This is a genomic window from Sporosarcina jiandibaonis (genome assembly GCF_013184495.1).
In the GTDB taxonomy this organism is placed as follows: Bacteria; Bacillota; Bacilli; order Bacillales_A; family Planococcaceae; genus Sporosarcina; species Sporosarcina jiandibaonis.
Genome location: NZ_JAAOIY010000001.1, coordinates 749729 through 805654, shown reverse-complemented (window position 1 = coordinate 805654; position 55926 = coordinate 749729). Strand labels below are relative to the sequence as shown.

Below are 55926 nucleotides of genomic sequence, written 5' to 3'. Positions count from 1 at the left end.
ATCGCTTGCTGTCTTTTAGAAATCTTTGTCAACTCAATCACCCCTATATTATAGTTTTCGCATTGAGAAAAATTAGACGCTCGAACACGAATTCCCTTATTGAATCTAGTATATCAGCCGTTCTAATAAAAGACAAACGTTAGTTCTATAAAAAGATTGACAAATTGAAAAATCTATTTTATTATAAGAACATGCATTCCGAACAAACATTCGCTAGGAGAGATTAATATGCAATTCATAAAAAATAATAGTTATTTACTTCTTGTCGTTGCAGTTTGTATTATATTCACCATGATCGGTTTGAATAAAGCGGAAAAAGATGTTCCCTTCGAGAAAGTGGTTGTTGCTGAAGGTGACACGCTGTGGGACTACTCTGTCAAATACGCAAATAATAGTGTTCCGGCTGATAAATGGATTAAAGATATTATAAATTTAAACAATCTTACAACGACGACAATACGTGTCGGCGATGAGTTGAAAATACCGAAGAATAACCTATTGAATCACAATGATATCACGACACTTGCGGGGGAGATTGAGTGAGAGAAGGAAGGAAAAGATGCGTTATATATTGCAGAGTGAGCACTGAAAAAGAAGTGCAAGAAATGTCCCTCTCTAGGCAGGAAGAGGAACTGGAGCAATTAGCAAAAGATCTTAAATTCGCCCACGTCGAAACATTCATGGATCGACATAGCGGTTTTGATATCGACCGTGATGGGTTACTTGAACTCTTAGATTTTGTGAGAGATGAAAGTATCGATGTCGTTCTTGTTCAAGATGAAACAAGACTTGGTCGTGGTAATGCCCGAATGGCAATTTTGCATCTGCTTGCAAAAACCGGAACAGAAATCTTTTCTCATAACGACGGGGGGCCGCTCGCATTAAATGAAATGGATACAATGATGCTTGAAATACTAGCAATCGTTGAGGAATATCAACGCAAATTACACAACGCGAAAATTAGGCGTGGAATGCAGCGTGCCGTCCGTGACGGGTATCGTCCCGAACGCAACTTGAAAAATCGGGGCAATGCGGAAGGTCGCGAAAGACTCGAAGTGCCGGTCGGCGAAATTGTTTCATTGCGCGATAAGGGGTTAACATTCGAAGAGATTACAAATGTGCTAAAAGGTCTTGGGCACGACATAAGTAAAGCAACGGTGCACCGCCGTTTTAAAGAATATGAAATCGAGCAGGAAGGCTAAATTATTGCGCTTCCTGCTTTTTTTGTATACCTTTTACATAGTGAAATGTTAAAGATGCGGAGGAATACAAATGCTATCTCAAGAAAAGATAAATCGAATTAATGAACTCTCAAGAAAATCAAAAACAGCAGGGCTCTCTATTGAAGAGGCTAAGGAGCAAACAAAACTGCGCCAGGAGTATTTAGCTTCATTTCGTTCTTCGATGAGAGAGACGATTGAAAACGTTCAAGTTATTGATCCAGAAGGAACTGATGTTACGCCTGAAAAGGTTAAACAAGCTCGCAAACGAAATTTTCGCAACTAGATAGGCAAAAATCCACAAAAAAATTGTAATTATCGTGTGCTTTGTCTAAACTATAAGATGAATACTATCTAGAAAACAGATTTGACATAAGAAAGGAAGAACATCATTCATGACTCAAAATATTGACCAATTAGCTATTAATACAATTCGAACATTATCGATTGATGCGATTGAAAAAGCCAATTCAGGACATCCTGGCTTACCGATGGGTGCTGCTCCAATGGCATATACATTGTGGACTAAACATATGCACCATAATCCATCTAACCCAAACTGGTTCAACCGCGACCGTTTCGTGCTTTCGGCGGGTCACGGTTCAATGCTCCTATACAGCTTATTGCATCTTGCTGGATATGGCCTTCCAATGGAAGAACTTAAAAACTTTAGACAATGGGGTTCTGAAACACCAGGTCACCCAGAATATGGCGATACAGTCGGCGTCGAAGCAACAACCGGTCCGCTGGGTCAAGGTATTGGCATGGCTGTCGGAATGGCAATGGCCGAGAAACACCTAGCAGCTAAATACAACAAACCTGGATTTGATGTAGTCGATCATCATACGTACGCGCTATGTGGTGACGGAGATTTAATGGAAGGTGTTGCGGGAGAAGCAATCTCTTTAGCTGGACACTTACAATTAGACAAATTGATTGTTCTCTATGACAGCAATGATATTTCGCTTGATGGTGAATTAGATATGTCATTTACTGAGAATATTAAAAAGCGTTTCGAATCATACGGTTGGAATTACATCCGCGTTGAAGATGGAAACGACGTTGAGCTTCTATCAAAAGCAATTGAAGATGCGAAACAAAATACCGGCGGACCAACAATGATCGAGATTAAAACAGTAATTGGATACGGATCACCGAACAAATCAGGTAAATCAGCTGCACACGGTGCACCACTAGGCGAAGATGAAATGAAACTGACAAAAGAATATTACAAATGGACTTTCGAGGAAGACTTCTTTGTTCCAGAAGGTGTCTATGAGGCATTCCAAGAAGCAACTGAAAAACTTGGCGTTCAAAAAGAACAGGAATGGAACGAGCTTTTCGAAAAGTATGAAGCTGAACACGCTGACCTTGCAAAAGAATTACGTGATGCAATCGAAGGAAAATTACCTGAAGGATTCGTAGAATCACTTCCGACTTATGAAGCAGGTACTTCTTTAGCGACACGGGCAGCATCAGGTGATGCGATTAACGCAATTGCACCAATTCTTCCTTCACTTTTCGGCGGGAGTGCGGACCTTGCAGGTTCAAACAATACAACAATTAAAGAATCAGGCGCCTTCTTGCCTTCTGATTATTCAGGTCGTAATATTTGGTTTGGTGTACGTGAATTTGCAATGGGAGCGGCATTAAACGGAATGGCGCTACACGGCGGTTTACATGTATTTGGCGGAACGTTCTTCGTATTCAGTGACTACGTTCGTCCTGCTATTCGTTTATCAGCTCTGATGAATGTTCCTGTAACTTATGTATTCACACATGATAGTGTTGCTGTGGGTGAAGATGGCCCGACACATGAGCCGGTTGAACATTTGGCGTCACTTCGCGCGATGCCTGGATTATCAATTATTCGTCCTGCTGATGCAAATGAGACAGCTGCAGCGTGGAATATGGCCGTTTCATCAAGAAAGAATCCAACAGTTCTTGTCTTGTCGCGCCAAAACTTGCCTGTACTTTCTAAGACAGCAGAGTTAGCGCTTGATGGAGTTTCAAAAGGTGCTTACGTTGTATCTCCAGCATCGAAAGAAAAAGCAGATGCGATTCTTTTGGCTTCAGGATCTGAAGTGAGCCTTGCTGTAGCAGCACAAGAAAAATTAAAAGCAGAAGATATTGATGTAAGTGTCGTATCTATGCCTTCATGGGATTTATTTGAAAAACAAGATGATGAATACAAACAAAGCGTTCTTCCGAAAGACGTGAAAAAACGTCTTGGGATTGAAATGGGTTCATCACTCGGATGGCATAAATATGTTGGCGACGAAGGCGATGTATTGGCAATAGATACATTCGGAGCAAGTGGCCCAGGAAACATCGTGATGGAAAAATACGGTTTCACTGAAGAAAATGTTGTTTCGAAAGTGAAAAACTTACTAAAATAATAAGTAGCAATAGTATTCCAAAAGCCTGGTCGAACCATGGATTTTGGAATATTTTTTTCAAATATTTATGGAAATATATAATTAATAGTTGTATTTTTGCTGGTTTTCATGATAAAATAACTGAAAATACAGGAAACTATGTAATGAATCAAAATTCGACAAAACTAGTTAATTTCCAGCGCGCAATATGACAGACTTTTCAGAACTAAACAGATACACTTCTACATATGAGGAGGTGGGGGTCGTGCGATTGTACGGAATATATAAAGTGAAAAAGGAATACGAACCATTCGTAATTGGACGAGAACAACTTTTATACGATTTGCTGAAAGAGAACGGCGAGCAAAATAATGATTTAAAAGAAATTCATTATTTATGCGACGTCATCGAGCCTGAAGTAATAGATGAAGCTATCCTTTCAAATCTGAGTAAAGTATTTGAAACAATTGAACGGGAAAATGGGGAGTATAAATTGACTCACCCTGTAAAAGGCTCCATCCTAATCTCACTTTCAGCTTATTCTCTTTCGGTTTTTTGTGATGGATCTCGAATGTTAGACCTGGACTTATTTGTCGCGTTGTCCGAAGTAGATAGTCGTTTTTTTGCAGTAATGGATAATAACGGCGAGTGGGGATGGTTGAAACCGATCAAGTTTTCAGACAGCGAAAGAAAAACTGCAGCGATATTTCGATGAAAAGGTAGTATATCAGTCAATAGTATTGTATAATCCTTCATGGAACCGTAAAAAACGGACAACTGAAGTGAAGGAGGTATAGCGGATGAGTACGATATGGGTAATTGTCATAGCAGTCGTCGCGCTATTAGCTGGTGTGGCCCTCGGATTTTTCATTGCACGTCAATATATGATGAAATACTTAGAAGAGAACCCGCCGATTAATGAAGATATGCTACGAATGATGATGATGCAGATGGGGCAAAAACCTTCACAAAAGAGGATTAACCAGATGATGAGTCAAATGAGTAAGGTTAGCGAAAAAGAAAAGAAAAAGAAAAAAAAATAACATTTAAACACCCGCTAAAAATTTAGCGGGTGTTTAATTTTGATAGAAAACCGAATCGCAATAGAAATTCTTTAACGGTACTTTCATACGACTCGGAATTGTCATTGAACGACTTTGCATGAGACCCTTGTTCGAAAAGTTTCAGCATTTTGTCGCCAGGTTTCGCTTCATACAATTCCTTTGTCATATACGGCAAGATAAATTCATCTTTCATACTGTGGATGAACAGCATCGGCTTTTTAACATTTTCAATTACTTCCCGTGGAGAAACAAGATCTAAAGTGTAACCATCTCGCATTCTTAGAAATAAATTTGCTATACGTAAAGCCATTGCACTCCGAAGCGGCGTCTCCATACGCAAAACATGCAGGACTTGCTCTGTAAAGTCGGAAAACGGACAATCTACAATATGAAAATCCGCATCATCATCAAATGTTCCGGCATAAAGGATGGTCGTCGCGGCGCCCATGGATTCTCCGTGAATGCCCAGCAATGCACCTTCGCCGATTTCGTCACGGATAAAATGCACGATTGCCTGTAAATCCACTTTTTCATAATACCCGAAACTCGTAGTTTTGCCGCCGGATTCACCATGTCGCCGATGGTCATAAATGACGGAGTTAAAACCCAGACGTTCAAATAATCGGGCATATTTAATCGAATTCGTTTTGTTTTCCGTCACTCCATGACAAATTATGACTGTATTCTTCGTATTTAGCGGCTTTAAAAAAACTGTATTTAACAAATAACCATTTGGTGAATGAATCCAAAGGCCTTCTTTTCTCACGGTCTCATACCACTTTTCATCAAACCGTTTTGCCAATATTTCACGTTTCATAATAACGTCAGGATCCTTCATTTTTAAATACATAAGCCGATTTGTCACGATAAATCCGAAAAGGGTTAAAAAAGCAGCAATTACGCTAGAAATCACACCGGTTATATAGATGATGCGCCGTTTCACAAAACTCTCCTCCTACTTACAGCTGTCCATTCCTAAACAACCGATACATACCCGTTTCAATCGGTCTAGATACATGCGGCGCAATGAGTGAGACAGCCTCGCAAACTTTTTTCACATCGATTCCTGTTTCAATGCCTAGTGTATTAAGCATATTCACAACATCCTCCGTTGCTACATTACCAGTTGCACCGGGAGCGAAAGGGCAACCGCCCAATCCGCCAGCGGAAGTATCGAAACGATCAATTCCCGCTTGAAGTGCAGCATATATATTAGCCATCGCCATTTTTTGCGTGTCATGAAAATGCGCAGTTATTAATGTGTTTGGAAATTTCTCTTTTAAAGATTTAAATAGTGCATAGCTTTCCTGAGGATTGGCCATCCCTATTGTATCCGCGACACTGAGTTCATCGGCCCCCATTGCGACAAACCTTTCACATAATTGTACAACTGCATCGATTTGGATTTTACCTTCGTAAGGACAGTAAAATGCAGTTGAAATACACGCACGTATAAATACCCCTTCATCTTTTAATCGAGCAAGAACGGGTACAAGTGCATCCATGCTTTCATCAGTTGTGCGATTGATATTTTTTTGATTGAACGTATTGCTTACGCCTACGAATACCGCGATACTACGTGCCCCTGCTCGAAGCGCCAATTCTGCCCCTTTTGCATTTGGAGCAAGGACGAATTGCCGCCCAATTGAAGGTGTGTTTTTTAAAATAGCATTAGCGTCTGCCATTTGCGGAACCCATTTTGGAGAAACGAAAGATGTTAACTCCATTTCTTTAATATTTGCCCCTTGTAATGCCCTAATAAACCTCAATTTATCCGCCTCATGGACATATTTGCTCTCATTTTGAAGTCCGTCCCGTGGACCGACCTCGATTATTGTTGCATTGTTTGGTAAAATAAACATACCATCCCTCCTCATTTTTATTATAATGATGAGATGGAGTGACAAGCAAATTAAGGTGCAAATAGTTAAGGGGGAATTTAGAAATGGAAAATGAAGTAGTCATTGTTAGTGCGGTAAGAACAGCGATTGGATCGTTTCTTGGTTCATTAAAAGATGTATCGGCAGTTGATTTGGGGGCAACCGTTATTAAAGAAGCGCTAGAACGTGCTGAAGTTGCACCGGAGCTCGTTGATGAAGTCATTATGGGGAATGTCTTGCAAGCGGGTCTCGGACAAAATACAGCTAGACAAGCAGCTATTAAAGCAGGACTGCCTGAGACAGTTTCTGCAATGGCGATAAACAAAGTATGCGGTTCTGGCTTGAAAGCGGTTCATCTGGCACGTCAGGCAATTGTTTCAGGTGATGCAGACATCATCGTCGCTGGCGGCATGGAAAATATGAGCCAATCACCGTATTTATTAAAGAATGCGCGCGAAGGGTATAAAATGGGCGATCAAAAAGTCGTCGACAGCATGATTTCCGATGGATTATGGTGCGCCTTTAATGACTATCATATGGGAATTACAGCGGAAAACTTATGCGATCGCTATTCAATAACTCGCGAAGAACAAGACGTATTCGCCGCGAATTCACAGAAAAAAGCAGCTGCTGCAATTGAAGCCGGAAAATTTAAAGATGAAATTGTCGCCGTTGAAATTCCGCAACGAAAAGGCGATCCGATAATTTTCGATACGGATGAGTATGTCCGCGGTAGCTCGACTGCAGAAAAACTAGGAAAGCTGCGTCCGGCATTTAAACGGGATGGCAGCGTAACGGCCGGAAATGCTTCCGGAATCAATGACGGCGCGGCAGCATTTGTTATCATGTCAAAAAGAAAAGCAGAAGACCTCGGTTTAACGCCGCTTGCAACGATTGAAGCGAATGCTGGTGCTGGTGTGGATCCTTCAGTTATGGGAATCGGCCCGGTTCAAGCGGTGAAAAATGTATTGGCTCGCGCAAATATGGAACTAGCTGAAATCGACTTGATCGAAGCCAACGAAGCATTCGCAGCCCAATCGATTGCAGTTGATAAAGAACTTGAATTTGATCATGAAAAACTTAATGTTAACGGCGGCGCCATCGCGCTTGGACATCCTATCGGCGCAAGCGGCGCGCGAATCCTCGTAACATTACTTCATGAGATGAAACGCCGAGATGCAAAAACTGGACTCGCAACACTCTGTATCGGCGGAGGCCAAGGTGTTGCAACGATTGTAAAACGTCCTTGATAGAAAGTTGGTGAATTTTTAATGTCAGCAAAAAGGAGAAACGGAAACCGTCAACAAGTTGCAAAGAAAGACAATGTAACGCCAACACTGTCTGATTCCCTAGACGATGACATGCTCGCAAAATTAAAATCAGTGAAAACCGAGTTAACAACTGTGGAACGTGAAAAAGAAGAAATACGTCAAGAAAAACTTCGCCTCGAACGAAAAGAACGTGAAAAGAACAAAAGTTTTGCAGAACTATTAAACGAATACGGCGATGTCGGCACTAAGTACTAATCGTCAATAAGGAAACGAAGAAAGCGCTCAAGAAATCAATTCTTGAGTGCTTATTTTCGTTTTCAAAAAAATATTTCCAATCATGAAACAATCGAAATGGGGGACTCTAAATAACATACTCAAAAGGAGGTATTTTGTTTGAATGTTTTCTATCGCCTATTGTTTTTTGCATTCGCACTATTCCTCTTTGCACCTTGTCAAACATTAGCTGAAGAGGAACAAACAAGAGAGCAAGAATTAGAAGAAAGGATGGCGTATTACGTAAAAAACAGCAATCCGTTTTTACCTTGGTATTACTTAGCTGCTATTGATCAATTTGAACGAAATATACAAGCCGTACGTTCTGATATTCCCAAGGGCGAGGGTCCAATCTCTATATACTTTCCGAGCGAATTTTGGAATGGTGCCCTGAATCCTTCCAACGTAGATACGTCTGAAATTTCCATCACCTTTTTCAACGGATATGGACGAGATGGAAACAATGATGGAATTGTCGATTCAGAAAATCCTGATGACAAACTCTATACGATAGCAACATATATTAGCTCTTATGGTGCTACGGAAAATAGTGTGAAACAAGCTTTGATGGATTTTTATGACCGCAAAGAAACCGTTAATCAAATTATGACGATTTCAACACTTTATAAGCATTTTCAAACATTAAATTTAGATGAACGCGCTTTTCCTTTGCCAGTTCGCGCACACTATAGTTACCGAAGTACATGGGGTGTCTCTAGGGGCTGGGGCGGCAGGCGAATACACGAAGGAACAGATCTATTTGCTAATTATGGTGTGCCAGTTCTTTCAACCTCATACGGAATTGTTGAAGTAATGGGATGGAATGATTATGGCGGTTGGCGAGTAGGCATACGGGATATGTACAATACGTATCATTACTATGCGCATCTTTCCGGTTTTAATAAAGAAGTAAAAGAAGGCGACATTGTAGAACCAGGTACTGTGCTTGGTTATGTTGGAAGTTCAGGATACGGTAAAGAAGGAACATCTGGACGTTTTCCACCGCATCTTCATTACGCAATGTACAAATATAACGGAAGAACTGAATGGGCTTTTGATCCGTTTCCGTATTTACGGATTTGGGAAAGAGATGACAAAAATAAAAAACAATAACAAACTACCCCAAACATGGCAACAACCACCTTGTTTGGGGAATATTTTTTATAAGATACATGTCTCAAACAAATTTCGACAAAATATTCAGTATTATAAATTAAATTTAGTGAAATCAGATTGACAATTGCGATAGTTACGAATACAATGTAGTCAATTGTCGCAACAATGAATTTAACCAAATTGTTCCGTTTTCTCCCAAAAGTAAAATAGTTTTGAATGGAGTGTTCTTATGAGTATGCAACCGCTACTAGATGTTGAACAATTGAAAACTTATTTTTATTTGAACCAAAATCAAGTTGCCAAAGCTGTTGATGGAATTTCATTTTCAGTATTTCCAGGGGAGACTGTCGCTCTTGTTGGAGAATCGGGTAGTGGAAAGAGCATCACCGCATTATCAATTATGCAACTCATTAATAAACCAGGGAAAATCATTGAAGGTTCGATAACAATGAATAATCAGGAGCTATTGAAATTAAAACCGAAACAGATGACTTCGATTCGAGGAAACGACATCGGGATGATCTTCCAAGAACCGATGACCGCTTTAAATCCAGTATTCACCATTGGGAATCAAATAACAGAAATCATTAGAAAGCATAAGAAAGTTAATAGGCGTGTAGCCGAAATCCGAGCTGTCAGCCTATTAAAAGTTGTTGGAATTCCGAGACCTGAAGAAATAATGAAAGAATATCCGCACCAATTATCTGGCGGTATGAGGCAACGTGTAATGATTGCAATGGCTATATCATGCGACCCTCAGCTTTTAATTGCCGATGAACCCACAACAGCTTTAGATGTTACGATTCAAGCACAAATTCTTGATTTAATGGTTGAAATGCAAGAAAAGTTTCAAATGGCACTTTTACTCATCACGCATGATTTAGGTGTTGTCTATGAATATACGGACCGTGTAATGGTGATGTACGGTGGCCAAATTGTAGAACAAGCCCCTACTAAACAACTATTAAAGCTTACTAGACATCCATATACTCAAGGTTTGTTGGCAAGTTTGCCAAAGATAGACGAAGATGTGGATCGCCTCGGAACGATTAAAGGGACGGTTCCACCCGCATATAACTTCCCCATAGGTTGTCGTTTTGCAACCCGTTGTCCATTTGTAATGGACAAATGTAAAGAATCAAACCCTGAATTAAAGGAACTGGATACGGGCCATTTTGTCCGTTGTTATCTTTACGAGGATGGAGGAAGTACAAATGACGATGATTGAACGAAACTTGGAAAGTTCTAATCTAGATAATAGAACCGATAAAGATATTTTAGTAGAGGTTAAAAATTTAAAAAAATATTTTCCGATAAAAGGAGGTATTTTAAAAAGGACGATCGGCCAAGTAAAAGCGGTGGACGGCGTTTCTTTTTCAATCATCAAAGGAGAAACATTAGGGGTCGTCGGTGAATCAGGATCTGGAAAATCAACATTAGGACGAGTTATTCTGAGACTTCTTGATCCTACAGAAGGAAATGTGGTTTTTGATGATGTGGATATATCCTACTTGAGCCAACGAAAAATCAGACCGCAACGAAAAGATATGCAAATCGTTTTCCAAGACCCTTTTGCTTCTTTAAATTCCAAAATGAGCGTCGGACAACTTGTGGAAGAACCGTTGATAGTACAGGGGCTTCTATCTAAAAAAGATCGAGTGAAACAAGTTTCGGAAATAATAACTAAAGTAGGATTACGTAAAGGCGATTTGCAAAAATATCCGCATGAATTTTCCGGCGGCCAAAGACAACGGATAAGCATAGCACGAGCACTTGTTGTCAATCCGAAATTTGTCATTTGCGATGAACCTGTGTCTGCCTTGGATGTTTCAATCCAAGCACAAGTATTAAATCTCATGAAAGATCTTCAGGAGGAATTAGGTCTAACTTATTTATTCATCGCGCATGATTTGAGTGTAGTCAAGCATATTAGTGATAGAGTAGCCGTTATGTATTTAGGTAGATTTGTAGAACTTGCATCTAAGAAAGCGCTTTACAACAATGCGCTTCATCCTTATACGCGTGCCCTTCTATCTTCGATACCCGTCATTGACATTGATAAAGAGCCAGCTAAAAAGGTGGAAAAGATTAAGCTGCAGGGAGATTTGCCGAGTCCGGCGAATCCGCCGTCTGGCTGCACATTTAGGACGAGATGTCCATATGCATATGATCGTTGCACTTCCGAAGTACCCGAACTGATAGAGTTGGAAGAAAATCATTTTGTTGCCTGTCATTTATACACGGAAAAATGAATTTAATTACTTTTAGGGGGTGATGTATACAGGGCAAGACATGAAAAATAGAGAATTTTGAATAAAAAATGAAGAGGGGGAACTAATTTGTTGAAACGTTATAGGAGTAGTCTGTTTTTACTTATTTTAGTATTGATGTTTGGTTTAGTGTTGGCAGCGTGCAATGCAGAAGGTGACAAAGATACGAAGAAACCAGATGATGCTACTACTGAAGACACTAACAAAGATGATGAAAAAGATGATGAAGAAGCTACGGATGATGGACCAAAAGAAGGCGGTACGGTAACAGGTGCGATGCATACGGCACCAGCAGGTATGTTCAACCCTATTTTTTATGAAGAAGCTTATGAATCGAATATTCTAGATTTTACACATGAAGGTCTTACTTCCCAAAACGAAAAACTTGAATTTATCCCAGCTTTGGCAAAATCATGGGAAACGAACGACGACCAAACTGAAATTACATTTACACTTGAAGAAGGCGTCAAATGGCATGATGGGGAAGAGTTTACTGCGAAAGACGTTGTGTACACATACACAGCAATCGCGGATCCTGATTATGTAGCTGCAGGCGGAGTCCGTACAAACTACGTTGAGCCACTCTTAGGTTACGAGGATTATGTTTCTGGAGAATCAGATGAGTTTCCTGGTGTTGTAGCGGATAGTGACTACCAAGTTACGTTCAAATTCGCTGAGCCGAATGTAATGCCGCTTTATTACACAGGTTTCCCGATTATTCCGGAACATATTTTCAAAGATATTCCTGTAGCTGACATTCCGAAAGCAGAAGAATCTACTCAAGGCGGGAAAGTTATCGGAACTGGACCATTTAAATTCACGGATATGATTGAACGCGAGCAATATACGCTCGAACGTCACGAGGGTTACTGGCAAGGAAAACCGAATTTAGACAAAATTGTTTGGAAAATTGTTCAACAGTCTGTCATGACAGGTTTACTTGAAAAAGGAGAAATTGACTTTATCGCTGCTCCAGGAGGAATTGATCCTGCGGACTACGATATGGTAAATGACTATGAGAACATTAAAATTGCCGAGCAAGCTGACTTTGGTTATCAACTATTAGGCTTCAAATTGAACCACCGTACAGCAGAAGATGTCGCAGCTGGTGCAATTGAGCCAGATAATTGGGTTCCGAACAAGAAAATTGCTGATCCAAAAGTAAGACAGGCAATTGCATGGGCAATCGATCGCGATGGACTCGTAGGGGAAGGACATGGTAAAGGTCTACTTCACGGCCGTGGCCAACCAATCAACTCGCCAATTGCAGTTCAATTCTGGGCATACGATGAAAACGCAGGTACCAACTATACGCATGATCCAGACAAAGCGAAAGAAATACTAGATGAGCTTGGCTATGTCGACAAAGACGGCGATGGCTTCCGTGAAGACCCAGACGGTAACAAATGGGTACTAAATATGGAGTACCCTGTCGGAAACCAAATTCGTGAAAAGTCGGCACCACTAATTGTCGATTATCTAAAAGAAGTGGGCATCCAGGTCGACCTTCGTCAGCCAAAAGATATGTCAGTCTACGTGGATGGACTTACTAAAGACAATACTGACTGGGATCTATACTTGATTGGTTGGAACTTAGGAAGCGCGGATCCAGATCCACTTGGTCTATGGGGTATTAAAGATGCTTATAACTTCTCACGCTGGAACAATCCTAAATCAGATGAGTTGCTATATAAAGCAATAAAAGCTCCAGAAGCGTTTGACCAAGGTTTCAGAACTGAAGTTTATAAAGAATGGCAGAAGCTCTTCTCAGAAGACTTGCCGGCATTCCTGCTCTATGCACAAAATAGCATTTGGGCTTACAATGACCGAATTCAAAACGTCCAAATCCTGCCGCAAACTATGTACAGAGATTCCCATACTTGGTGGGTTAATGATTAATAATAACTAGAAGGAAAAAATTGAGAGTATGCGATTTACTGCATACTCTCCTCCTTCAAGGGAGGCTCGTAGTATGTACCAATATATTATTAGAAGAATATTAGTATTTATCCCTATGTTATTAGCGTTGTCCATCATTGTATTTGGCTTGGCCAAGGCGGCACCCGGCGATCCTTTTACTGGAAAGATTTTAGATCCGAACATAAACCCAGAAGTTTATGAACAGCAACGAGAAGCACTTGGTCTTAACAAACCAGTGCCTATCCAATATCTGAATTGGGCTAAAGAAGTTGCCCAAGGGAACTTTGGGGAGTCAATCACTTTTAACGGTCGTTCCGTTCAAAGTTTGATAAAGGAACGAATATTGAACACCGTATACTTAGGTATAGTTGCTCTTGGAATTACATTAGTAGTCGCAATTCCAATAGGTATCTATTCTGCTAGAAAACCTTATTCATTGTTAGATTACGGTGCAACTACTTTTGGATTTGCAGGACTCGCGATTCCAAACTTCTTCTTTGGACTTGTTGTCATTTATTTATTATCTATAAAAATGGGTTGGTTCCCAGCGCAAGGAACATTAACGTCAAATGATCTTTCTGGATTTGCGGAGTTTAAAGATCGGCTTCACCATATGGTTCTACCAGGACTTACGTTAGGACTAGCCAGTACTGCTTCATATATGCGCTATATGCGTTCAGAAGTGTTAGATGTACTTGGAAGTGACTATATCCGAACCGCAAAGGCTAAAGGCATGAGCGACCGCAACGTACTCTATAAGCATACGTTAAGAAATGCAATGATTCCTATTATTACATTAATGGGTTTTGAATTTGGCGCAATTTTAAGTGGCGCGATTATTACAGAACAGGTATTTAATTTTCCGGGACTAGGAACGTTATTTATTAATGCGATTACGAACCGGGATTATCCTGTCGTTATGGCGATTGCTCTTTTATTAGGTGTAGCGATACTCGTCGGAAACTTAATAGCAGACATTTTTTATAGCATTGTAGATCCGAGAATTCGTTATGATTGAGGTGGATATGTATGGTTCAGCCGACTCCAATTGATCCAATGAGTGTAGATCCAAACGAAGAAGTGGTTATAGACCGAAAACATAGAAGTCCGCTTCAATTGGCGATTCGACGTTTTCTAAAAAATAAATTGGCAATTGTAGGTCTGATCGTCTTTTTCATCATTATTTGCATGGCTATTTTTGCCCCGTTTTTGACAGACCAAGATCCGGAACAACATGATTTATTATCAATTGAACAAAGCCCGACTAGTGAACATATTTTAGGGACAGACGGCTCGGGGCGAGATAACTTCTCAAGACTGCTATACGGCTCTAGAATCTCGTTGATTGTAGGATTTAGCGCTATGGTATTCACCTTAGTCATTGGCCTTATTACAGGTGCTATCGCTGGTTATTACGGCGGAATCGTTGATAATATAATCATGCGATTAACGGATTTAGTTCTTGCTTTACCGTTTTTAGTATTAGCATTAACGATTATTGCCTTAATGGAAAAGATTACGATTGGCATATTTGTCACAATCATAGCTATTACCTCGTGGCCAACCTTGACCCGGATAGTCAGAGGAACATTTCTTTCGCTGCGGGAGCAAGAATTTGTATTAGGCGCCCGGGCAATCGGTGCAAGTGATACACGAATTATTTTCAAGCATTTCATACCCAATGCAATTGGTCCGATTATTGTAAACGCAACATTGATGATGGCTTCGATGATTATTATTGAATCGGCTTTAAGTTTTATCGGCTTTGGAATTCCGCAACCTACACCGACATGGGGAAATATGATTTCCGAGGCGCAAAGTATACGTATACTTCGCTACCACCCGGAAGCATGGATACCGCCCGGTTTAGGAATATTAGTTACCGTACTTGCGATTAACTTTATCGGGGATGGACTTCGCGATGCATTTGACCCGAAGAGTGACGGGAGATAAGACTGAGTATAAAGAAGTCGGAAAATATACCCCGAACCCAATCTCTATTAAAAGAGTGATGGATCGGGGTGTTTGCATTAACGCTATCGGAGGGAAATATTTGTGAGCATTGCTAAATTATCCAATGAATTTTGGAGTTTTTCGGAGGCTGAATGCAAAAGTTCAAGCAGCCTGTATGAATGTCTTTCCAAACAAATAGCCGGGGATCGTGAATTACTTGAATTATGCTCTTTTTCTAGGGAAGGTCAACCCGTTCCGAATTTGTTTTTTGGAGCCGTTCAGTTTTTATTATATAAAGGTAAAGAACATTCTTTAAGAGATTACTATCCTAGCATGGTAGAACATCCAAAGGATCATGAAGAATCTTTTTCTCACTTTAAAGATTTTTGCCTGCTTTATCGTGAAGAACTAATTAGACTTTTGAAAGTGAAATTAGTCCAAACAAATGAAGCAAGGCGATGTGGATTTCTTTATCCCGTATTTTCCCATATATACAATTTAACGAAAAAACCATTTGCTCTTATTGAAATTGGGACGAGTGCAGGTTTTCAGCTTCTTTGGGATCAATATAGTTATGATTATCAATCGGATATCATATATGGCAATAGTCAATCTGGTATTTCTATTCAATCAGAAATCAAAGGGGATAATCATCCTGAATTACTAGTGAAAAGTCCGCCAGTCACACAAAGAATCGGAATCGATATTCACATAAATGATGTTACAAATGAAGAAGACTTGCTATGGTTAAAATCATTAATTTGGCCAGAGCATAAAGCCAGAAGAGAATTATTCGATCAAGCAGTAAATTGCCTGATTAAAAACAAACATAAAATCGTGTTCATCAAAGGGGATGGAGTAGAGTTTCTCCCGGAAATTGCTGAACGCATTCCCGACGACGCAGTGATATGTGTTTTTCATACCCATGTGGCAAATCAAATGCCAATTGAGATGAAATACAAATTGCTGGATGTTATCAAGAATATTGGTGATAAGAGGGATATTTTCCACATCTACAATAATATTTGGGATGGAAAACTTCATCTGGATTACTATATAAACAAGACAGAACACAAAAAAGTACTCGGAGAAACCGATGCGCATGGGAGATGGTTTACATGGAATCTATAGCCGAACTTCATTCGAAAAATGCCCCAAAACAAGTACGCTTTGTTTAGGGGCATTAATTACTTACATATTCCATAAAAGTTTCGAAGGATGTAGCTGCCAAAATATTAAACCTTGGGAGTTCATACAGGTGATCATCCGGGGATGCTGCGCGATCTTCGGTTGTAAACGCCATTTTAAATCCTAAATCCTTCACTATTTTTATTGTTGAAGGGGAGTATTCGCCGTAAGGATAAGCGAATGCGAGATTTTCACCGTTCAAATTGTGGATGCTTTTTTGAATATCCTTCGTTACTTCATCATCAGTTCTTGAATTCAAATAGGAAACTTCTATATTTTGCACACTATTTTCACGTCTATGATAATTATACGTATGGCTCTGATAGTCAAAAACGTCACATGCATTACTTAACTCTTTTATGCTAAAGTATTGGACCTCTTTCGGTTTAAATGGTTGAACTCTTTTTGTAACCTTTCCAGTAATAACAAAATTTACAGCTGTAAAATCATATTTCTTCAATAACGGATATGCCTCTACAAAATTATCCTTATAGCCATCATCGAATGTCAGCAAAACACTTTTATCCGGAATATCTATTTCTCCAAGCAAAAACAAATACAATTCCGCTAGAGTTAATGTGACAAAATCATTCTCTTTTAAATATTTGAGGTGTTTTTCAAGTTCCTCTTTTGTCACGATCATCGGATTTATTTCCCCGTCAATATAATGCTGTTTACTAATAGTGCTCTCTTTTAAAATGCGGTGGTATGTAAGAACAGGCACACTTGCGGCTTGTTTTTCTCCAGTTGGAAAAGTTCTAACTGTTTTTTGTGAACCGACATCACAATTAGCTAACGGGAATTGGTGATGTTGAGGAAAAAGCCCTGCATGTTCCTTTGATAGTAAATTATATTCTGAAATAATAAATATGGTTATAAAAATAAGTGCCCCTAGCAAAGTGAAAAATCCAGAAGCGATTGCTATTCTAGGTAAGTGACTCTTCATGTTATTTTCACATTCATTTTATCTAAATCACCGGACCTTTCCACCTTATTCCATTTTTGTGGTTGGTAAAAATACGTTAACGTTCCATAGATAACGAATGATAAGTTCACCAGTCTAAAAACAAAAATTTCAATAGGGAGAAATAACAGTATCCTGAATATATCTACTTTGGAAAACTTTATTCCATGAACGGAACTAACGTAAATCGTTGTTATGCTTTGATACATAAAGAGAAGAACTGCACTTGTTCCAAATAGCAGGAATAATATGTAGTGTCCTTTATGGAAGATTAGAAGGAGAGGCATTAGGACAACTGGAAATGCGTTTAACGTTCCGATAATGAATTGATCTAAGAGGAAAAAAATAGAAAATCGTTTTGATAACCGAACAAAGTAAAATCTACGGTAATAGATCAAGCAATCTATAAAAGCTTTTTGCCACCTGACTCTTTGTTTAAATAAATCAATTAATGTTGTGGGGCATTCGGTATAACACATCGCTGTGGGAACGAATGATATCCTTTTGTGCCCGCCATTATCTTTAATCCATAAATGAAGCTTTAGGGTAATATCCATATCTTCTCCGATTGTATTTCTAAAGCCATTGATATCGACTAAAACCTCTTTTCTAAATGCACCAAATGCTCCCGCGATAACACTAATCGTTCTCAGTGAAGCCTGGGCCCGTTTGTGCAAATAAAATGCGGTTAAATATTGCAAGAATTGATATCTAATTATGCCGCTAATCTTAAAAGTCGGCTTTAAATTATCCATCTCGCCATTGAAAGCTTGAGCTATTAAAACATTCCCGCCGCAAGCAATTGTGTCAAAATCTTGAAAAGCTGCATTCATTTCTAGCAATGAATTCTGATCCAAAATGCTATCGGCATCCAGGGTGATAACAACTTCATTCACACTGAAATTTATCCCCGCGTTCAAGGCATCAGCTTTCCCGCCTTGAAGTTTGTCTATGACGTAAATATTCGGAAAGATGCTTGATTCATATACTTTTATAATGTGATTATGCTTTAGTTTTGCAGACATACTATAGTATTTATATGGTAGTAATTTCAATTTTTGTTTTAAAATTGCTAATGTATCATCTGTCGATCCATCATTTATGATTATCAGTTCAGCAGCCGAATAATTGAGTTGTTGAAATCCTGAAATGCATTGGGAAATGACTTTCCCCTCATTAAATGCGGGAACAAGTACTGAAAAGCTATAATTCCGTTTAATTTTATGTCGATTTTCCTTCTTAAATAAAGGAATTAGAATATACATACTTTGAAAAATGATAAAAGCTACAAATATAACAAGTGTTATATACAAATAAACCATTACTGTCTCCCATTCTTTTTTTGAAAAACCCGTACATAATCAACTAGCATTTCTTTTGGGTAATCATCTAATGGATCGGGTTCTCCAGGCCAAAATCCACCGATGGCTGTGTTTAGATATATGAATAGGGGAGAATTTGGTGAGAATGCTTCTGTTTCATAGACAGTTTCTCCGTCTACTAACCACACAATTTTATCTTCCTCCCATAGGAGCCCGTAAATGTGAAAGTCCTCGGAAAAGTCAATGTATTCGCTGGTGTACTTAAAATAATCACGCTTTTTTTCTCCAGAAGAATTCTCCCAATGAACGACATGATGCAGTTCATTTGGATATTGCCCTAAATTTTCCATAATGTCTATCTCAGGCAACCAATTAATTTCATTTGAATTTACAAGCCAAAATGCGGGGAAAACCCCTTTACCTTTCGGGATTTTGGCTTTAATCTCAATTTGTCCATATGTGAATTCAAAAATACGCTCTGTTGTTACCGCACCTGATGTATAATCACGCCCCTTATATCGTTCTTTTCGACTTTCGATTCGCAACATATCATTGTAAACATTGATATTGGCAGGCGAGTAATATTGCCATTCTCCGTTTTTATCCGAAGGCCAATCTTGTAAATTCCAATTCAACAATGACGATTCGTCACGGAATTCATCATTCCAGACAAGTGTCCATTCATTACGATTCCTGCCTTGTTCTATAGGAAACACTTCGTTATCATGTTCTTTCGTTTCCGACTTATTATTAACTTCATCTGCAGTTACCGTTTTGTCTGGTAGACTTTCCTCGGTTTCACAACCTCCTAATATGAACAACAATAGAATGAGTAAAAAGTATTTAATCATTTCCTCCTCCCAAAAAGCTGTGTTGAATACAGCTATATACCTATTATATATATGAGTTGACACCTTAACTTATGCGAGAAGTCTCATGAGAACCGGGCTACTTGTCCCTTTCCGATAAATAAATTACATTTTTACCGAATCCAATCTTAATAAACTAGAGAAAATAGGTGGTTGGACGTATATGAAGTGAGAAACAATCCGTCCTGCTGGCGCAATTCAATTAAGTTAAAAAACTCTCCAATTCATGTATGATTGAAGTGAAGAATAGTTGAAAGGATTTAGTTCATGACTAGAATGCTTTATTTTATTATTATGGTTTCTTTTCTAGATACATTTATCCAGTTGCCAATCATAACACCGTATGCCTTGCAGCTAGGCGCATCCAATCTACTAGCCGGTGGAATTGTTGCCATTTATTCATTAACAAATATGATAGGTAATATTATAGGCGGACATTGGATAGACAGATTTGGACGCAAAAGGATGCTATTTATCGGCATGTTGGCCGCATCGATTATATTGCTCCTTTATCCCTATGCGCAAACAGGTGAGCAACTCTTTATCGTTCGGTTTCTTCACGGATTGGCAGGGGGGGTATTGATACCTGCAGCGTTCGCATATGTTGGTGATCAAACGAGCAAACGTTCAAGGGGAAAAGCGATGGCGATTACAGGCGCATGTATTGGAACTGCAGCAATTATTGGACCGGCCATTGGCGGAATTATGGCTGCAAGATCCGAGGTCGAGCATGTTTTTGTACTCGTAGCGGTGTTGTTTTTCATCACAACATTATTATTATTGAAATTTGTGAAAGAATCCTTCTCGGCAACAGAAAGAAGTGCTGTCTCCATTAAACACTTTATGCCGCTTTTAAAAGATTCTTTATTGCTCCAAGCTTCCTTGGCTGCATTTGCATTAATGATTAGTAACGGAACATTGGCATTTGCTCTGCCGTTAAAGGTTGCAGATATGGGCTTAACCTCTGAAACGACGGGACTATTATTGAGTACATTTGGCATAGTCGCCTTAATCGTTTTTTTAACGCCATTAAATCGAATGTACGATCATTTCGCACCAATCTCTTTAGTCGTCATTGGGCTCAGTCTCATTTCGTTCGTTCATATCATGCTAAACTTCACTGTGAATTCAACAATTGGTTATCTCTTAATGTGCGTATACGGCGTTGGGTTTGCTCTTGTATTTCCGTCAATGAACAAAATCGTGGCGGATGCTTCATCGAAAATCGATCGTGGAAAAGCTTACGGGATTTTTTATGCATTCTTTTCTTTAGGGGCAGTAGCCGGGTCATTCATCTCAGGCGCAGCCGCTGAGATTATCGGTTTGCCGTTCTCCTCAAGCGCTACAATCATGCTCTCCATTGGATTATTCTTGCTATACTTTTCGAGAAAAACGAAGCGGCAATTATAAATTAAAAAGTACCAGGTTCATAACGATGATAATAATCGTTGGAACCTGGTACTTTATTTCATATTAACTTTTCATCGCAGAATCAATCGGTTCCCATAACTCAATCTTATTACCTTCCAAATCCAAAATATGCGCGAACTTTCCATAGACTTCAACTTGCAATTCTCCAACAACCTCAACATCTTTCGATCGAATTTCCTCAAGATAAGCGGCTAAATCATTCACTCGAAAATTAATCATAAACTCTTTATCTGACGGGCTAAAATAAGTTGTATCTTTGGCAAATGGCGCCCATACAGAACTTCCTTCCGCGTCACCCCATAAAAATGTTTTTCCGTATTGATCCGACGATAACCCGAGCTTTTCATGATACCATTCACGAAGTTTTTCAGGATCATTGCACTTAAAAAACACGCCGCCCAATCCAGTAATCCCCATAATTATTCACTCCCTTTTAACTGATCCCCATGAAACGCCTTCAAAATAAAATCACGGGCTGGAACATTTAATATTTCATAAGACATTAGAAAACCTGTATTATCATACTCCGCTTCGAGCAAATCCACTTGAATGTCATCGGCTTCAATCGTAACAACTGCGTATCTTGCAACCGAATTCTTAGCACAACCTAGTGAACCAGGATTTAAATAAGTTGTATGCTCTCCTTTAAAAAAGTGAACTGGATGATGATGGCCAAAGCAGATTAAATCAACATTTTGCGGACCGAACAAACCAACCATATTTTCAAGAATCGGCTGAACAATCCGAGCATAAGGATCATCGCTAATATGAGCATCCATCTTTTTGGCATCCACATGATAATGAGTGAAAAAGACCGATCGTCCAGAAATGTTTTTTCGAATAAATCGCGGAAGCCCATCAAGTTTATCAATGAATTTTTCATCAATTCCTTCAGCGATCCATTGATGGTGTTCTTTTACATGAGGGTGACTTAGAGGGTGTGGCTCACCTTTGATAATAGCAAGAACCGCTTCATCATGATTACCTGTAACCATTGAAATCTCGTCTCGGGAAAATAACAATTCCAACACTGCATTTGTATCAGGTCCAATCGCAATCATGTCGCCAAGACAATAGATATGTTCAATATCATTCCGCTTATCAATTTCATTAAGAGCGGCTACTAACGCAGGCGCATTCCCGTGGATATCGGTAATGACAGCAAACTTCATAAGATTCACTCCTACCATGTTTCGAAACGGATAGTTCTATTATAAAAAGACATCTACAAATTACTATTCAATAGTAGTACGTCAAAATCCTTTAAAAAAGTATAAAAGTGAATAATCAGACAAATGCACCACTATTTATGGTAGAATGAAAGTATCATACAATATCTTACAATTCACGCCAAACTGAACGATAACCTTCCGGAGGAGGTACTCAGATGACGACATTAACTGAGCAGCAATTAGAAGATCAACTAATCGAACAGCTCGTACAAAATGGCTATGAACCTGCGATTATTCCGAATGTCGATTCGCTTCAAGCTAACTTCCGAAAACAAATGAATCGATTGAACAGAGAAAACTTAGCGGGTACTAAGTTAGCCGATAAAGAATTCACACGCTTTCTTCTTATGATAGAAGGGGAGAGCGTATTCGAATCTGCAAAAATCTTACGAGACAAGCAAGTCCTTCAGCGCGATGACGATAGTTAAATATACATCCAGCTTTATTACGATGTATCAAAATTTCTAGGATCTGGGGAAGGGGGAGAGAGAAAATGACATCAGATTATAATAAGCCGATAAAAACCCACTCCTGGCCGCTTATTATTTTTCTATTAATTATTTTTTGGCCAATAGGTGTTTATTTCCTTGTTAGAAAACTGAGCGTTGATAAGAAAGCGTCACTGTCGTCTGGAAGAAAAATGATGATATGGGGATGGATTATTGCAGTTATGGGGGTATTCTCATGGACATCATTGATGGAAGATGGCGTTATTAGTGGGACACTCGGTATGTTGTTTTATGTTTCATTAGGACTAACATTGGTTTATTTCGGGAAAAAGTCATCGATAAGAGCAATCCAATATAAAAAGTACATCGATATTATTGTAAATAAAAGAGTACGATCCATTGCGACGATTTCATCGGCGATTCCCGTATCACATGATATTGCAATTAAGGATATTCAAGAAATGATTAATAAAGGTTTTTTTGAGGATGCTTATATTAATTACCATCGAGATGAAATTGTTTTTGCAAATGAAGCTGAAGTTGAAGGAAGAGTAAAGAATCATAAAGTAGAAATGATAGCCGTACCTTGTAACGGGTGCGGCGCGAATAATAAAGTTGAAAAGGGACAAGTTGATAATTGCCAATACTGCGGTTCACTTGTTAGTGGGTGACGATTATATCCGCGGCATGGATGATTTGGTTGCAACAAGAAAACAGCCACCTGATCAGGTAGCTGTTCCGTGTTATTGAACGGTTTTTGTAAAGTCTTCAAGTGCATTCTGCCAAATGATTGCGCCTTGGCTCATTGCGGAACCGCCACCTAGAGCCGCAGCTACTCCGATTGCTTCCATCATTTCTTCTTCAGTACAACCCGCATCCAGGCAACCATTTGTATGGTAGACGATGCAATATTCGTCATGGGTACGGACACTAATGGCGAGTGCGATTAGCTGTTTTTCTTTCTGACTCAATTTGCCTTCTTCGAAACATGCCTCAGTGAACGCATTATATGCGCTGGCAATATCCGGCATATTTACTGCGAAACTACCCATTCCAACTTTATATTCCTGTAATACAGCTTCTGAATACGTAATTTCCTCCATATACTAACCTCCTGTTCGAGGGTAGTATTAGCAATGCGGAGGAAGACATGCATTTTTTTTTGAGGATTTTAAGGTTAATTATCCTATTATCAAATGATTCGATCAATAAAGCAGTATTGGGCACACAGGTACGATTTTAAATATAAAAATGTTATACTTATTGTACAAATCTAATACATATTTAGTAAGTATAATCTTCTGCAAACGAGCCAATTTGTAAGCATATAATTTAGGAGGAAACTAACATGACAGAGGGAAGTAATAAGGAGTTATCGCTAGCACAACGTGAAGAATTACTCGGGGTATTGAAGGCACGTTTCGAGAAAAATATGAACCGCCATGAAGGACTTGAATGGGCTAAGGTCCAAGAAAAGCTGGATGCTAATCCTGAAAAAATATGGTCGCTTAATGAGATGGAGAGAACTGGCGGAGAACCAGATGTTGTCGATTATGACATAAAGAATGACGAATACATTTTTTATGATTGTTCGGCGGAGAGTCCAAAAGGCCGAAGAAGTGTTTGTTACGACCGTGAAGCGCTAGAATCAAGGAAAAAACATAAACCAGAAAATAATGCTATTGATATGGCAACCGCCATGGGAATCGAACTTTTAACGGAAGAACAATATCGAGCGTTGCAAGAACTTGGGAAATTCGATATGAAAAGTTCGAGTTGGGTGCAAACCCCTGCTAATATTAGAAAACTCGGCGGGGCTATCTTTTGTGATTGTCGCTACGACACTGTCTTTGTGTACCACAATGGGGCAGAATCCTACTACGCAGCCAGAGGGTTCCGTGGCTCGCTAAGGGTCTAGAAATGCATTTAAATTAACGGGCAAGGATACTTCAATAGGAGGCTTGTTTGTTCACATTATGTTGGTGATGTGTAATTTGGGGAGTGCGGAAATAACAGGGGGACTTAGGATGGTGATTTTAAGGCCTGGATATGGTCTAGACTCTGATGGTTTTATTGTAAGTGATGTTAGTAGAGATAAAATTGATAATGTCTATGTACCTTGTATTCGAAAATCCGTCGAGAGTCTTAGAAATTTGTTTGATCGACAATTGCACAGTGTTTATGTGTACGGCAGCGTAGCCAGAGGTGAAGCGGTTGTTTTTGAATCAGATTTAGATCTAATTGCTATGTTTGATGGCCAACTGAGCTCCGTTAAGTTGGCTGAATTAAAGAATATTGCTAGAGAGCTGTCTCATAAGTACCATTCGCTGGTTCGTGAAGTTGGTATAGCTGTTGCATATTATGACTATACAGTTGACCCCTCAAATTATTATGAAAATGCATTTCTTAAGGAACTTTGTGTTTGTGTATACGGAGAGAATCTAGGAGAGCGATTTGGTCCGTATAAACTTACACCGGAGATAGCCATTCGCTTCAATGGTGATATTTATGATGTTCTTGCTCGAACGTTAAATAGGCTAGAAATAGCTTCAAATGAAGATTTTAAAACATTTTCACAAAACTTTGCTCGAAAACTCATTCGAACATACTATTCAATGGTTATGGTGCGTTCTCAGATTTGGACAACACGTCTTCACGAGCAATCCGAAGTCATTATCCATCACTTCCCAGATAAAGAATCTATTATTCGTACCCTGCTAAATTGGATAGATGAACCGACGATGGACCGTGAGGCCGTTTATGAGTTATTTAAGAGTGAGGGTGAATGGGCTAGTGCGAACTTTGCACATGAAGCCAATATAACACTTCAAGATTTATGAGTATTTTTAATAATGTGGGGTGGTAGAAACAATCTGGATTAAGGGAATATCAGAACGCCCGCGTGGTATATTAAGAAGTTCAATAAAATAGGTAACTCAAAGGTGGTCGGTCCATTCCCGTAAGAAAGGGGATGGTGTCCATGTCAATATAAGAGTTGTAGCAATAAGGAAGGATGAAGTACAATGCTTCCCCTGTCATTTAACACAATAAAAAAATAACCTATCCTGAAGATAACGGCTCAGATGGATTACTCCTATCAAGTAGCCGACCCCCTTGAAGGGGCCTGCTATTGTTTAGTTTATTCAATACATAATAAACGATTCAGAGATTTATTTCCGCCAAAAACTCATATATTCTGCCTTATCCTGAATATTAAATTCAATCATTTTCTCAAGCAATTCGTAATTTACCGGCTCATTCCACGGAATTCGAAACAAACCTTTGGTAGCGCTGTAGCCAGCTTGTGCAATGTCATCAGAAAATTTCGTAATGCCTGCTGGTTCTGGTGAAACGCTCAAATGATGCTTCGCTGTAGAAAAGCCGATGATAAATGTGTCGTGATCTGTAAACATTGGCGTATTCCATTTAATTACCGGTTCCAAATTCGGAAATTTATTAGCAACCCACGCCAAGATTTCTTTTGTTCGATCGTGATGGTCGGGATTATCGATACCTGCTAAATACTTTTCAAAAACTTCCATGCCTTCCTCCTTCATCTAAGTGCGGTAGTGCCTTCTTTATGCTCATTCACATTATACAATTCAGGGATATCGCATACAAGGAAACCAATCGTGTCTTGTCGAAGTTCTTAAAGAGAAAACCATCTTTAAACACTTTATAGAATGGAGTTAAGTAAATGGAGCGATTAATAATCATAACTGTCGGTAAGACCCATAGCGGGAAAACTACATTTGCTAGAGCTTTGGAACAACAGTTGCACAACTCATTGGTAATTGATCAAGATAATCATGCTGAATTCATCAATAACTATTATAAAACTTTAATGCCAAAACAAGGACCAAACACAATCAAGTACGCCATCTCCAATACAATTCTCGAGTACGCTGTGGATCAAACTGATTTTCATCTAATTTTATGCAACTCAAACCGCTGCCTAAAGGGTCGAATGAGTTTGCTTGAATATTTCAAGAGCAAAGGGTTCATCAGCATTATCGTTAACTTCGATATTCCAGATCATGTTCTCTGGGAACGCGTTTCAGATAGTCAACGTAGCACAGCTATATTTAGAACCGCTTCTACTTTTGAAGAAGTACTTATTCGACAACAGGCGGAGACTGAAAAAGCCGGCGTGATTGTGCCATCAGAAGGCGAGGCAGATTATTTATTTGAGATTAAAAGCTCCGATGAAGTTCAATCTGTTTTCAAGGAAATTGTTGAAACCGTGAGACATTCTTAGCAATATTGACCTTTTAACACAAAATAACCCATCCTTGAGTAGAGCGCCAGATGGGTTATCCACTCATTATAGCTGCCCTCTTGAAGGTACCTACCTACTATGCTAATCCACATTATACAATTCAGGTATGTCTCTTGTAAGGGCGCAAGTTCCGATCTCCCATTAATATTTAATTATCTTAATTTGTTTCATCAGTTTTTTCTTTAGATAAAAACCAACCACCTAAAGCAATCAGTAGCATAACTGACCAGAAGATTGTTTTCCAAACTCCACCTTCGACAAAAGCTTGAGAAACAATGTTCACTGCTGGATGTGCAAGAGTGTGCATTAATAACTTGACCCCGACCCAACCAACTAACAACATCGCAGCTTTTTCAAGGCTAGGGCGTTTTGTCAATAACTTAACGAAAAATCCTGCTGCAAATCGAATAACAATGAGACCGGCAACTGCACCTATTACAATAACAATAAATTTAGCACCGTCCATACCACCAATATTGCCCATCGCTGTATCAGGTAGGTCGACGACAAGAGCTACTGCCGCTAAAATAGAATCGACAGCGAATGCGATATCTGCTAGAGCAATTTGGGCAACAGTCATACGATAGCTTTTCCCTTTTTTCGCTTTTTCTTTGCCATTCCTTTTTAGTAAGTGTCTTACGGCGATGAAGATTAAGTACGCAGCCCCGATAGCTTGAACTTGCCAAACGTTGTATAAGAACGAAATGATGAAGATCGCGCCAATCCTAAATATAAAAGCCATTAGCAAACCAATATTGATCGCTTTTTTTCGCTGTTCTTCTGGTAAATGCTTTGCCATTATAGCTAAAACTAAAGCATTATCGGCGGATAATAAACCCTCTAAAATAATCAAAATGACTAAAACCCAACCGTACTCTAAGAATAAAGATAATTCCATATTACCCTCCAAAAATTATTTACAACATTAACTGTTTTGTAGATTTTTAAAGTGGATTTTGTCCTTTGCCTCTTTCGAATATTGTCCCCTTAAGCCGCTATCTTATTCAACCGCTTCTATTGACGTAAGTATGAAAAAATGGAAGGAAAAATGGATGAATGCGGAGTTGAGCTAATTGGTTCGTTTTTAAAATTCAGCTTGCTATTTATTGAAACCGAACTTAATTACTTTAAGAATTCTGGTTAAACGATGTGTCATTCGGGAGATTGACAAAGGGACTCCGTAGCGACACGGGTCCCTTTGTTTCGGCTTATGTTTGAATGAAAGGCGGATTTTCCAAATGGTCAGTATGCGCTTTCATGTGTTGGTAAAATTGCTCATAACGTGTCCAGCGTAATGGGAACTTCAATGCAATTTCGTTGCTCTGATCATATACGATTATGTGTTTTTTTGTGTGCTCCACTTTTTTGATATTCTGTAGTCCAATGTTTTGTTGGGTAGAACCATCCTGTTTCACAAGCTGTTGGCCACTAATCGAGATTTTTCTATTTTTATTTTTTGTGATTTCATAAATGAACAACAATCCTACAACAAGCGTGAATAGAATTGTAAGTAGAAGCGAATCATAGTTTCCAAAAACTATTCTTAACCATTTTCCAATAAGCGGAAACAAAAGAAACCATGCGATGTTCCTAATTTTTGGAGAGCTTTCAAAATAAATATAACTTTCATTTTCTAGATTTTCTTCTTCTTTTTTCACGAAAAAATCACGTTTATGTTCTTCGATACTAGCTGAATCTAATTTGATAAAATCAGTATACGTTTCGTTGTATAAATCTGCTGTATTATCATCGTCTTTAACCGTAAAACCACCGACCCAGCCGACATATCGAGTGCCGTCCTCACTGAAACTCATTAAATAATAGCGCATTGGATCTCCGTAAGTATTTTTGGTTTCGACTTTACCTTCAATTCGGATATCCTCGGGGAAGAGAATTTGCTCATCATTTTCCCAAGTATCTTCAATAATTGCAAAGAAGAGAGTAGATTTGGCCAAATGAGCTTGCTTTCTATCATCAAGTGGATAGAGATGTTCTAGTTTTCTCTCTACCAATTCCCAATAGGTCAGATAAGCACTTTCGATATGGGTTGCACACCCAAGTAATGTGCTTTGCTCATAAGGAAGGTTTTTCGACATGCAAATAAGTAGGGCAATCGTTCTTAGGAATGGGTCCTTGAAATACTGAGCTGATTCAAGCTCGCTTCCGACTTCAGGAGTATAATAATATTCCATTAATTGAATAAGCAATTTCATCCGATTGCGTACAGCAAAGTAACTACCTTTCCATGCAGTATAAACAAATTTAGTTGAATAATCGGAATCGAACTTTAAGTATTCCTTTTTTTCATTTCTATAATCCTCAAGTAGGAAAGGAAGAATAACTTCTTTTTTAAAGCCTATCTCATGGCCTGAATAGTTAAAGGATAATATTAATTCATAGAGATCGAATTTATATTGGTTTGAAGAAAGCTTGTCCAGTGTCTTATCGAGAATTCCTTTTACGAGGATTGGATAGGTGGATAACTGGCTCGTCGGAATATCAAAATCATCTTTCTGCATTAAGTCGATAATCTTTTCTTCGAGAAAATAAAAAATTTCCTCATCCTCCGACGTTAGCAAAAATTCAACTGCACGCTCTTTGGCCTGTATATCGAAATCATCAAAATACTTTAGGAGACCATCGACAATTTCTGGTCTTGGAAAATCACAAACAAAGTCTATAAGATAATAGGAGGGGTAATCCCAATTATCAACGCGATCTGGAAATTTTGAAGCAGCTATTTTGATGGCGTCCTTTAGCACGTCAATTTGAATTTCTAAATCGTCTTGTTGCTTGTACTGAAATAGCCTACTAATCGCTTCATACCTTTTTTGGGGATTTTTACTTCTAATTTTTCTTAAAATAGATCGCAATTTCCATTCAATCAAATCCCTCACCTGACCTATTTGTTTAATGTATTCACTCTTAAAAGTGGAACTATGAGTAGGGAGTATGTTGTAGTGAATTGTGCATCACTTCGAATGATTCAAAAAGTTGCTTGTTAGTATTTTAACACGAAATAACTAACTTTTGTATATAAAAAAGTGTCTATTAAATCATAAGTATCAAGCCTATTAATGAATATGACGTATTAAGATTTCATTCGGAAAATCCATTGATGAAGGGGTTGTTCGTAATTTTTCATCATCCAGCCTAACATCTTTCCTATAAAGTATGCGGCAGCTAACGTTCCAATTCCGATTGAGCCTAATGATTGGATGAAAATTAAACAAACAGCACCAGCCACACCAACGTTGATTAAATCACTTGTGATTTTTGCTCTGCTAAATTTCAGCTTAAAATGTTCGCTAATTATATACGTTAGTGCATCGTAGGGCATTAATGGAAGTTTTGCTGTAAAATAATTGAATAAACCAATGGATACGATAAATAAACTTAAGATTAAAAAGATGTATCGAATGATGAGCGTTTCAGGTGCGGGGAATAGTTGTACAATAAATAATGTAGCATCCATGAAGAATCCGAATAAAAATGCGATTATTAGTTGCACCAGAAATTCTCTAATGTTGATCTGTTTACGGATAATTGCTTGGCAAATAATAAATAAAATATTTGCAAGCACCGTTGTTATCCCGATTGATAATCCCGCTGTTAATGTAAATGCATAGGCGAGTGAAGATACCGGTGATACGCCGAGCCCTGCTTGAATCGAGAAACTAACGCCAAGAGAGAGAACAAATAAGCCGATTATATAAACAAATAGGCGTTTCATCGTTACAGTCATTTGATTCATAAGATCCTTCGCTTTCTAATATAAATTTTATTGTAAAATCCATAACATCGAATTTGAAAAAAAAATAAAAATATAAAATAAAGGTTTACTCATCTCTCTTACTAATTATTTGCAAGAGAGATGCTTTTATCCACAAAATTAAAGATGATGCCAAATATCGTCATCATACTGTCTTGTTTCTGTCACTACATTTTTCAAACTAATCCTATATATGATTTTCTAACTCTAAAGTCTAGTAAAATAATAGGAATAATATAGATTGGTCTGGTATGATAGAAATTATCAGTGAATGGACAATAGAAGAGTTGGGAGGATGAGTTATATGCAAGTTGTAAACAATATCGCGGAACTAATCGGGGAGACACCCCTCGTGAGGTTAAACACGCTTCCAGATACAAAAGGAGCTGCTGTCTATGTGAAGCTCGAATATTTTAATCCGAGCCGAAGTGTGAAAGACCGGGCCGCCTATAATATGATTGTGGAAGCAGAGAAAAGCGGAGAGTTGAGGGAAGGTGCAACAATCATAGAACCTACGTCTGGAAACACAGGGATTGGACTTGCGATGAATGCCGCCGCCAGAGGCTACAGATCGATTTTAGTCATGCCTGATAATGCAACGAGTGAACGCATTAATTTAATGAAAGCTTATGGCGCGGAGGTTGTTTTAACCCCGAGTGAAGAAAGAATGCCCGGTGCTATCGCCAAAGCGAATGAATTAGCTGAGCATATTGAAAATAGTTTTATACCGATGCAATTTGAAAACGCGGCGAATCCAGATATACATCGGACGACGACGGCAATTGAAATTATTGAAGCCATGCAATCAATTGGAAAAACGCTGACTGCGTTTGTTTGTACGTCGGGTACGGGTGGAACGGTAACTGGGACTGGAGAGAGACTTAAAGAATACGACGAAAAAATCACGGTCCATGTGGTGGAGCCTGCGGGATCGCCTGTCTTATCAGGTGGGAAACCAGGAAAGCATAAGCTTGTCGGAACAAGCCCAGGATTCGTTCCACCGATTTTGAATACGAATATCTACGACGAAATTTTTAAAATCAAAGATGAGGAAGCTTATGATATCGTAAGAAGAATTGCCGCGAATGAAGGTATTCTCATCGGGCCTTCGGGAGGGGCGTCCGTGTATGCAGCTTTAGAAGTTGCCAAACGTTTAACTCCTAGAGATACAGTCGTTTGTATTGCTCCCGATTCCGGAGAGCGTTACTTATCAAGCGATTTGTTTCAATCGTAAAAAACATTCAACCTTCTGCTTATGAAAAATAGGTAGAAGGTTTTTTATTTGAGAAAGGTAACATACATAACATAAGTTTTGTTAAGCTTTGATACAACTAATTTAATACTTTCAGAAAATAGTTGACAAAGCATATAAATATAGTAGATTATGTACTAACACATAAATTCGTATTGAATTAGTAGGGATTATCAATGAAGGGGGAAATCATAGTGTATTTAACGATCGATGGCATAGAAAAAAGTTTTCCTCATCAAAAAAAGGGGCAAGTGAAGGTCCTTGATAATATCAATTTAGAAGTAGAAAAAGGACAGTTTGTTTCAATTGTTGGTCCTTCGGGATGCGGGAAATCGACATTGCTGTATTTGGTTGCCGGGTTGGAAAAAGCAGACAAAGGGGAAATTCGGATCGCTGGAAAAAAAGTGACTGGAGCAGGGCCGGAGCGCGTTGTAGTATTTCAGGAAGACGGATTATTCCCATGGTTAACAGTCCTCGAAAACGTCACGTATGGGTTACTTTTAAAAGGCATGCCTAAAAAGCTAGCAGAGAAAAAAGCATTGGACATGTTAAAAATGGTCCATTTAAGCAACTATACCAATGCCCATCCTCATCAGCTATCAGGAGGGATGAAACAACGTGTCTCTATCGCACGAGCACTCGTTATGGAACCGGATATTTTATTAATGGATGAACCATTCGCGGCATTGGATGAGCAAACGAGAATGGTGTTGCATAATGAGTTAATAGAAATTTGGAAAAAAACGCATGTGACGATATTATTCATTACGCATAACATTCGAGAAGCGGTTCTTTTATCTGAAAGAATTGTTGTATTTGAAACACGTCCCGGAAAAATAAAAGCGACTTTTTCTTCAAATACAATGAAAGATGGCATTATGCCGAACGATATAATGTTTCATTTGGAACAGAAAATATTAGTTTCATTACAAGATGAAATTGAGAAGGTGTTAAAGGAGGAAATGGGGGATGACTACATTTTTAAGACGGGTTCTCTTCATCGGGATTCTAGCGGTGATTTGGGAAGTCACATCTAGGTTTTCTAGTTTACCTGATTTTATGTTTCCAAGTCTTACCCAAGTTCTGAAGACTCTTTTCACTGGTATCGTAAATGGGCAAATTACGATTGCAATTGTTAAAAGCATGAGTCGCCTACTTATTGGATTCTCAGTTGCAATACTAATTGGACTTACTTTAGGTTATCTCATCTGGCGTTTTAAGTTGGTGGAAGACACGCTTGGATTTCTTGTCACTGCTTTACAATCAATCCCGAGCATTGTCTGGTTTCCACTCGCGATTATTTGGTTTGGTTTAAATGATTTTTCAATTCTTTTCATCGTTACAATTGGCGCAACTTGGACAATGACGATTAGTGCGACGAGTGGCTTTAAAAATGTCCCGACACTTTATCAACGAGTGGCCAAAACATTAGGGTCAAACGGCTTGCATTTTTTACGAACTGTTATTTTACCAGCTTCTGTTCCTCAAATCATATCTGGATTACGAATCGCCTGGGCATTTTCATGGCGTGCGTTAATGGCGGGCGAATTGCTTGGCTCCGGAGGCGGACTTGGACACTTACTGGAAACGGGTAGATCACTTGGTCAAATGGATTTAGTCATATCAGTGATGATTATCATAGGCATCATTGGCACCATGATGTACCTCCGATGCGATAAAGGTTGTCGCATAGCGTTTAGTTAGACCGTTTCTTTAAATTTATTGTGAAAATATCACATTTCTATCACATAATTTTTGAATTAGCGTTCTTTAAGATGTTTCCGAAGTGTATTGACACTTTTTCGGTTGCATCTTTTTTCATTTTTTCTGTGACATGCGTATAGATCCGCATTGTGGTATCTGCATCGTCATGACCTACACGTTTCATAATAGTTGCCAAATCAACGCCAGCTTCTGCTAACATACTAATATGCGTATGTCTGAAGATGTGCGGAGTCGCATGTTTTGTAATTGTTGTTTTTTTCAAGATTCGCGCCATTCTTGTTTGTAGATTTTTCTGAATAAATGGATACCCGTTCGCTCGACAAAATACGAAATTTGCATTGTGGCGATTCTGATTGTCTTTAGCTGTCCGCAAAAACATCTTGGCTTGCTCTCTTTTATGAACCTTCAACAACTCCATGATTTCTTCATCCACCTCGAATGTCCGAATCGATGCTGGCGTTTTTGGCGGCGTTATTTCATATTCCTTCATGTTCGAATTCGGGTTATACAAAGTTTTTGTGATTCTGATTTCATTTTTCTCGAAATTTATATCAGTCCACTTTAAAGCGCACAATTCTCCGGACCTCATGCCAGAAAATGCGAGTAAGTAAAATCTTTCGACATCGTATTCCATTCCGTGCTTTACTGTAACAGACAAGAATTCTTCTAACTCATTATATTCCAAATATTCATCGTCGATTGTAGTGTTTTCTATTTCCTCGACCGTTAAAAGTTTCTTTGGTATTACTGCTCCAGCCGCTGGATTAAACTTTATCAGCTTTTCTTTGATAGCGTATTTGTAAATCATCCCCGCAGTGGTATGTACACCTTCGATTGTTGATTTTGCATAACCTTTGTCATCTAAATCATTCAGTATTTTTTGGTGCATATTTGGTGTAACATCTGCTATATTGATTTTGGATATATAGCGCAACAGTACCTTTATTTCTTTTTCGCGAATTCGCACCGTACCTTTTTTTCTTTTTCCGCGCCTGTAAACAGATAACCATTGCCATGCGGTTTTTTCAAAAGTCATTTTTTTAACTTTCTTGCCGTCAATCCCGTATTCTTTTTGTCTATTGATTTCTTCTGTTACTCGTGTTTTGGCTATGCTTTGCGTACGTCCACGTCTTCTAATTTGATTGCGTTTATTTGTGACAGGATCCCTTGGGCCATCCGCAACGCATTCCCAAGATCCGTTTTTTAATTGCTTACAAATCATTGCCTATTCCCCCAATCTACCAATCTACTTACTCAACATATATCTAGTAATTGGTCAACTCCTTGATGTAATAAATGAAACTGTCGTTTTTTTAACCACTTGTCCAATCTGATTTCCGCAAATCTCAATTCAACGCAAAACGTCTCTGCGATTACTTTAGATGCTTCTTTTTTGTGCCAGGGCATGATGTTTCGTCTATACATACAGTCCAACATGAATGTAGGTACGCAAAAGTGCAGCGCAAAGTTGATCGCTTGCCACTCCTGCAGGTCCTTGAACATGTTGGGCATATCAGATTGATTGCCAGCGTGATACATGATGTGACATAACTCATGAGCATAATCTTGCCATTGCTCTTCTTTAGTCGCGTTTCTATTTAAAAAAATAATGTGAATTCCGTCCTTGTGGATAGCTTCACTCGTAAACTCCCAATAGTATACGGGTATGCCGATTTTACTTATCATATTGCCAATTGTTAAACATGGTGGATCAAACACGCCAATACGATGCAACAGCAATTCAACTCGTCTTTCCACTTTAACTCCTCCTAAACAAGAACAAATGTTCTGTCGTAAATTAAAAGAAAAGCCCCCAAAAGGGCAGTGGCGACCAAGTAAGCGTTCACCTAATATTTATATTTTTAATTTTAGGTTCTTCATCATTTTTTCACGACTTCAAAATCCGACTAGTTATTTGTCATTACTATCTTCGAAGGTGATGTTGTAAAGGTATTTTAAACGCCTAATTAGTCTCCTTCATCCTAGGTGATAACATCCTTGTAGCTGATAACTATGTTGTTACCCATTAATCCTTTTAAGTATTCTTGATATTCCTTAAAAGTAGAGTAGCCGCGTTTATTATCTTCCCTTATACATCTTTGGTAAACCCTTCCATTTCAGATCCGTATGTAGTAGCCTATTTTTTCTCTTCTTTTTCAAGAGCATCCCATATACGGCGTAGACGCTGCAAGTTTTCTTCATCCGACTTCGGCAAATCCTTGTACCAACGTTCCAAATCTGGATCATCGATAAGTTGTCGAAACTCTTCTTCATCTTCAGTAATGTTGGGATTGTCAGTGACACCAAGCAAGTAATCTGTAGACACATTAAAGTACCTAGCTATTTTTGGTATCAATAATAGGTCGGGTTGCACCCTATCAGTTTCGTAGTGCGAATAACTCGCCCTCGACACGCCCAAATCCCGAGCAACTTTTTCTTGGCTCATTGCACCCCTAAGCATCTTTAATCTTTTTCCGATGTACTTTTTTTCTTCTTGTACCATCAGCATGACCACCTCGATCAACTCCTATTATATTATATAATCGATAAGAAATGTATCAATGATAAAATCTTTTTCAAAATAATCCTTGACGATAACCTTATTATCATGTATGTTTTAGTTAGTGATAAAATACCTATCAAAAAGGCGGTGCAGAAATTGGAAAGAAAACTCGTGAAGCAACTTAGATTAAAACATAATTTAACTCAACAGCAGTTAGCTGAAAAGCTTGATTTATCAACAGTTTATGTACGTAAAATAGAAAAAGGAGTCGTTAACGCGGGACTCCCAACGATGATTAAGTATGAAAATTTATTCGGAGTTAATATGAGAACGTTGTTTCCGGATATTTTTTTTGAAGCTAATGATAACGAATTTATCAAAAAGAAAAAGACATCTTCATCTTAATCATACTTGATAAAATCCTTATATTCCATGGCAATAAATTCATGTTTTAACAAATAAATCACACTCATCGATCAGTATTCGAACAGAGCGGAGTCGGCCACGACGGATAAATTGCAATCCGGAGCCACGCCAATAGGTAACGCCATGACGTTCGAGTTTTGATTGATGGGTGTGAAAATACATATTAGGGAGGGAGACATATGTTCAACGTTCAGTTTGATGCAGAACAATTAAGAGAAATTATTCGTGAAGAGGTTAGGGGTGCGTTAACGGAGTCGATCAAAACACGAGAATTACCGCCATTACTAACAAGGAAAGAAATGATGGACTTATTACGAATCAAGCCAACAAAGGCAGCAGAACTTTTGGGTAGACCAGATTTTCCCGTGTTTCGCGAAGCAGGAGTGTTAATTCCTACGGACAAGTTATTCCAGTGGATTGATAAACACACGTACTGGGTTGAGGAAAATACCGATTTCTTTAAATCTGTTAGTTAACTATATGGCTAGTCCTATTGAAATATTACTAATTAGGTAGATTTGGCACAAAATGCGAAGGAGTGAAAAGTGGATGGACAAAGTTAAGGAGAAAGCATTGCATATTTACCGTGCGGGAGAAGGTTCGGTCATAAACGATGATGTTGATGCTGTTTTAGAAGAACTGAATGATAAGTTAGGAGGTTACTGGGGAGCAGGAATAAGCAATGATGAAATAACGTGGATAGAGAAAATAGTGTGACGCAGTACGAACAAAATGCGATACGGAGCTTTGGCTCCTATCAAGGAGCGCCGGGGAATGCCTTCTTTTCCCCCAATCGACGGTAAATACTACTCTGTTCCCGGCGTTCCTTGATGGGATTCAACCATCCAAAACAAGAAAGGATGTGTAGGTATGACTGAATGGGGCTTGATGTTTTTCTACGTATTGATTATTGGGTTACCACTAGCTTTTAATCTTGGCGTTATGTGGGCGCGAACAGGGAGGGTTAAAAATTGAAATATCATTGGGAAATACAACCGTCGGAAGAAACTGATCCTCACTTCGTATTTACCGATACGGATAGCGTAGTCGATGCTGCTAAACAATTTGAAGAAACTTGGGGCGAAATCAGCGTTATGTACATTCGAAAAATTGCGGTAACTAAACAACTTGAATATGGAGAGGATTTCAGAAAGTCCTTAAACGAAAAATAAAACCCGCTGCGACAACAGCGAGTTTGGGGTCTGACTAATTCAATTGCTTATATTATAGCCCAGAACCCCTCAAATGACAAGGAGGAGAACATTTTGACTGAATTGGAATTGTACAAATTCACACAGGACAAAGAAATAGATTGGCGCGGCGACAGCTTGATGCTTTGGATTGACCCTAGTGACATACAAGATTTCGCCGAACTGATAGGCGATGGAATGTTTGATGACGGGGGATTGAAAGTAACTATGGTTCACGGAGGAACCTTATGCATCGACCTTGACGACGTTATTATGGACGACATTGAACTGGAAAACATATTACCCAAAGAGGAGGAACCATTTTGAAAGAACTAAAACTGATGAATTTAACACTTAAAAACTTTAAAGGTATCAAGAAATTTGAAGTAAATGCAGACGGATGGGACTCATTGATTTACGGAGACAATGGAACCGGGAAAACGACTTTATTCGATTCATTCGTTTGGCTCTTGTTCAACAAAGACAGCAACAACCGCGCAGATTTCGCCATTAAAACATTAAAGGATGGTAAAGAAATCAACAACTTAGAACATGAAGTTGAAGCACATTTCCGCATTGACGGACAACCTCTTGTATTGCGAAAAGTTTACAAGGAAAAATGGACGAAGAAACGCGGTGCTCCAATTGCCGAATTTACCGGGCATGTAACGGATCACTATATAGATGGTGTTCCAGTCAAAAAGAAAGAATACGAAGAGAAAGTCGATTCAATCGTAAAAGAAGAAGTGTTCAAATTACTCACTTCACCAACATTCTTTAATGAAAACCTTAAATGGCAAGACCGCAGAGCAACGCTACTGGAAGTGTGCGGCGACGTTGAAGAGGAAGATGTACTTGCATTCAACAACGAACTGAAAGACCTTCCAACGATTCTCAAGGGTCGCACGATTGAGGACCACAGAAAAGTCATTGCGGCACGTCGAGCGGAAATCAACAAAGAACTGAATATGATTCCAGTCCGAATTGATGAAATTAACAACTCAATGCCAAAAGAAGATATTGACGTTCCTTCTATAGAAGCAGAAGTTGCGACGATTGAAAAGCAATTGGATGAGCATGCAACACAAATCAACAATATCAAGAACGGATCCGCAATCACTGAAAAGCAGAATCAATTGAGACAAATTGAGATAGATCTGAAGGAGATTCAAAACGAGTTAGAAACAGAATCCATTGAAGCGGGTCACAAAGTCAACGCAAAAATTCAAGAAGAGCAGTCAAATATGGCTATTTTACAACGTAGAAAAGATGACGTGGTTCACCAGTCGGCTTTACTGGAAAAAGACATCAGTCGATTCGATGAAAAGCTAGTAGATTTGCGTGAGAAGTGGACGAAAGAAAATGAACGCATCTACACGCACGAACATGATTCGAACGGTGTATGCCCAACTTGTAATCAATCATTGCCAGTTGAAGAAATTGAAGTGGCAAAAGAAAAAGCCGTTGCGGCATTTAATCTAGCGAAAGCTACCGAATTGGAAAACATCAATGGTTACGGTAAAGCAATCGCAGAGGACAAGGCTAAATCAATTGAACTAATTGAGAAATTAAAGGCAACAGCAGAATCGTTACAACCCCAAATCGAAGAGAAAGAAATAGTTGTATCAAAGCTTACAGAAGAACTGAATGCGCTTAGAGAGGCGGTCAAAGATGCAAGACAGGACAAGCGCTACATCGATAAGGTTCACGAAAGACAAGAGCTTGATGCAAGCATTGCAACTATTAAAGAAAACGCACAGCAAGCCGTTTCTGACATCGAGAAGGTAGTTGCTGAACTACGTGCTAAACGCACTAATCTCAATGCACAAATCGCACAACAGGCACAAGTAACAGCATCGCTTAAACGTATTGGCGAACTCGAAGAACAACAGAAAGACTTAGCAACTGAATTTGAACAACTGGAACACCAACTCTATCTAACGGAACAATTCATCCAGTCGAAAGTGAAACTCCTAGAAGAACGGATCAACTCGAAATTCAAGTATGCGAGATTCAATCTTTTCAAAACCAACATTAATGGTGGCATCGAGGAAATTTGCGAAACAACGTATGACGGTGTTCCTTATTCAAGCGGATTGAACAATGCAGCACGCATAAACGTTGGAATCGACATTATTAACACGTTAACGGAACACTACGGCATCCGGGCTCCTATTTTCGTCGATAATGCCGAAGCGGTTACTAATCTAGCGGAAACAGATTCGCAGTTAATCAGTTTGATAGTTTCCGATCCGGACAAGCAATTGAGAGTGGAGGTGCAAGCATGAGCCATTCGAAAGGTCAATGGTCTGTAGGGAAAGCGGGTTCGGTGGTTACTACTGAACCTGTAATCATACAAAGTAGAGAATCCGGTCACAACGACGTGGAATATTACGGTGGATATCTAATAGCTGAAAGTATTTTCACTATTGGGGATGCGAATTTGATAGCAGCGGCACCAGAAATGTTGGAAGCGCTCGAAGAAGTTTTGAAGTATCACAACGATGAAATTCACGATATTAATTTGTGGCAGAAAGTCGAATTAGCGATCAAGAAAGCGAGAGGAGAAAATAAATGACTAATCAAAATCAAGTAGCAATCATTCAGAAAGACATTACGGATGCAGTAAATCAAAACATCGAAAGGTTGCAATCGGAAGGGCTATCACTTCCTCCGAACTACAGCCACAGTAACGCCTTAAAGAGCGCCTTTTTCAAACTACAGGAAACAGTGGATCGAAGTGGTAAACCTGCACTGGAAGTGTGTACGAAGGAATCGGTTGCCAATGCCCTACTAGACATGGTTGTGCAAGGTTTAAGCCCGGCAAAAACGCAGTGTTACTTCGTTGTTTACGGAAACAAGTTGCAGTTGCTCCGTTCCTATTTCGGTACACAAGCCGTCTTAAAGCGACTAACCAACGTGAAGGATATTTGGGCAAACGTAATTTACCAAGATGATGAATTCGAATATGAAAACGATCGAGGTCGTGAAAAATTAGTCAGTCACAAGTCAGCTTTTGAAAATCGAGATAAAGACATTATTGGAGCATACGCAGTCATCCAAACAGCCGAGGATGAAGAAATTCTAACCTTAATGACTCGAAAAGAAATCAATACTTCCTGGGGCCAATCTAAGACCCAGCAATCAGTACACAAGAAATTCCCGCAAGAAATGGCTAAACGTACAGTGATTAATCGAGCAGCCAAAGCGTTTATCAATACAAGCGATGATAGTGACCTACTGATTGAAGCAATTAACAATTCAACTGAAAACGAATATGACAACGAACGAAAAGAAATCAATCCTGAACATGAAATCAAAGAAAAAGCGAATACTGAAGTACTTGATTTCGCACCAGAACCAGAAGAAAAACCTAAAGAATACGTTAACCAAAACACAGGCGAGATTATCGACAACTTCGAAGCGGAGCAGAAGAGAGAACCAGAACCTACAACACCATCAAACGGACCTGCTTTCTAATGATTATCAAAACTTTAGCAACAGGAAGCTCCGGCAATTGTTACATGATTGACGACGGAAAAACCCAGCTCTTAATCGAGTTGGGGATCCGTTTCAATGATATCCAACGAGCATTGAATTTCAAAACCTCAAGTATTGAAGGCGCTTTAGTTTCACACAGTCACAAGGACCATTGTAAAGGTGTTTCTAGTGCATTAAAAGCATCTATGAACGTTTACATGTCCAAGGCAACAGTGAACGAAATAGGCATAAAACACAACCGTATCAAGCTATTCGAAAACAAGAACCAGTTCAGAGTTGGGAGTTTTGCAATCCTTCCATTTGATGTAAAGCATGACGTAGAAAATCATGGTTTTCTCATCCAGAGCGACAACGGCAGCAGGTTACTTTTTGCGACTGATACATATTACGTGCGCTATAAGTTTCCCGCGCTAAATTACATCATGATTGAGTGTAACTATTCGGAAGCTATTCTTGATGAAAATATTCAATTCGGCTATACACACGAATTTTTAGGTAATCGCATTAAATCATCACACTTTTCCCTAGAAAACGTGCTCGAATTTTTAAAAGCTAACGATCTTTCAAAGGTACAAGAAATACATTTATTGCATTTGTCGGATAGTAATTCCGATGAAGAACTATTTAAAAGAGAGGTACAGGCAGCAACAGGAAAGCTTGTTTTTGTACCTTAGAGAAGATGTAGAAGGATGTGAGGTGAAATGGCTAGTCCACAAACCGAGAACGGATTTACACGGATAGCGAATGAAATACTAGAAGCTGTTCAAATGTATAAATTCACTTTAAATGAACTGAAAATAGTTCTGTGCATATGGCGATATACTTACGGATTCCAAAGAAAATCACACCAATTATCGCTGACGTTCATTATGAATCATACTGGTTTGGGGAGAACAAGGATAAACGATTCTATTAAGAGATTAATTGAGTCGAATGTAATCAAAAAAATGGAGCAAGGTAGAGCAAATTCAACTAATTCTTACATGTTTAACAAGCACTATAACTCATGGAAAATAGAGAAATATGCATCGTTTGGTAGTGTGCAAAATGACACTAGTGTACAAATTGATACTAGTGTACGCAACGATACTGACACTAGTGTGCAATTCGCTACTAATACTAGTGTACAGAACGATACTAGTACTAGTGTGCAGGACGATACCCAAGAAAGAAAGGTTAAAGAAAGTATTAAAGAAAATATTAAAGACAACAGACCGTCGACAGTCGTGATTGATAATTCGTTTGGTGAAATTGTTAATTTCTACGAAATGAACGTCGGACCAATCACGCCACATATTGGAGAAACACTTGGTGAATTCGTGGACGAGTATTCATCGGCATTAACACTATATGCGCTGAAACGAGCAGTAGAATCAAAACCTAGAAATTTAGTTAGTTACACGCAAGGAATATTGCGGAAATGGAAATCTAGCAATCTCAAAACAATTGAACAGGTTGATAGTCACGAAAATAATAGAGTCCCATATTCAAATACTCAAGGGCAAAGCCAACAATCAGTATTCTCCGCATCACCAGAAACACTTGAACGCCAAAGAAGGGACGCGGAAAAATATAAGGATGTCGTAATAGATGACAGCGACTTGCCTTTCTAGGAGGGGTAACGTGCAAGACGCAATGACAAACATATTCAGCATGTTTGGTATTCGGAAAATGGAAGATCTGTACTTTAAGTGTTATCCAGATGATGTTAGTTCGGTGTCAGAAGCTAGGTTGGAAAACGTTAAATGTCCAGTATGCGAGGAAATGACATTAACTTCTTGGGTTTACAAACAAAATGGGGATTGGTTGCAAAAACCTTTAGATTCTATGTGTTCCGATTGCCAAAAGGCAGCATACGCAAAAAAACTTCGCCGATTCCATATTGATAAACGTCAAAAAATAATTGATGCAGACTGGTACTTCATAAGCGAAACGGACGAATCTGGATTCAGAAACTTTTCAACGGTCAATCCAGAAACGAAGGAACAGAAAACAGAACTGATAGCTGCTAAAACAATGGCTTCGGATTACGTCAAGAAATTACTGAAAGGTGAAGTTAAGAATCTTAGAATCTCGGGAACGCCGGGAACAGGTAAAACTCACTTGTCTAAAGCTATTGCAAGGGTGCTGAAACATGAAGGCAAAGACGTGGCATTTATAACTGCAGACAAGCTTTTCGATAAAATAAAAGCGACATTCGGAAACGATCTTGCGAAAGAAAAGTTGTTTGAACAGTTCAGTTCATTCGATTACGTCGTCATTGATGACGTGGGAGTTGAAACGCACAGCCAAAAAGAAATGTCATGGACGATTAACACGTGGGTTAGATTGATAGATCTGCGCGAAGGAAAATCTACTGTTTACACAACAAACTTTGATGAAAAAACACTTCAAAGCACAATTGGCGCGCGGGCCGAATCAAGAATGAGCGAAAATGCTGAACGAATTGCAATTTATACGCCAGAACACGATTACAGGAAGGTGGACGACAAATACAAGGGGTTATTTTACTAAGGGGGGAGAACAATGATTAGCGTACAAACGAAAAAAGAGTTTATCCGTTGGTTTTTAAAGCGATACCAGTTGAAGCGCCGGGAATGTGTATGGATCTTGCATTATCTTTTAAATCACGAGGAAAACTTAAAGAATGTTCACTTTACAGATGAAGCTCATTATTGCCCGCGGGCGATGATTATATCTACAACAAAATCATTAGACATTCCGTTCCGTTTTTACAAGGGAAACTTAATGACTGCCGATGCCGAAAAAACATTTCACGATATGACGCACCATGCGCACGAAAAACTATACATCCAGTTGAACTACCCGAACAAACATATATGTGAGAAGTATGTAACGGTGTTGGAAGATAATCAATATTTGCCAGTCGAAGAAATTGGCAAAGGCGTTAAACAAGACGCGGAACAGTTAATCGTCGAAATGGAAGAAAGACTAGTCAAAGCGGAATACGACAGATTGATAGATGCGGCACTGGACGAACGGGACGATAAAGCGTTTATGTATTTGACGGGGGAATTTAGGAAAATGGGGGAGGAAATGAAGTGATCGACAAGCGTAAAAACGTTTGTTATGTCATTCACATTTACTACATTCGCGCAGATGAAGAGTGCAAACGTAAATTCATTAGTCAACATTCAGCCGATTCAAGACAATTCAAAGCGTTCATGGAGAATTACTTCAAAAATGTATTTCCGGTCAGCGAAAAGAAAATGGGTGGATTAGACGGTGAGGTTTTCAGTCAGAGAACGATCAGTTGGGATGATTGGCAAGACGATAAAGAGGGAGTTTTGGAAGGTATTACGGAAAACGAAAAATGTTATTAGGGGGAAATGAAATGACAGCACACATCTACCAAGAAGATTTGGATTTTTTGCAAGAAGCGAAAGAAGCGTTTGAATCAGATTACACGCTTTTCACGTACCGAAACGATGATGACAGCCTTATCGCATTAAGACGGGGCGAGGACAGGGACTGCATTCACATTTACCGAATCAACGAAGAAGTATTGTTTGTTCATAACGTGATGGAGAGAGCACCTGGGGAAGTGCAGCCGGTAAATAAAGTTCGCATTGATAAAGCGGGAGAGGAAAGGATCAAAAGTTATTTCGAAAAAGCTGTAGAAACTGGACGTAACTTTCGTGTTGGAGACACCAGAAGAAATTACGCGAAAGGTAAAAGGAAGGCAGTGTTAGACATGCTTTCAGTAATCGGAATTAAAATCGAAGGGGTGAATGATTGATGGGTGAAAAAGTGAAAATCCCGCAAAACGTCGCGGATGCGATTGAAAAATTAAGAAAAGTACACTCGGTTTATGGAGTTGTGGCAGCGGTAGCAAAAAATAAGAGTGAATACCCTACGCTTTCCAACTCGATTGATGCGCTTTTAGTTTGGACGCATGAAGAAGAAGGTGACGGATATAACGCCGACAGATTAATTCAGGCCCTTGTCAACGGCTACGAAATCGAACCAAAATACAAAGTTGGGGATTGGGTGGCGAATTTGGATGGTTCGAATATCTTTCCCAAAGGCGATGTAAAAGTCGTAGAGGTTGGCGCGGTCGAAAAGCAGTATATCCGACCATTTGGCGATAAGGCATGGGGATTACCTATTCATCATTTGCGCCACGCAACTTCCGAAGAAATCAAAGCAGAAAAAGAACGTCAGAAATGGGCGGAGATTGAACCTGGGGATGTGCTGATTCATAAGGTGACTGGGGAATACGGGACATTTGACGAATTAGCAGAGCCTTTTGCGATGATCCGTTCAAGTAGAAGTTCAAGTAGTTTCGCGTGGAATAAAGAACACTGCGTACTTTACGCAAAGAAGGTGAACAAAGATGTTTGATTATGTAATCGAGTTCCATAATGGAGAAACCATAAAAATAAAGGGGACAGAATTAAATATAGCGGAATTGTTCGAAGTAGGTTACACGGGCTTGCGAGACAGAAAAGGACACGTTACTTACATCAACGCTAGATATATAAAAAGAATCGATGAAAAAGAAAGAGTTGACCGCGATGCATGAACACATCGTGAATCAACTCATAATCTCCGCGGGCCAATGGAAAAGGTTTGGTGAACCGCAATACCAGCAACACTTCAATGATTTACTGGACAAGCTACGAATCGCAACAGGCACAACACCAGAAGGCGCATTGCAATTAGTACTCGAAACCATAAATCAAAAGGGGGAAGCGGCATGAGTATCGGATCATTCGTAAAACCATCGCGCGAAAGCGAAAAGAAAATCATTATTCAAGACCTTAATTTACTAGGAATCTATGAAACTGTCAAAGGTGAAGCACTAGATACGTTGAGTTATTACTCACTTAGAACACTTCTAGCGGTTGAACAAGCGGTGAGAACATGAGTGTTGAAGCGGACAAATGCAATGTTGAAGGATGCAAGGGTTATGTGGTATTTGAGAATGCTGATTTTGACTTTAACAACTTTAATACAAACAAGACACACGGGGTTTGGACATTCGCTGAACCGACATGCAGCGAATGTGAAAAGGAATTTTTGGTAGTACCTGACTATTCGGTAATCGATGCAAAGGATTTGTGGAATGGCGAGTATGAATATTTAGAATCGGCTTGCATAACCGCATTTGAGAATCGTGAAAAGGAAATAAAGACATGAAACCATGCGAGACGTGTAAAACGCTGATAGGAAGCGGTTACGTCATGGATAACGGGGTTTACTGTCGTCATTATTGCGACGATTGTAAGCCCCAAGAATACAACGAATGGTATCGGATCGGTTACGGGTATTGGACGGTTTGGATTGACGATGAGGGGGTGGCGGAATGAGTTTTAAACAAAAGTTGAATTCAAGTTTTGGAATTCAGTTAATTGTGACTGGATTAGCTAGATTAGTAGAGGAAGAAGGACATTCGCCGCACGAAGCATTTGAAGTGCTGGAAGAAGTTAAACGCAACATATTTCACGCACTGTCTGAAATCAAGGAGGAGAAAAAATGAGGCCAATTAAATTCCGTGCTTGGGAAAAAAGCTTAATCACAGGGCAAACGTTGATGAATCCCGAACCAGAATTTTTTCAAGGTTCGATAAACAAACACTTTTCAAATGGTGGCGGTTTTTTCTCGGAAATTAAATACATGCAATTTACCGTATTGAAAGACAAGAATGGCGTGGAGATTTATGAAGGTGATGTATTAAATAGTATATCTTCTTTCCAAAAAGAAACAGGTCAAGTTGTATTTTATGATGGAGCATTTTGTTTATCTATTATTTCAAGCAGAACTACAAAAAGTAAATCGAAATACTTCTTATCGACTTGTAAAGAATTAGAGGTAATCGGAAACATATACGAAAATCCTGAACTATTGGAGGTTACAGAATGATTAATAGCGTCGTATTAGTCGGCCGCTTAACAAAGGATCCAGAACTAAAGTACACGCAAGGTGGGGTGGCTGTTTGCAGATTCACATTAGCAGTAAATCGCCCGTTCAAGAATGCGCAAGGTGAAAACGAAGCTGATTTCGTGAACTGCGTAACTTGGCGAAAACAAGCAGAGAACACTGCGAACTTTTTAAGAAAAGGCAGCCTAACCGGACTTGAAGGACGAATCCAAACAAGTAATTTTGAAGGCAAGGACGGAAACAGAGTTTTCATGACTGAGATCGTAGCGGATTCAGTTCAATTCTTGGAACCAAAGAACAACAACTCAAATAACACACCTAGCAATCAGTCACAGAGCAACCAACAACAAGAGTATACATACACACAAAATCAACAGCAAAACACTCACAATCAATCGCAGGGCGGTTACAACGTAACGCAAAACAATAACGGGCCGATTGAAGTATCAGATGATGACTTGCCGTTTTAATAAAGGGGTGAAGAGGTGAAACGTATTTTAGATGCTTGTTGCGGCTCGAAAATGTTTTGGTTCAACAAAGACAACGAGGACGTTCTTTTCATGGACAAAAGAGAGGAAACGCATACCTTGTGTGATAATCGAACGCTTGAAATAAAGCCGGATGTAGTCGCAGACTTTCGTGATATGCCTTTCGATGATGATTCATTTTATTTAGTTGTATTCGATCCACCACATTTAATCAAAGCGGGAGAAAATTCGTGGTTGGCCAAGAAATATGGAAAACTAGACGAGTTATGGGAAATCGATATTAAGCAAGGGTTCGATGAATGTATGCGAGTGTTAAAACCGAATGGAACTTTAATCTTCAAGTGGAACGAGGAGCAAATAAAACTAAAAGAAATCTTGAAGGTGATTAAAAAGAAACCACTATTCGGAAATCGTAGAGCAAAAACGCATTGGTTGGTATTCATGAAAGATTAAATCTATGAAACTATGAAATAAGGGGGGTAGCGGGGTGAGCAAACTTATAAATGGGGAACTGCATACCAGGGATTCAATTGTGGTAGCGCATAAAGGGTTGGTGCACACGGAATGTCACAAAATCAAAGCTAGAGCCCGGATGCTAGGACACACATATGAAGATATGGAGTCCGTCGGATTTATCGGACTAATCAACGCATTTGATCGGTTCGACGGCGAGCGAAATATTAAATTTTCTACATTCGCGACTCCACAAATATGGGGAGAGTTGCAAAAGTTTTTAATTAGAAGTAATCCAGGCATTTATTATCCTAAACACATAAAAGAAATTGCTTATAAAATTTGGAGAAATGATGCGGTGGATTTACCCATAAGCGAAACCGCTGAAAAGGTTAGTGAATCGGCGGAAAACGTGAAATATGCCTTAGATTTTTTGAGGAATGGGCAACCTGCACATCTGGAAAACGAAGTAGAGGAAACAGGTCACGAACTACAGGTTATGTTGGGAATATCGGATGACCAGACCGATTTGTATGTTCAAGAATTCGTCGGCACGTTAACGGATCTTGAAAAAGTAGTAATTACGAATCTGATGGTAGGCAAAACAATGAGCGAAATTGCGAGGAGCATAGGGTTCACGCCAGCCTATATCGGTCATATAAGAAAGAACTTGGGGGTTAAATATTTGAAATTTTCAAGTGGAATGAAGAGAGGGGCGAGGGTTTGAATTTAGAAGAACAAGTGGTTCACAGCATCACAGATGAACGATATCGACAAAATGAAAAGTGGGGAATGCAACGTCATGATTACGGCACATGGTTAACAATACTTGTCGAAGAGGTCGGAGAAGTGGCCCAAGCAATGCAAGCGCAAAAAGGATGGGGCAAGGACAGCGACAAGGATGACTTATACGAAGAACTGATTCACGTTGCAGCGGTAGCGGCGGCAATTGCAGAACAAGTACTTGAAGAAAATCAAAACTAGGAGGCAAAACCATGAAAACATGCGAGGAATGTTCAAGTCCAGTACGCGAACCGAATGGTCACTTATGCCACAGACATTTTGAAATCGCCAAGCGGGATCTATTCCGTGACGAAAAGCCAGAGGTGATTCCGGTTGCCGAAGTGCAAACGATGCAAGAAACCACTTAAAACAGCAACAAGCATTAAACATGGTTATGGTCCGATATGCAAGAAGAAACACGATGCGGCAGAAGCGGAATTTCTGAAGCTCCAAATTACGATTGATGAAGTATTGGAGTACCAGACAAAAATGGTTTAATAGTAAGCAGGGTAAGTATTTAAGGGGGCATCTTTACAATGAATCTACAAAATGATAATAAGATGCCCATAATAACATAGTGTACAAGCTTAAAATAACAGCTACAAGTGCTAGAAGTAGTAAAAATCCTATCGGAAAATAGTGCGAAAGAGTGATGAATTGAGAAACCCACAAAAGATAACCAGGTCATCGAAACGCGCAAGAGCTCCAAGGCAGCAAAAGAGAAGTCGGAATTTTAATAACAAAAAAATAGAGCATAACGGAATAACTTACGATTCCCAAACTGAATTTCTTTATCACCAATATTTATTGAAAGAGCCAGCGGTAAAAACAATCGAAGTACAACCAACTTATCAGATAATCGAACCGTACAAAGTCGTTTGCAAGCGTTGTGCGGGCACAGGTAAGTTACCAAGCAAAAAGACGGGCAATCCAATCAATTGCTCGTTATGTCGCGGAAAAACGAAACGTGAGAAGGGTGGAGCCATCTATACCGCTGACTTTAAGGTTACGTACATCGACGGTTACGAAGAAGTGATCGATGTAAAAGGAGGTCCGGTTACCGACGTTTTTTCATTAAGGCGCAGACTCTTTGAAGCTAAAACAGGCATAGAACTAATCATTATTCGGCATAAAAACAATGAATGGATTAGGGAGTGAGCAGTATGGGGCAACTGCAAAAGGTGAATCTAAGCAGATCCACGGCAGAAGATTTAGAAATGGGGATCCGAGAACTTGAAAAGCGTGGTTATGAACTAGTCAAGAAGGGTGTCGAAGAAGATTCACGGGAGGTTTACAACCACACTAACAAGTTAGGCAAGTCAAAGTATGAGTTTGACTTTCGGCACGATATAACGAAGCACAGAGCGGTCATGCAAAGAATGTGGAACGGATGAAGAATCACATCATATTTTTCAGTGGCGGGAAAGCATCATTCACGGTGGCGCATCTGGTCAAAGAAAGGCATCCGAATGACAACATCGTTTTATATTTTACTGATACGAAATGGGAAGACGAGGATCTTTACCGTTTTATCAACGAAGCAAGTGACAAATTAGAGTTGCCGATGCTCACACATTCAATGGGCATCAATCCGGTCGAGTTAATGTTCAAGCAGAAAGTAGTTTTTAACAGCCGAATTGGTAACTGTTCATCAATCTTAAAAATGAAAACGGCTGCTGATTTCATCAAAAAAGGAATCGTCCCGAAAATAGAATCGTGGAGAAATTGGCAGCATTTGAAATCAGAGGACTTTCGAGAGAATCCAATATTGTACTTCGGGATTGGGTGGGAGGAAGCGCATCGAAAAGCGGCAATCATTGAAAATTGGGAACCGTATGACGTGCAAATGCCATTAATTGACGAAGTTATCGATAACGATATGATTCTAGCGAAATACAAGATCCGACAACCAAGATTGTATGACATGGGCTTTTCCCATAATAACTGCAAAGCGCGCTGTGTCAAGGCGGGTCAAGGACATTTCGGAAATTTGAAAGAGAAAATGCCTGATGTATTTAAAGAATTGAAAGAACAAGAATTTTACATGCAGCAATATGTTTCAAGCTATCACATTATCAATAGACTCGAAGAACATGGTTTCGAGGATGATGTGAAAGAGTTATATCTTCAAGACCTGGAAGATTGCTATAAACCGTATTTCGAGGGCAAGCGGAAAAAGCCGATACCATTCATTCCACCGAATCTTCAATTCACGACATACAGCTTTATGAAGAGACAGATTGATAATGACGTATATCCTTACACGTTAAGAGATTTAAGCATTGACATTGAAGAACACGGACATCAGCTGGACATTTTCGATATTGGTGGTTGCGGATGTTTCGTTAACTACGAGGGGGTTTTGTGATGGGACAAGTCACTATCACAGATTCCAGGCCCAAATGGATGCAGAAAGAGGACAGACATATGGCGTGCATGACGCGGTGTCATCTTTATAGGCATTGTCAAACGAGAGTTGGGTATTCGTGCAAGAAGTTGGGTGGTGACGTTATACCGAGAATTAGGAGGGATTGATTTACTTGATTAAGATTTTGGAGTTATTTGGTGGAATCGGGGCGCCGAGGAAGGCCTTAATCAACCTTGGCGTCGACCACAAATCGATAGATTACGTCGAATGGAACGAAAAGGCGGTTCGTACTTACAACGCAATGTTTGATAACCGCTACAAGCCAGAAAGCGTTGTCGGCTATACATTGCAACCGGACATTCTCGTACACGGATCACCATGCCAAGACTACTCGGTAGCCGGAAAGCAATACGGCGGTAATGTCGAGGATGGGACAAGGAGCTCACTGTTATTCGAAACAATAAAAATCACCAAAGGTTTAGGGGAGTGGAAACCTAAAGTGGTGATTTGGGAAAACGTCAAGAATGCATTGTCCAAAAACTTAGTGTCGGCCTTTAATCATTATTTAAGGGATATGGAGGATATGGGTTACACCAATTCATATCAAGTTCTCGATGCAAGAGATTTTGGAATACCGCAGGCCAGGGAAAGAGTTTTCGCAATTTCAATACTGGGCGACAAGGTTTTTGATTTCAATAAGTTGCGAAAAACACCAATGCGACCCATAGAAGACTTTTTGGAAAAGAAAGTGGATGACAAGTACATCATCACGCAACCTAGCATGATTAGCAAGTTGCCAGGGAAACCGATAGTGCCTGGAACATTTGGCGGTCGAATGTTGGACGAAGTGAAGGACTTTGTCTACACGATCACTACAAAGCAAATGCGGTGTCCTAACAGTGGAGTCATAAGAGTTGATGATGAACATTGGAGATACCTAACAGAAAGAGAGTGTTGGCGCTTGATGGGGTTTGATGATTCGGATTTCGATGCTGCACATAAAGAACATCCGTCAAGAAAGGGACTGCTAAACGGCACGCTTTATCATCAAGCGGGAAATAGCATTGTCGTTCAAATCTTGGAATCTATCTTTGAAGTTGTTTTGGCCGAAGATTATGCAACGGATTTGGTTACCGATGAGCACGGCCAACTGGAATTGATTTGTTAAGCGGGAGGGATTGAACATGAGCAATCCAGAAATGGTCGGTAAATCAATTGCTCTTATCATAATGGGAGCCTATTTAATATACAGGTTGCGAAAATTACCTAAGAAGGCAGCGATTTACATGTTGGTGATTTTTGCAGTGATGTTCGCAACATTGCTTTACATGGCGGTATATCATCCCGAAACATACCAGAAAATATCTGTATTTGCTCGATTTACAAAAGGGGGAAATTGAATGTTGACGTTCATAGTAATTTTAGTCTTGGCATTCTTGTTAATCGGGCAACAGGTGAACATAAACAGGCTAGAGGACCGAGTCGAAGATTTAGAGATTGCGTACCTAGAAGAGAAGTTTAAAGGGGTGGATGAAGAATGACAGATAAAGAGCACATCCAACATCAGGCCGATCAGTTGCGGTTGATGGGTAAAAAATATGTTAAGTCAATGACGGAAAATAAGAAACTAAACATGCATCTCAACAGAGGTGTCGCGTTAGTCGATGGGATGACGCTACAAATCGATGAGTTAAGGCAAGAAAACGAGCAACTGAAAGAACAGGTTCGCGTATACGAAATGAAATATGACAATACAGGCAGCATCATGAACCGCAGTCATCAGATTAAAAGGATTGAAGAATTGCAGGACAAGCTCAAAAAGATTGAAGCACTCGTTAATTCGGAGCGTGTGGGGCATCAAGTGAAGTTTGATTTGCAGATTATGTTTAGGGAGGGAGCAGAATGATAAATGAGTATAAGTTTTATGGAGTTTATGGGTTATACGTCGAGGATGTTCATCCGGCAGACAAACAGCACTTTTCACAAATGTTACAACCAAAAAACAAGAAACTACCAAATCAAGTTAGGTGCAATAAGCCAAGATTAGTTCGGAAAGTGGGGATGCGAAGATGAGTAGTGCGTGTGAATGTCATATCAATCCAGAAAAATGCAAGTGTTGTTTGAATAATTATGAAACGAATGCGGAACGGTTGAAAAAGGCGAAGGAGTGGCATCACGATCTTAGGCAAACATTAGTGGTTGCGGATCTCGATGAAAAGAACAAAAATGTAGTTCGGAATTACGCCGACACTCTGAAAGGTTTAATCGAACAAGCTGAACGATCTTCGAGGTTAGTAGAAATACTGCGCAGTAATAAAGAAGTGACGACGCATAGAGTTAAGCGGCTGAAATCGTTAGAAGACGAAAACAAGCGATTGCGAAAAGGGTTAGAAGAAATATTGAAACCGTTAAATCAAACTCCGTATGAAAAAGAACACACTTACAGAACGTTAGCACGCGAAGCATTGGAGGGGACGAAATGACTAAAACATTCGAACAACAGGAAGTTGCAGAACGAGCAGAACGCATGAAAGAAATGAAACTGATCGCCAAGCTAAGAGCCGCTAGATGCAACGTGTGCAAAGCCGATAAAAACGCAGACTGCGGATGCGATGCCAGCAAGGAATTGAAGAAAATATCCCAAAAACGAAAGGGGCAGGTCGAAGTGGTAAAAGCAAAAGTTGGGGGAGTTTGCTTTAAAGATGGGGTTATCACGGTCGAGAAATACGAAGATGCCAAGCGATTGAGTATGTCCGATAACGTCATCATGGATCAGTTGGGGTGGTACAGGGCCAAAATGTACAAGTGGAAAAATGATAACGGATTGGTTAAAGCACAGAAAAGAACGATTGATTCAAAAATGCTGATGCCTACAGTGGCAGAACCAGTGTACCCGGCGCATCCGAAAAGCGAATTTGATAAAGCGCTTGAAAAGGAATACAAGCAATTGAAAGAGAAGCACGAAGAATTACTTAAAGAACTATTGAGATTCGCAGACTATCATGAATTACAGAATGAAAACATGGTGCTAAAGGTTAAGTGTGAAGAAATGCATCAAGAAGTGAAATCTTTGCCGACGAAAAAACAACTCGAAACCGCAGAGCATTACGTGAATCAAACGCAAAAACTCAACGAAGCATTGCAAGGACAAGTTGACAAACTAGCAAAGGAATTGGAAGAAACAAAGAAAAGTCAGTCTGGAAATTGGAGGGAGCTAGAAGCGCAGGTTAAGAGTGACCGCGAAGAATATGAGAAGTTGGCGAGAGATTACGAGAACCTGGAAGAAAGCTATCAAAGGCAGAGGCGACACATCGATTTATTGCTCGAGGAAAGCGATCGTGTGAATCAACTGAACGTGTTGCTTATGCAGAATACGCTGAAAGTGGTTGAAAGGGTGGGTGACATTGCATGAGAACCAGAGCGGACAGACAAAGTTCATTGATGATGAAGGTACGGAGAATTAAACTGTTGCAGGAATTGGACGAACTCACGCCAAAGTTATGCAATAAATGCTATCCAGTAACCAAAGTATTGAAAAGTGGCGGGTGTGATTGCCAGGCATCGCTACGAATAGCGGGAATAGGCGAGGAATTGCTCGAACTAGTAAAAACGCCGACGAGCGCGTTACTAGGGCAGCTCGACGGCATGAAGTTTGAAGACTTCACAGTTGAATTATACCTGGTTCTCGACGAAATGGGAATCAACGACAAGATAATTTGTTCGAGATTGCAAATTGGAACGATGCGATTTATGGAATGGAAACGGGAAAATGAGTTGGTTAGACAAGTCGTAACGGCGTAGTTAAGGGGTAAGGGGGATCATCTTATGAATTGGGTTGAGGAGCTATTGCCGGAATACAGAAAATGGCGACGTGAACTTTCAAAGAAGGCGAGGGAATTGGATGTGAATATGCCGTATTATGCGAATGATATTAAGCAAATCAACAGTATGTTAAGAACCATGACCGATGATATAAAATTCATGGAAACAGGCAAGGATCCGATGTATCAAGGCGGCATACACATTCACGCGGTTTATCACACAAAAACATATGGGAATGTCGATTTTATTCCAGACATAACAGAACAACTAAAAGAAAACGACATTAACAAGAAGCATTTATATTTGTCGGAAGACGAAAAGATTATGCTGAAAGATATATTAAGCAAATTATCGAAACGGGAAGAAGAATGCTACTTGATGCACGTCGCACAAGATAAAAGCATGGCTGACATTGCAGATGAATTAGGCATCGCTAGGGGAACTGTTCAAGTCTATGTGAGGCGGGCGTTAAAGAAGGTTGAAAGCGTTGTTGGTAAAGATGGTTAAAACTTCCTTGTCTTACAGTTGTCTTACACTCCTCGAAGTGAATGAAGGGGAGAATTAAAGAGGGGATGCGTTCGAGTATCCCGTTGAATCATAAAAACTCCAAACAGGACGAGCGTGGTGTACTTTCCCGATCTTGAACCAATTGACTCAGTG

General features: G+C 39.5%; 79 protein-coding genes (1 of these 79 running past the window's edge). 63 read left to right on the top strand and 16 right to left on the bottom strand.

Features of this window, described 5'->3' with window-relative positions; genetic code table 11:
- Positions 1-32, bottom strand: the 5' portion of a protein-coding gene (gene lexA, locus G8782_RS04260; RefSeq protein WP_172369646.1) for a transcriptional repressor LexA. Its footprint begins 589 nt before the window's first position; only the first 32 of its 621 coding nucleotides appear in the window; the start codon lies at positions 30-32; its stop codon lies beyond the left edge, outside the window.
- Positions 33-228: 196 nt separating this feature from the next.
- Here lexA and yneA point away from each other — a divergent pair, with 196 nt between their 5' ends.
- The 6 genes from yneA to G8782_RS04230 all read left to right on the top strand — a co-directional run bounded on the left by yneA (position 229) and on the right by G8782_RS04230 (position 4641).
- The gene (gene yneA, locus G8782_RS04255; protein WP_172369645.1) at positions 229-543 is read left to right on the top strand and encodes a cell division suppressor protein YneA; all 315 of its coding nucleotides are present in this window, start codon (positions 229-231) and stop codon (positions 541-543) included.
- Positions 540-1202: a YneB family resolvase-like protein gene (locus G8782_RS04250; protein ID WP_343034948.1), complete on the top strand. Its 663-nt coding sequence runs from the start codon at positions 540-542 to the stop codon at positions 1200-1202. Before yneA ends, G8782_RS04250 begins: the two co-directional genes overlap by 4 nt.
- 70 nt (positions 1203-1272) lie before the next feature.
- Positions 1273-1506 carry a DUF896 domain-containing protein gene (locus G8782_RS04245; RefSeq protein ID WP_172369644.1) on the top strand — a complete coding sequence of 78 codons (234 nt, stop codon included), beginning with the start codon at positions 1273-1275 and terminating at the stop codon, positions 1504-1506.
- Positions 1507-1615: 109 nt separating this feature from the next.
- On the top strand, positions 1616-3619 hold the full coding sequence (gene tkt, locus G8782_RS04240; protein WP_172369643.1) for a transketolase: 2004 nt from the start codon (positions 1616-1618) through the stop codon (positions 3617-3619).
- Between the two features lie 250 nt (positions 3620-3869).
- Positions 3870-4313: a sporulation inhibitor of replication protein SirA gene (gene sirA, locus G8782_RS04235; RefSeq protein WP_172369642.1), complete on the top strand. Its 444-nt coding sequence runs from the start codon at positions 3870-3872 to the stop codon at positions 4311-4313.
- Between the two features lie 85 nt (positions 4314-4398).
- Positions 4399-4641: a YneF family protein gene (locus G8782_RS04230; protein WP_172369641.1), complete on the top strand. Its 243-nt coding sequence runs from the start codon at positions 4399-4401 to the stop codon at positions 4639-4641.
- A gap of 22 nt (positions 4642-4663) precedes the next feature.
- On the opposite strand, the gene G8782_RS04225 is transcribed toward G8782_RS04230, so the two are convergent.
- Both G8782_RS04225 and G8782_RS04220 read right to left on the bottom strand, forming a co-directional pair.
- Positions 4664-5605 carry an alpha/beta fold hydrolase gene (locus G8782_RS04225; RefSeq protein WP_172369640.1) on the bottom strand — a complete coding sequence of 314 codons (942 nt, stop codon included), beginning with the start codon at positions 5603-5605 and terminating at the stop codon, positions 4664-4666.
- A 16-nt stretch (positions 5606-5621) separates the two neighbouring features.
- Positions 5622-6524: a hydroxymethylglutaryl-CoA lyase gene (locus G8782_RS04220; protein WP_172369639.1), complete on the bottom strand. Its 903-nt coding sequence runs from the start codon at positions 6522-6524 to the stop codon at positions 5622-5624.
- Positions 6525-6607: 83 nt separating this feature from the next.
- Between G8782_RS04220 and G8782_RS04215 the strand changes: the two genes are divergently transcribed.
- From G8782_RS04215 to G8782_RS04175, 9 genes are all read left to right on the top strand, one after another.
- A complete protein-coding gene (locus tag G8782_RS04215; RefSeq protein ID WP_172369638.1) occupies positions 6608-7792 on the top strand; it encodes an acetyl-CoA C-acetyltransferase in 1185 nt (394 codons plus the stop codon).
- Positions 7793-7813: 21 nt separating this feature from the next.
- Positions 7814-8068 carry a YqkE family protein gene (locus tag G8782_RS04210; RefSeq protein WP_172369637.1) on the top strand — a complete coding sequence of 85 codons (255 nt, stop codon included), beginning with the start codon at positions 7814-7816 and terminating at the stop codon, positions 8066-8068.
- A 138-nt stretch (positions 8069-8206) separates the two neighbouring features.
- The gene (locus G8782_RS04205; RefSeq protein WP_425505470.1) at positions 8207-9199 is read left to right on the top strand and encodes a M23 family metallopeptidase; all 993 of its coding nucleotides are present in this window, start codon (positions 8207-8209) and stop codon (positions 9197-9199) included.
- A 232-nt stretch (positions 9200-9431) separates the two neighbouring features.
- Positions 9432-10430: an ABC transporter ATP-binding protein gene (locus G8782_RS04200; RefSeq protein ID WP_281357886.1), complete on the top strand. Its 999-nt coding sequence runs from the start codon at positions 9432-9434 to the stop codon at positions 10428-10430.
- A complete protein-coding gene (locus tag G8782_RS04195; RefSeq protein ID WP_172369636.1) occupies positions 10417-11454 on the top strand; it encodes an ABC transporter ATP-binding protein in 1038 nt (345 codons plus the stop codon). The genes G8782_RS04200 and G8782_RS04195 overlap by 14 nt, the downstream gene beginning before the upstream one ends.
- A gap of 87 nt (positions 11455-11541) precedes the next feature.
- Positions 11542-13371 carry an ABC transporter substrate-binding protein gene (locus G8782_RS04190; protein WP_343034947.1) on the top strand — a complete coding sequence of 610 codons (1830 nt, stop codon included), beginning with the start codon at positions 11542-11544 and terminating at the stop codon, positions 13369-13371.
- Between the two features lie 73 nt (positions 13372-13444).
- Positions 13445-14410, top strand: a complete 966-nt coding sequence (locus G8782_RS04185) for an ABC transporter permease (RefSeq protein ID WP_172369635.1) — start codon at positions 13445-13447, stop codon at positions 14408-14410.
- A gap of 11 nt (positions 14411-14421) precedes the next feature.
- Positions 14422-15345 (top strand): oligopeptide ABC transporter permease, encoded by a 924-nt coding sequence (opp4C, locus tag G8782_RS04180; RefSeq protein ID WP_425505469.1) that lies wholly within the window; start codon positions 14422-14424, stop codon positions 15343-15345.
- Between the two features lie 102 nt (positions 15346-15447).
- Positions 15448-16476: a DUF2332 family protein gene (locus tag G8782_RS04175; protein WP_172369634.1), complete on the top strand. Its 1029-nt coding sequence runs from the start codon at positions 15448-15450 to the stop codon at positions 16474-16476.
- A 52-nt stretch (positions 16477-16528) separates the two neighbouring features.
- On the opposite strand, the gene G8782_RS04170 is transcribed toward G8782_RS04175, so the two are convergent.
- The 3 genes from G8782_RS04170 to G8782_RS04160 are packed head-to-tail and all read right to left on the bottom strand — an operon-like array spanning position 16529 to position 19670.
- Complete coding sequence (locus G8782_RS04170; RefSeq protein ID WP_172369633.1) at positions 16529-17479, bottom strand: polysaccharide deacetylase family protein; 951 nt, start codon at positions 17477-17479, stop codon at positions 16529-16531.
- Positions 17476-18819, bottom strand: a complete 1344-nt coding sequence (locus tag G8782_RS04165; RefSeq protein WP_172369632.1) for a glycosyltransferase family 2 protein — start codon at positions 18817-18819, stop codon at positions 17476-17478. Before G8782_RS04165 ends, G8782_RS04170 begins: the two co-directional genes overlap by 4 nt.
- Entirely contained in the window at positions 18819-19670 is an 852-nt protein-coding gene (locus G8782_RS04160) for a glycoside hydrolase family 16 protein (protein ID WP_172369631.1), read from the bottom strand. The genes G8782_RS04165 and G8782_RS04160 overlap by 1 nt, the downstream gene beginning before the upstream one ends.
- Before the next feature lie 285 nt (positions 19671-19955).
- Here G8782_RS04160 and G8782_RS04155 point away from each other — a divergent pair, with 285 nt between their 5' ends.
- Positions 19956-21098, top strand: a complete 1143-nt coding sequence (locus tag G8782_RS04155; RefSeq protein WP_172369630.1) for an MFS transporter — start codon at positions 19956-19958, stop codon at positions 21096-21098.
- Between the two features lie 63 nt (positions 21099-21161).
- On the opposite strand, the gene G8782_RS04150 is transcribed toward G8782_RS04155, so the two are convergent.
- Positions 21162-21536, bottom strand: a complete 375-nt coding sequence (locus G8782_RS04150; RefSeq protein WP_216667756.1) for a VOC family protein — start codon at positions 21534-21536, stop codon at positions 21162-21164.
- A gap of 2 nt (positions 21537-21538) precedes the next feature.
- Entirely contained in the window at positions 21539-22291 is a 753-nt protein-coding gene (locus G8782_RS04145) for a metallophosphoesterase family protein (RefSeq protein ID WP_172369629.1), read from the bottom strand.
- A gap of 215 nt (positions 22292-22506) precedes the next feature.
- Here G8782_RS04145 and G8782_RS04140 point away from each other — a divergent pair, with 215 nt between their 5' ends.
- Complete coding sequence (locus G8782_RS04140) at positions 22507-22779, top strand: PDDEXK family nuclease (RefSeq protein ID WP_172369628.1); 273 nt, start codon at positions 22507-22509, stop codon at positions 22777-22779.
- A 65-nt stretch (positions 22780-22844) separates the two neighbouring features.
- The gene (locus tag G8782_RS04135) at positions 22845-23471 is read left to right on the top strand and encodes a hypothetical protein (protein WP_172369627.1); all 627 of its coding nucleotides are present in this window, start codon (positions 22845-22847) and stop codon (positions 23469-23471) included.
- A 72-nt stretch (positions 23472-23543) separates the two neighbouring features.
- On the opposite strand, the gene G8782_RS04130 is transcribed toward G8782_RS04135, so the two are convergent.
- The gene (locus tag G8782_RS04130) at positions 23544-23903 is read right to left on the bottom strand and encodes a carboxymuconolactone decarboxylase family protein (protein ID WP_172369626.1); all 360 of its coding nucleotides are present in this window, start codon (positions 23901-23903) and stop codon (positions 23544-23546) included.
- Between the two features lie 245 nt (positions 23904-24148).
- Here G8782_RS04130 and G8782_RS04125 point away from each other — a divergent pair, with 245 nt between their 5' ends.
- Together G8782_RS04125 and G8782_RS04120 are read left to right on the top strand one after the other, a co-directional pair.
- The gene (locus G8782_RS04125) at positions 24149-24718 is read left to right on the top strand and encodes a DUF4256 domain-containing protein (RefSeq protein WP_172369625.1); all 570 of its coding nucleotides are present in this window, start codon (positions 24149-24151) and stop codon (positions 24716-24718) included.
- Positions 24719-24827: 109 nt separating this feature from the next.
- On the top strand, positions 24828-25640 hold the full coding sequence (locus G8782_RS04120) for a nucleotidyltransferase domain-containing protein (protein WP_172370207.1): 813 nt from the start codon (positions 24828-24830) through the stop codon (positions 25638-25640).
- Between the two features lie 330 nt (positions 25641-25970).
- Here the strand turns inward: G8782_RS04120 and G8782_RS04115 are convergent, their stop codons facing one another.
- Positions 25971-26342, bottom strand: coding sequence for an iron chaperone (locus tag G8782_RS04115; protein ID WP_172369624.1), 372 nt, complete (start codon positions 26340-26342; stop codon positions 25971-25973).
- Positions 26343-26497: 155 nt separating this feature from the next.
- Between G8782_RS04115 and G8782_RS04110 the strand changes: the two genes are divergently transcribed.
- The gene (locus tag G8782_RS04110; protein WP_172369623.1) at positions 26498-27058 is read left to right on the top strand and encodes an AAA family ATPase; all 561 of its coding nucleotides are present in this window, start codon (positions 26498-26500) and stop codon (positions 27056-27058) included.
- Between the two features lie 178 nt (positions 27059-27236).
- On the opposite strand, the gene G8782_RS04105 is transcribed toward G8782_RS04110, so the two are convergent.
- From G8782_RS04105 to G8782_RS04095, 3 genes are all read right to left on the bottom strand, one after another.
- Complete coding sequence (locus G8782_RS04105; RefSeq protein WP_172369622.1) at positions 27237-27977, bottom strand: TerC family protein; 741 nt, start codon at positions 27975-27977, stop codon at positions 27237-27239.
- Between the two features lie 310 nt (positions 27978-28287).
- A complete protein-coding gene (locus G8782_RS04100; protein WP_172369621.1) occupies positions 28288-29967 on the bottom strand; it encodes a hypothetical protein in 1680 nt (559 codons plus the stop codon).
- A gap of 203 nt (positions 29968-30170) precedes the next feature.
- Positions 30171-30833 carry a YczE/YyaS/YitT family protein gene (locus G8782_RS04095; RefSeq protein WP_281357885.1) on the bottom strand — a complete coding sequence of 221 codons (663 nt, stop codon included), beginning with the start codon at positions 30831-30833 and terminating at the stop codon, positions 30171-30173.
- Positions 30834-31155: 322 nt separating this feature from the next.
- On the opposite strand from G8782_RS04095, the gene cysK reads away from it, so the two are divergent.
- The 3 genes from cysK (at position 31156) to G8782_RS04080 (ending at position 33807) form a co-directional block, all read left to right on the top strand.
- Positions 31156-32085, top strand: coding sequence for a cysteine synthase A (cysK, locus tag G8782_RS04090; protein ID WP_172369620.1), 930 nt, complete (start codon positions 31156-31158; stop codon positions 32083-32085).
- 212 nt (positions 32086-32297) lie between these two features.
- Complete coding sequence (locus G8782_RS04085) at positions 32298-33140, top strand: ATP-binding cassette domain-containing protein (protein ID WP_172369619.1); 843 nt, start codon at positions 32298-32300, stop codon at positions 33138-33140.
- Complete coding sequence (locus G8782_RS04080) at positions 33073-33807, top strand: ABC transporter permease (protein ID WP_172369618.1); 735 nt, start codon at positions 33073-33075, stop codon at positions 33805-33807. Before G8782_RS04085 ends, G8782_RS04080 begins: the two co-directional genes overlap by 68 nt.
- Before the next feature lie 40 nt (positions 33808-33847).
- Here G8782_RS04080 and G8782_RS04075 read toward each other — a convergent pair whose 3' ends face one another.
- The 3 genes from G8782_RS04075 to G8782_RS04065 all read right to left on the bottom strand — a co-directional run bounded on the left by G8782_RS04075 (position 33848) and on the right by G8782_RS04065 (position 36331).
- Positions 33848-35050, bottom strand: coding sequence for a tyrosine-type recombinase/integrase (locus G8782_RS04075; RefSeq protein WP_172369617.1), 1203 nt, complete (start codon positions 35048-35050; stop codon positions 33848-33850).
- Positions 35051-35082: 32 nt separating this feature from the next.
- Positions 35083-35586 carry an ImmA/IrrE family metallo-endopeptidase gene (locus G8782_RS04070; protein WP_343034944.1) on the bottom strand — a complete coding sequence of 168 codons (504 nt, stop codon included), beginning with the start codon at positions 35584-35586 and terminating at the stop codon, positions 35083-35085.
- Positions 35587-35965: 379 nt separating this feature from the next.
- Entirely contained in the window at positions 35966-36331 is a 366-nt protein-coding gene (locus G8782_RS04065) for a helix-turn-helix domain-containing protein (RefSeq protein WP_172369616.1), read from the bottom strand.
- Between the two features lie 156 nt (positions 36332-36487).
- Between G8782_RS04065 and G8782_RS04060 the strand changes: the two genes are divergently transcribed.
- From G8782_RS04060 to G8782_RS03870, 39 genes are all read left to right on the top strand, one after another.
- Entirely contained in the window at positions 36488-36736 is a 249-nt protein-coding gene (locus G8782_RS04060) for a helix-turn-helix domain-containing protein (RefSeq protein ID WP_246231539.1), read from the top strand.
- Positions 36737-36936: 200 nt separating this feature from the next.
- Positions 36937-37233, top strand: a complete 297-nt coding sequence (locus G8782_RS04055; RefSeq protein ID WP_172369614.1) for a DNA-binding protein — start codon at positions 36937-36939, stop codon at positions 37231-37233.
- Positions 37234-37306: 73 nt separating this feature from the next.
- A complete protein-coding gene (locus tag G8782_RS04050) occupies positions 37307-37474 on the top strand; it encodes a hypothetical protein (protein ID WP_172369613.1) in 168 nt (55 codons plus the stop codon).
- A 254-nt stretch (positions 37475-37728) separates the two neighbouring features.
- A complete protein-coding gene (locus G8782_RS04045) occupies positions 37729-37929 on the top strand; it encodes a hypothetical protein (RefSeq protein WP_172369612.1) in 201 nt (66 codons plus the stop codon).
- Positions 37930-38022: 93 nt separating this feature from the next.
- On the top strand, positions 38023-38274 hold the full coding sequence (locus G8782_RS04040; protein WP_172369611.1) for a hypothetical protein: 252 nt from the start codon (positions 38023-38025) through the stop codon (positions 38272-38274).
- Positions 38271-40235 carry an AAA family ATPase gene (locus G8782_RS04035; protein ID WP_172369610.1) on the top strand — a complete coding sequence of 655 codons (1965 nt, stop codon included), beginning with the start codon at positions 38271-38273 and terminating at the stop codon, positions 40233-40235. Before G8782_RS04040 ends, G8782_RS04035 begins: the two co-directional genes overlap by 4 nt.
- Complete coding sequence (locus tag G8782_RS04030) at positions 40232-40525, top strand: hypothetical protein (protein ID WP_172369609.1); 294 nt, start codon at positions 40232-40234, stop codon at positions 40523-40525. Before G8782_RS04035 ends, G8782_RS04030 begins: the two co-directional genes overlap by 4 nt.
- Entirely contained in the window at positions 40522-41427 is a 906-nt protein-coding gene (locus G8782_RS04025; protein ID WP_172369608.1) for a recombinase RecT, read from the top strand. The genes G8782_RS04030 and G8782_RS04025 overlap by 4 nt, the downstream gene beginning before the upstream one ends.
- Positions 41427-42122, top strand: a complete 696-nt coding sequence (locus G8782_RS04020) for an MBL fold metallo-hydrolase (protein WP_172369607.1) — start codon at positions 41427-41429, stop codon at positions 42120-42122. The genes G8782_RS04025 and G8782_RS04020 overlap by 1 nt, the downstream gene beginning before the upstream one ends.
- Before the next feature lie 27 nt (positions 42123-42149).
- Positions 42150-43061, top strand: a complete 912-nt coding sequence (locus G8782_RS04015; RefSeq protein WP_172369606.1) for a replication protein — start codon at positions 42150-42152, stop codon at positions 43059-43061.
- A 10-nt stretch (positions 43062-43071) separates the two neighbouring features.
- On the top strand, positions 43072-43962 hold the full coding sequence (locus G8782_RS18665; RefSeq protein ID WP_172369605.1) for an ATP-binding protein: 891 nt from the start codon (positions 43072-43074) through the stop codon (positions 43960-43962).
- Positions 43963-43974: 12 nt separating this feature from the next.
- Positions 43975-44514 carry a ReoY family proteolytic degradation factor gene (locus tag G8782_RS04005; RefSeq protein ID WP_172369604.1) on the top strand — a complete coding sequence of 180 codons (540 nt, stop codon included), beginning with the start codon at positions 43975-43977 and terminating at the stop codon, positions 44512-44514.
- Positions 44511-44792, top strand: coding sequence for a hypothetical protein (locus G8782_RS04000; RefSeq protein WP_172369603.1), 282 nt, complete (start codon positions 44511-44513; stop codon positions 44790-44792). Before G8782_RS04005 ends, G8782_RS04000 begins: the two co-directional genes overlap by 4 nt.
- A gap of 11 nt (positions 44793-44803) precedes the next feature.
- Entirely contained in the window at positions 44804-45208 is a 405-nt protein-coding gene (locus G8782_RS03995) for a hypothetical protein (RefSeq protein WP_172369602.1), read from the top strand.
- On the top strand, positions 45208-45813 hold the full coding sequence (locus tag G8782_RS03990; protein WP_246231582.1) for a DUF1642 domain-containing protein: 606 nt from the start codon (positions 45208-45210) through the stop codon (positions 45811-45813). Before G8782_RS03995 ends, G8782_RS03990 begins: the two co-directional genes overlap by 1 nt.
- Positions 45806-45994 (top strand): hypothetical protein, encoded by a 189-nt coding sequence (locus tag G8782_RS03985; protein WP_172369600.1) that lies wholly within the window; start codon positions 45806-45808, stop codon positions 45992-45994. The genes G8782_RS03990 and G8782_RS03985 overlap by 8 nt, the downstream gene beginning before the upstream one ends.
- On the top strand, positions 45987-46172 hold the full coding sequence (locus tag G8782_RS03980) for a hypothetical protein (protein WP_172369599.1): 186 nt from the start codon (positions 45987-45989) through the stop codon (positions 46170-46172). The genes G8782_RS03985 and G8782_RS03980 overlap by 8 nt, the downstream gene beginning before the upstream one ends.
- The gene (locus tag G8782_RS03975; RefSeq protein WP_172369598.1) at positions 46169-46339 is read left to right on the top strand and encodes a hypothetical protein; all 171 of its coding nucleotides are present in this window, start codon (positions 46169-46171) and stop codon (positions 46337-46339) included. The genes G8782_RS03980 and G8782_RS03975 overlap by 4 nt, the downstream gene beginning before the upstream one ends.
- A complete protein-coding gene (locus G8782_RS03970; RefSeq protein WP_172369597.1) occupies positions 46336-46611 on the top strand; it encodes a hypothetical protein in 276 nt (91 codons plus the stop codon). The genes G8782_RS03975 and G8782_RS03970 overlap by 4 nt, the downstream gene beginning before the upstream one ends.
- Positions 46608-46781: a hypothetical protein gene (locus G8782_RS03965; RefSeq protein WP_172369596.1), complete on the top strand. Its 174-nt coding sequence runs from the start codon at positions 46608-46610 to the stop codon at positions 46779-46781. Before G8782_RS03970 ends, G8782_RS03965 begins: the two co-directional genes overlap by 4 nt.
- Positions 46778-46951 carry a hypothetical protein gene (locus G8782_RS03960; RefSeq protein ID WP_172369595.1) on the top strand — a complete coding sequence of 58 codons (174 nt, stop codon included), beginning with the start codon at positions 46778-46780 and terminating at the stop codon, positions 46949-46951. The genes G8782_RS03965 and G8782_RS03960 overlap by 4 nt, the downstream gene beginning before the upstream one ends.
- Positions 46948-47334 (top strand): YopX family protein, encoded by a 387-nt coding sequence (locus tag G8782_RS03955; RefSeq protein ID WP_172369594.1) that lies wholly within the window; start codon positions 46948-46950, stop codon positions 47332-47334. Before G8782_RS03960 ends, G8782_RS03955 begins: the two co-directional genes overlap by 4 nt.
- The gene (gene ssb / locus G8782_RS03950; protein WP_172369593.1) at positions 47331-47822 is read left to right on the top strand and encodes a single-stranded DNA-binding protein; all 492 of its coding nucleotides are present in this window, start codon (positions 47331-47333) and stop codon (positions 47820-47822) included. The genes G8782_RS03955 and ssb overlap by 4 nt, the downstream gene beginning before the upstream one ends.
- Positions 47823-47873: 51 nt before the next feature.
- The gene (locus G8782_RS03945; protein WP_172370204.1) at positions 47874-48293 is read left to right on the top strand and encodes a class I SAM-dependent methyltransferase; all 420 of its coding nucleotides are present in this window, start codon (positions 47874-47876) and stop codon (positions 48291-48293) included.
- 34 nt (positions 48294-48327) lie between these two features.
- A complete protein-coding gene (locus G8782_RS03940; RefSeq protein ID WP_172369592.1) occupies positions 48328-49020 on the top strand; it encodes a sigma factor in 693 nt (230 codons plus the stop codon).
- Entirely contained in the window at positions 49017-49277 is a 261-nt protein-coding gene (locus tag G8782_RS03935; protein ID WP_172369591.1) for a nucleoside triphosphate pyrophosphohydrolase family protein, read from the top strand. Before G8782_RS03940 ends, G8782_RS03935 begins: the two co-directional genes overlap by 4 nt.
- A gap of 11 nt (positions 49278-49288) precedes the next feature.
- A complete protein-coding gene (locus tag G8782_RS03930; protein WP_172369590.1) occupies positions 49289-49444 on the top strand; it encodes a hypothetical protein in 156 nt (51 codons plus the stop codon).
- The gene (locus G8782_RS03925) at positions 49410-49574 is read left to right on the top strand and encodes a DUF6011 domain-containing protein (protein WP_172369589.1); all 165 of its coding nucleotides are present in this window, start codon (positions 49410-49412) and stop codon (positions 49572-49574) included. Before G8782_RS03930 ends, G8782_RS03925 begins: the two co-directional genes overlap by 35 nt.
- 159 nt (positions 49575-49733) lie before the next feature.
- Positions 49734-50234, top strand: a complete 501-nt coding sequence (locus G8782_RS03920) for a DUF1064 domain-containing protein (protein ID WP_172369588.1) — start codon at positions 49734-49736, stop codon at positions 50232-50234.
- Positions 50235-50239: 5 nt separating this feature from the next.
- Positions 50240-50470, top strand: coding sequence for a hypothetical protein (locus tag G8782_RS03915; protein ID WP_172369587.1), 231 nt, complete (start codon positions 50240-50242; stop codon positions 50468-50470).
- Positions 50467-51444 (top strand): phosphoadenosine phosphosulfate reductase domain-containing protein, encoded by a 978-nt coding sequence (locus G8782_RS03910; protein WP_172369586.1) that lies wholly within the window; start codon positions 50467-50469, stop codon positions 51442-51444. The genes G8782_RS03915 and G8782_RS03910 overlap by 4 nt, the downstream gene beginning before the upstream one ends.
- A gap of 172 nt (positions 51445-51616) precedes the next feature.
- Positions 51617-52612: a DNA cytosine methyltransferase gene (locus G8782_RS03905; protein ID WP_172369585.1), complete on the top strand. Its 996-nt coding sequence runs from the start codon at positions 51617-51619 to the stop codon at positions 52610-52612.
- 16 nt (positions 52613-52628) lie between these two features.
- Positions 52629-52844 (top strand): hypothetical protein, encoded by a 216-nt coding sequence (locus tag G8782_RS03900; protein WP_172369584.1) that lies wholly within the window; start codon positions 52629-52631, stop codon positions 52842-52844.
- Positions 52845-52985: a hypothetical protein gene (locus tag G8782_RS03895; RefSeq protein WP_172369583.1), complete on the top strand. Its 141-nt coding sequence runs from the start codon at positions 52845-52847 to the stop codon at positions 52983-52985.
- Positions 52982-53350: a hypothetical protein gene (locus G8782_RS03890; RefSeq protein ID WP_172369582.1), complete on the top strand. Its 369-nt coding sequence runs from the start codon at positions 52982-52984 to the stop codon at positions 53348-53350. The genes G8782_RS03895 and G8782_RS03890 overlap by 4 nt, the downstream gene beginning before the upstream one ends.
- Before the next feature lie 163 nt (positions 53351-53513).
- Complete coding sequence (locus G8782_RS03885) at positions 53514-53927, top strand: hypothetical protein (protein ID WP_172369581.1); 414 nt, start codon at positions 53514-53516, stop codon at positions 53925-53927.
- Complete coding sequence (locus G8782_RS03880; RefSeq protein WP_172369580.1) at positions 53924-54856, top strand: hypothetical protein; 933 nt, start codon at positions 53924-53926, stop codon at positions 54854-54856. Before G8782_RS03885 ends, G8782_RS03880 begins: the two co-directional genes overlap by 4 nt.
- Complete coding sequence (locus tag G8782_RS03875; protein WP_172369579.1) at positions 54853-55245, top strand: hypothetical protein; 393 nt, start codon at positions 54853-54855, stop codon at positions 55243-55245. Before G8782_RS03880 ends, G8782_RS03875 begins: the two co-directional genes overlap by 4 nt.
- Positions 55246-55269: 24 nt before the next feature.
- Complete coding sequence (locus tag G8782_RS03870; protein ID WP_172369578.1) at positions 55270-55773, top strand: sigma-70 family RNA polymerase sigma factor; 504 nt, start codon at positions 55270-55272, stop codon at positions 55771-55773.
- Positions 55774-55926 lie beyond the last annotated feature (153 nt).

Coding starts and splice junctions, on each gene's coding strand:
- G8782_RS03965 (WP_172369596.1), top strand. CDS start 46,608: ATGAAACCATGCGAGACGTGTAAAACGCTGATAGGAAGCGGTTACGTC.
- G8782_RS03895 (WP_172369583.1), top strand. CDS start 52,845: ATGTTGACGTTCATAGTAATTTTAGTCTTGGCATTCTTGTTAATCGGG.
- G8782_RS04015 (WP_172369606.1), top strand. CDS start 42,150: ATGGCTAGTCCACAAACCGAGAACGGATTTACACGGATAGCGAATGAA.
- G8782_RS04220 (WP_172369639.1), bottom strand. CDS start 6,524: ATGTTTATTTTACCAAACAATGCAACAATAATCGAGGTCGGTCCACGG.
- G8782_RS03890 (WP_172369582.1), top strand. CDS start 52,982: ATGACAGATAAAGAGCACATCCAACATCAGGCCGATCAGTTGCGGTTG.
- opp4C (WP_425505469.1), top strand. CDS start 14,422: ATGGTTCAGCCGACTCCAATTGATCCAATGAGTGTAGATCCAAACGAA.
- G8782_RS03990 (WP_246231582.1), top strand. CDS start 45,208: ATGGGTGAAAAAGTGAAAATCCCGCAAAACGTCGCGGATGCGATTGAA.
- G8782_RS04200 (WP_281357886.1), top strand. CDS start 9,432: ATGAGTATGCAACCGCTACTAGATGTTGAACAATTGAAAACTTATTTT.
- G8782_RS04030 (WP_172369609.1), top strand. CDS start 40,232: ATGAGCCATTCGAAAGGTCAATGGTCTGTAGGGAAAGCGGGTTCGGTG.
- G8782_RS04120 (WP_172370207.1), top strand. CDS start 24,828: ATGGTGATTTTAAGGCCTGGATATGGTCTAGACTCTGATGGTTTTATT.
- G8782_RS03910 (WP_172369586.1), top strand. CDS start 50,467: ATGAAGAATCACATCATATTTTTCAGTGGCGGGAAAGCATCATTCACG.
- G8782_RS04155 (WP_172369630.1), top strand. CDS start 19,956: ATGACTAGAATGCTTTATTTTATTATTATGGTTTCTTTTCTAGATACA.
- G8782_RS04160 (WP_172369631.1), bottom strand. CDS start 19,670: ATGATTAAATACTTTTTACTCATTCTATTGTTGTTCATATTAGGAGGT.
- G8782_RS04065 (WP_172369616.1), bottom strand. CDS start 36,331: ATGGTACAAGAAGAAAAAAAGTACATCGGAAAAAGATTAAAGATGCTT.
- G8782_RS03930 (WP_172369590.1), top strand. CDS start 49,289: ATGAAAACATGCGAGGAATGTTCAAGTCCAGTACGCGAACCGAATGGT.
- G8782_RS04020 (WP_172369607.1), top strand. CDS start 41,427: ATGATTATCAAAACTTTAGCAACAGGAAGCTCCGGCAATTGTTACATG.
- cysK (WP_172369620.1), top strand. CDS start 31,156: ATGCAAGTTGTAAACAATATCGCGGAACTAATCGGGGAGACACCCCTC.
- G8782_RS04110 (WP_172369623.1), top strand. CDS start 26,498: ATGGAGCGATTAATAATCATAACTGTCGGTAAGACCCATAGCGGGAAA.
- G8782_RS03900 (WP_172369584.1), top strand. CDS start 52,629: ATGAGCAATCCAGAAATGGTCGGTAAATCAATTGCTCTTATCATAATG.
- G8782_RS04245 (WP_172369644.1), top strand. CDS start 1,273: ATGCTATCTCAAGAAAAGATAAATCGAATTAATGAACTCTCAAGAAAA.
- G8782_RS04095 (WP_281357885.1), bottom strand. CDS start 30,833: ATGAATCAAATGACTGTAACGATGAAACGCCTATTTGTTTATATAATC.
- G8782_RS04230 (WP_172369641.1), top strand. CDS start 4,399: ATGAGTACGATATGGGTAATTGTCATAGCAGTCGTCGCGCTATTAGCT.
- G8782_RS04165 (WP_172369632.1), bottom strand. CDS start 18,819: ATGGTTTATTTGTATATAACACTTGTTATATTTGTAGCTTTTATCATT.
- G8782_RS03875 (WP_172369579.1), top strand. CDS start 54,853: ATGAGAACCAGAGCGGACAGACAAAGTTCATTGATGATGAAGGTACGG.
- G8782_RS04150 (WP_216667756.1), bottom strand. CDS start 21,536: ATGGGGATTACTGGATTGGGCGGCGTGTTTTTTAAGTGCAATGATCCT.
- G8782_RS04075 (WP_172369617.1), bottom strand. CDS start 35,050: ATGATTTGTAAGCAATTAAAAAACGGATCTTGGGAATGCGTTGCGGAT.
- G8782_RS04125 (WP_172369625.1), top strand. CDS start 24,149: ATGACAGAGGGAAGTAATAAGGAGTTATCGCTAGCACAACGTGAAGAA.
- G8782_RS03995 (WP_172369602.1), top strand. CDS start 44,804: ATGACAGCACACATCTACCAAGAAGATTTGGATTTTTTGCAAGAAGCG.
- ssb (WP_172369593.1), top strand. CDS start 47,331: ATGATTAATAGCGTCGTATTAGTCGGCCGCTTAACAAAGGATCCAGAA.
- G8782_RS04115 (WP_172369624.1), bottom strand. CDS start 26,342: ATGGAAGTTTTTGAAAAGTATTTAGCAGGTATCGATAATCCCGACCAT.
- G8782_RS03870 (WP_172369578.1), top strand. CDS start 55,270: ATGAATTGGGTTGAGGAGCTATTGCCGGAATACAGAAAATGGCGACGT.
- G8782_RS04105 (WP_172369622.1), bottom strand. CDS start 27,977: ATGGAATTATCTTTATTCTTAGAGTACGGTTGGGTTTTAGTCATTTTG.
- G8782_RS04185 (WP_172369635.1), top strand. CDS start 13,445: ATGTACCAATATATTATTAGAAGAATATTAGTATTTATCCCTATGTTA.
- G8782_RS04005 (WP_172369604.1), top strand. CDS start 43,975: ATGATTAGCGTACAAACGAAAAAAGAGTTTATCCGTTGGTTTTTAAAG.
- G8782_RS04130 (WP_172369626.1), bottom strand. CDS start 23,903: ATGGAGGAAATTACGTATTCAGAAGCTGTATTACAGGAATATAAAGTT.
- G8782_RS03955 (WP_172369594.1), top strand. CDS start 46,948: ATGAGGCCAATTAAATTCCGTGCTTGGGAAAAAAGCTTAATCACAGGG.
- G8782_RS04135 (WP_172369627.1), top strand. CDS start 22,845: ATGACATCAGATTATAATAAGCCGATAAAAACCCACTCCTGGCCGCTT.
- G8782_RS03945 (WP_172370204.1), top strand. CDS start 47,874: ATGTTTTGGTTCAACAAAGACAACGAGGACGTTCTTTTCATGGACAAA.
- yneA (WP_172369645.1), top strand. CDS start 229: ATGCAATTCATAAAAAATAATAGTTATTTACTTCTTGTCGTTGCAGTT.
- G8782_RS04140 (WP_172369628.1), top strand. CDS start 22,507: ATGACGACATTAACTGAGCAGCAATTAGAAGATCAACTAATCGAACAG.
- G8782_RS03985 (WP_172369600.1), top strand. CDS start 45,806: ATGTTTGATTATGTAATCGAGTTCCATAATGGAGAAACCATAAAAATA.
- G8782_RS04170 (WP_172369633.1), bottom strand. CDS start 17,479: ATGAAGAGTCACTTACCTAGAATAGCAATCGCTTCTGGATTTTTCACT.
- G8782_RS03880 (WP_172369580.1), top strand. CDS start 53,924: ATGACTAAAACATTCGAACAACAGGAAGTTGCAGAACGAGCAGAACGC.
- G8782_RS04215 (WP_172369638.1), top strand. CDS start 6,608: ATGGAAAATGAAGTAGTCATTGTTAGTGCGGTAAGAACAGCGATTGGA.
- G8782_RS03960 (WP_172369595.1), top strand. CDS start 46,778: ATGAGTTTTAAACAAAAGTTGAATTCAAGTTTTGGAATTCAGTTAATT.
- G8782_RS04210 (WP_172369637.1), top strand. CDS start 7,814: ATGTCAGCAAAAAGGAGAAACGGAAACCGTCAACAAGTTGCAAAGAAA.
- G8782_RS04050 (WP_172369613.1), top strand. CDS start 37,307: ATGGACAAAGTTAAGGAGAAAGCATTGCATATTTACCGTGCGGGAGAA.
- G8782_RS03980 (WP_172369599.1), top strand. CDS start 45,987: ATGCATGAACACATCGTGAATCAACTCATAATCTCCGCGGGCCAATGG.
- G8782_RS03970 (WP_172369597.1), top strand. CDS start 46,336: ATGAGTGTTGAAGCGGACAAATGCAATGTTGAAGGATGCAAGGGTTAT.
- G8782_RS04055 (WP_172369614.1), top strand. CDS start 36,937: ATGTTCAACGTTCAGTTTGATGCAGAACAATTAAGAGAAATTATTCGT.
- G8782_RS03885 (WP_172369581.1), top strand. CDS start 53,514: ATGAGTAGTGCGTGTGAATGTCATATCAATCCAGAAAAATGCAAGTGT.
- G8782_RS04025 (WP_172369608.1), top strand. CDS start 40,522: ATGACTAATCAAAATCAAGTAGCAATCATTCAGAAAGACATTACGGAT.
- G8782_RS04080 (WP_172369618.1), top strand. CDS start 33,073: ATGACTACATTTTTAAGACGGGTTCTCTTCATCGGGATTCTAGCGGTG.
- G8782_RS03975 (WP_172369598.1), top strand. CDS start 46,169: ATGAGTATCGGATCATTCGTAAAACCATCGCGCGAAAGCGAAAAGAAA.
- G8782_RS03915 (WP_172369587.1), top strand. CDS start 50,240: ATGGGGCAACTGCAAAAGGTGAATCTAAGCAGATCCACGGCAGAAGAT.
- G8782_RS04195 (WP_172369636.1), top strand. CDS start 10,417: ATGACGATGATTGAACGAAACTTGGAAAGTTCTAATCTAGATAATAGA.
- G8782_RS04145 (WP_172369629.1), bottom strand. CDS start 22,291: ATGAAGTTTGCTGTCATTACCGATATCCACGGGAATGCGCCTGCGTTA.
- tkt (WP_172369643.1), top strand. CDS start 1,616: ATGACTCAAAATATTGACCAATTAGCTATTAATACAATTCGAACATTA.